The organism is Rhodococcus sp. NPDC127593 (genome assembly GCF_042671975.1).
GTDB lineage: Bacteria > Actinomycetota > Actinomycetes > Mycobacteriales > Mycobacteriaceae > Rhodococcus_F.
In genome coordinates this window covers 1-47,530 of sequence record NZ_JBHXWI010000068.1, presented here as the reverse complement: position 1 = coordinate 47,530, position 47,530 = coordinate 1, and the positions used below count along the sequence as shown (strand labels likewise).

43 protein-coding genes and 2 pseudogenes are annotated in these 47,530 nt (G+C 64.8%); 22 read left to right on the top strand and 23 right to left on the bottom strand.

Translation table 11 applies throughout. The features are described 5' to 3' along the window. Nucleotides 1-134: 134 nt before the first annotated feature. Both ACFVJ3_RS41300 and ACFVJ3_RS41295 read right to left on the bottom strand, forming a co-directional pair. Nucleotides 135-1,043 carry an LLM class flavin-dependent oxidoreductase gene (locus ACFVJ3_RS41300; RefSeq protein WP_378457565.1) on the bottom strand — a complete coding sequence of 303 codons (909 nt, stop codon included), beginning with the start codon at nt 1,041-1,043 and terminating at the stop codon, nt 135-137. Between the two features lie 91 nt (nt 1,044-1,134). Continuing rightward, nucleotides 1,135-1,773 (bottom strand): TetR/AcrR family transcriptional regulator, encoded by a 639-nt coding sequence (locus tag ACFVJ3_RS41295; protein ID WP_378457564.1) that lies wholly within the window; start codon nt 1,771-1,773, stop codon nt 1,135-1,137. A gap of 84 nt (nt 1,774-1,857) precedes the next feature. Between ACFVJ3_RS41295 and ACFVJ3_RS41290 the strand changes: the two genes are divergently transcribed. From ACFVJ3_RS41290 to ACFVJ3_RS41280, 3 genes are read left to right on the top strand one after another with little or no spacing between them, the layout of a single operon-like run. Continuing rightward, nucleotides 1,858-2,007, top strand: coding sequence for a hypothetical protein (locus tag ACFVJ3_RS41290; protein ID WP_378457563.1), 150 nt, complete (start codon nt 1,858-1,860; stop codon nt 2,005-2,007). 10 nt (nt 2,008-2,017) lie between these two features. Further along, nucleotides 2,018-3,220, top strand: coding sequence for an NAD(P)/FAD-dependent oxidoreductase (locus ACFVJ3_RS41285; RefSeq protein ID WP_378457562.1), 1,203 nt, complete (start codon nt 2,018-2,020; stop codon nt 3,218-3,220). Nucleotides 3,221-3,280: 60 nt separating this feature from the next. Next, entirely contained in the window at nt 3,281-4,825 is a 1,545-nt protein-coding gene (locus tag ACFVJ3_RS41280; protein WP_378457561.1) for a YdiU family protein, read from the top strand. A 138-nt stretch (nt 4,826-4,963) separates the two neighbouring features. On the opposite strand, the pseudogene ACFVJ3_RS41275 reads toward ACFVJ3_RS41280, so the two are convergent. The 6 genes and pseudogenes from ACFVJ3_RS41275 to ACFVJ3_RS41250 form a co-directional block, all read right to left on the bottom strand. Beyond that, nucleotides 4,964-5,053: pseudogene (locus ACFVJ3_RS41275) on the bottom strand (transcription initiation protein); the annotation flags it as partial. A gap of 251 nt (nt 5,054-5,304) precedes the next feature. Then, complete coding sequence (locus ACFVJ3_RS41270) at nt 5,305-5,637, bottom strand: hypothetical protein (RefSeq protein WP_378457560.1); 333 nt, start codon at nt 5,635-5,637, stop codon at nt 5,305-5,307. 230 nt (nt 5,638-5,867) lie between these two features. Beyond that, nucleotides 5,868-7,133 (bottom strand): hypothetical protein, encoded by a 1,266-nt coding sequence (locus ACFVJ3_RS41265; RefSeq protein ID WP_378457559.1) that lies wholly within the window; start codon nt 7,131-7,133, stop codon nt 5,868-5,870. A gap of 638 nt (nt 7,134-7,771) precedes the next feature. After that, a complete protein-coding gene (locus ACFVJ3_RS41260; protein ID WP_378457558.1) occupies nt 7,772-8,764 on the bottom strand; it encodes an NADP-dependent oxidoreductase in 993 nt (330 codons plus the stop codon). A 619-nt stretch (nt 8,765-9,383) separates the two neighbouring features. Then, nucleotides 9,384-10,295, bottom strand: a complete 912-nt coding sequence (locus tag ACFVJ3_RS41255; RefSeq protein WP_378457567.1) for an AraC family transcriptional regulator — start codon at nt 10,293-10,295, stop codon at nt 9,384-9,386. A gap of 112 nt (nt 10,296-10,407) precedes the next feature. Further along, nucleotides 10,408-10,665: a hypothetical protein gene (locus tag ACFVJ3_RS41250; protein ID WP_378457568.1), complete on the bottom strand. Its 258-nt coding sequence runs from the start codon at nt 10,663-10,665 to the stop codon at nt 10,408-10,410. Nucleotides 10,666-10,727: 62 nt separating this feature from the next. Between ACFVJ3_RS41250 and ACFVJ3_RS41245 the strand changes: the two genes are divergently transcribed. The 12 genes from ACFVJ3_RS41245 (at nt 10,728) to ACFVJ3_RS41190 (ending at nt 23,206) form a co-directional block, all read left to right on the top strand. After that, nucleotides 10,728-13,052 (top strand): ATP-binding protein, encoded by a 2,325-nt coding sequence (locus tag ACFVJ3_RS41245; RefSeq protein ID WP_378457566.1) that lies wholly within the window; start codon nt 10,728-10,730, stop codon nt 13,050-13,052. A gap of 471 nt (nt 13,053-13,523) precedes the next feature. Beyond that, on the top strand, nt 13,524-14,456 hold the full coding sequence (locus tag ACFVJ3_RS41240) for a PDR/VanB family oxidoreductase (protein WP_378457557.1): 933 nt from the start codon (nt 13,524-13,526) through the stop codon (nt 14,454-14,456). Nucleotides 14,457-14,484: 28 nt separating this feature from the next. Next, nucleotides 14,485-15,780 (top strand): cytochrome P450, encoded by a 1,296-nt coding sequence (locus ACFVJ3_RS41235; protein WP_378457556.1) that lies wholly within the window; start codon nt 14,485-14,487, stop codon nt 15,778-15,780. A gap of 62 nt (nt 15,781-15,842) precedes the next feature. Beyond that, the gene (locus ACFVJ3_RS41230; RefSeq protein ID WP_378457555.1) at nt 15,843-16,688 is read left to right on the top strand and encodes a MoaF C-terminal domain-containing protein; all 846 of its coding nucleotides are present in this window, start codon (nt 15,843-15,845) and stop codon (nt 16,686-16,688) included. A 101-nt stretch (nt 16,689-16,789) separates the two neighbouring features. Next, nucleotides 16,790-17,200: a cupin domain-containing protein gene (locus tag ACFVJ3_RS41225; protein ID WP_378457554.1), complete on the top strand. Its 411-nt coding sequence runs from the start codon at nt 16,790-16,792 to the stop codon at nt 17,198-17,200. Between the two features lie 52 nt (nt 17,201-17,252). Beyond that, nucleotides 17,253-18,161, top strand: a complete 909-nt coding sequence (locus ACFVJ3_RS41220) for an alpha/beta hydrolase (RefSeq protein WP_378457553.1) — start codon at nt 17,253-17,255, stop codon at nt 18,159-18,161. Nucleotides 18,162-18,307: 146 nt separating this feature from the next. Then, the gene (locus tag ACFVJ3_RS41215; RefSeq protein ID WP_378457552.1) at nt 18,308-18,745 is read left to right on the top strand and encodes a carboxymuconolactone decarboxylase family protein; all 438 of its coding nucleotides are present in this window, start codon (nt 18,308-18,310) and stop codon (nt 18,743-18,745) included. A gap of 586 nt (nt 18,746-19,331) precedes the next feature. Next, nucleotides 19,332-19,847, top strand: a complete 516-nt coding sequence (locus tag ACFVJ3_RS41210) for a DUF5134 domain-containing protein (RefSeq protein ID WP_378457551.1) — start codon at nt 19,332-19,334, stop codon at nt 19,845-19,847. Between the two features lie 132 nt (nt 19,848-19,979). Beyond that, the gene (locus tag ACFVJ3_RS41205; RefSeq protein ID WP_378457550.1) at nt 19,980-21,173 is read left to right on the top strand and encodes an NADP-dependent malic enzyme; all 1,194 of its coding nucleotides are present in this window, start codon (nt 19,980-19,982) and stop codon (nt 21,171-21,173) included. After that, nucleotides 21,170-21,322 carry a hypothetical protein gene (locus ACFVJ3_RS41200; protein ID WP_378457549.1) on the top strand — a complete coding sequence of 51 codons (153 nt, stop codon included), beginning with the start codon at nt 21,170-21,172 and terminating at the stop codon, nt 21,320-21,322. Before ACFVJ3_RS41205 ends, ACFVJ3_RS41200 begins: the two co-directional genes overlap by 4 nt. A 622-nt stretch (nt 21,323-21,944) precedes the next feature. After that, complete coding sequence (locus tag ACFVJ3_RS41195; RefSeq protein ID WP_378457548.1) at nt 21,945-22,211, top strand: YdeI/OmpD-associated family protein; 267 nt, start codon at nt 21,945-21,947, stop codon at nt 22,209-22,211. A gap of 551 nt (nt 22,212-22,762) precedes the next feature. Next, nucleotides 22,763-23,206 carry a DoxX family protein gene (locus ACFVJ3_RS41190; RefSeq protein ID WP_378457547.1) on the top strand — a complete coding sequence of 148 codons (444 nt, stop codon included), beginning with the start codon at nt 22,763-22,765 and terminating at the stop codon, nt 23,204-23,206. An 83-nt stretch (nt 23,207-23,289) separates the two neighbouring features. Here ACFVJ3_RS41190 and ACFVJ3_RS41185 read toward each other — a convergent pair whose 3' ends face one another. Both ACFVJ3_RS41185 and ACFVJ3_RS41180 read right to left on the bottom strand, forming a co-directional pair. Next, complete coding sequence (locus ACFVJ3_RS41185) at nt 23,290-24,582, bottom strand: wax ester/triacylglycerol synthase domain-containing protein (RefSeq protein ID WP_378457546.1); 1,293 nt, start codon at nt 24,580-24,582, stop codon at nt 23,290-23,292. Between the two features lie 120 nt (nt 24,583-24,702). Continuing rightward, entirely contained in the window at nt 24,703-26,349 is a 1,647-nt protein-coding gene (locus ACFVJ3_RS41180; protein WP_378457545.1) for an alpha/beta fold hydrolase, read from the bottom strand. A 253-nt stretch (nt 26,350-26,602) separates the two neighbouring features. Here ACFVJ3_RS41180 and ACFVJ3_RS41175 point away from each other — a divergent pair, with 253 nt between their 5' ends. Then, entirely contained in the window at nt 26,603-26,974 is a 372-nt protein-coding gene (locus tag ACFVJ3_RS41175; protein WP_378457544.1) for a thioesterase family protein, read from the top strand. Between the two features lie 54 nt (nt 26,975-27,028). Here ACFVJ3_RS41175 and ACFVJ3_RS41170 read toward each other — a convergent pair. Both ACFVJ3_RS41170 and ACFVJ3_RS41165 read right to left on the bottom strand, forming a co-directional pair. Continuing rightward, nucleotides 27,029-27,458: pseudogene (locus ACFVJ3_RS41170) on the bottom strand (cupin domain-containing protein). A 103-nt stretch (nt 27,459-27,561) separates the two neighbouring features. Beyond that, complete coding sequence (locus tag ACFVJ3_RS41165) at nt 27,562-27,930, bottom strand: DUF4267 domain-containing protein (protein WP_378457543.1); 369 nt, start codon at nt 27,928-27,930, stop codon at nt 27,562-27,564. A gap of 80 nt (nt 27,931-28,010) precedes the next feature. Here ACFVJ3_RS41165 and ACFVJ3_RS41160 point away from each other — a divergent pair, with 80 nt between their 5' ends. Further along, nucleotides 28,011-28,586 carry a TetR/AcrR family transcriptional regulator gene (locus tag ACFVJ3_RS41160; RefSeq protein WP_378457542.1) on the top strand — a complete coding sequence of 192 codons (576 nt, stop codon included), beginning with the start codon at nt 28,011-28,013 and terminating at the stop codon, nt 28,584-28,586. Between the two features lie 117 nt (nt 28,587-28,703). Here ACFVJ3_RS41160 and ACFVJ3_RS41155 read toward each other — a convergent pair whose 3' ends face one another. Beyond that, nucleotides 28,704-28,865, bottom strand: a complete 162-nt coding sequence (locus ACFVJ3_RS41155) for a hypothetical protein (protein WP_378457541.1) — start codon at nt 28,863-28,865, stop codon at nt 28,704-28,706. Nucleotides 28,866-29,526: 661 nt separating this feature from the next. Between ACFVJ3_RS41155 and ACFVJ3_RS41150 the strand changes: the two genes are divergently transcribed. Beyond that, the gene (locus tag ACFVJ3_RS41150; protein ID WP_378457540.1) at nt 29,527-30,870 is read left to right on the top strand and encodes an NAD-dependent succinate-semialdehyde dehydrogenase; all 1,344 of its coding nucleotides are present in this window, start codon (nt 29,527-29,529) and stop codon (nt 30,868-30,870) included. A 208-nt stretch (nt 30,871-31,078) separates the two neighbouring features. Here the strand turns inward: ACFVJ3_RS41150 and ACFVJ3_RS41145 are convergent, their stop codons facing one another. From ACFVJ3_RS41145 to ACFVJ3_RS41115, 7 genes are all read right to left on the bottom strand, one after another. Continuing rightward, a complete protein-coding gene (locus ACFVJ3_RS41145; protein WP_378457539.1) occupies nt 31,079-31,813 on the bottom strand; it encodes a class I SAM-dependent methyltransferase in 735 nt (244 codons plus the stop codon). Then, the gene (locus ACFVJ3_RS41140) at nt 31,810-32,016 is read right to left on the bottom strand and encodes an SDR family NAD(P)-dependent oxidoreductase (RefSeq protein ID WP_378457538.1); all 207 of its coding nucleotides are present in this window, start codon (nt 32,014-32,016) and stop codon (nt 31,810-31,812) included. Before ACFVJ3_RS41140 ends, ACFVJ3_RS41145 begins: the two co-directional genes overlap by 4 nt. Then, nucleotides 32,013-33,530, bottom strand: a complete 1,518-nt coding sequence (locus ACFVJ3_RS41135; RefSeq protein WP_378457537.1) for a sugar ABC transporter ATP-binding protein — start codon at nt 33,528-33,530, stop codon at nt 32,013-32,015. Before ACFVJ3_RS41135 ends, ACFVJ3_RS41140 begins: the two co-directional genes overlap by 4 nt. After that, a complete protein-coding gene (locus ACFVJ3_RS41130) occupies nt 33,527-34,561 on the bottom strand; it encodes an ABC transporter permease (protein WP_378457536.1) in 1,035 nt (344 codons plus the stop codon). Before ACFVJ3_RS41130 ends, ACFVJ3_RS41135 begins: the two co-directional genes overlap by 4 nt. A 14-nt stretch (nt 34,562-34,575) precedes the next feature. Beyond that, nucleotides 34,576-35,688, bottom strand: a complete 1,113-nt coding sequence (locus tag ACFVJ3_RS41125) for a substrate-binding domain-containing protein (protein ID WP_378457535.1) — start codon at nt 35,686-35,688, stop codon at nt 34,576-34,578. Between the two features lie 106 nt (nt 35,689-35,794). After that, on the bottom strand, nt 35,795-36,601 hold the full coding sequence (locus ACFVJ3_RS41120; RefSeq protein ID WP_378457534.1) for an IclR family transcriptional regulator: 807 nt from the start codon (nt 36,599-36,601) through the stop codon (nt 35,795-35,797). A 253-nt stretch (nt 36,602-36,854) separates the two neighbouring features. Then, nucleotides 36,855-37,235 (bottom strand): MaoC/PaaZ C-terminal domain-containing protein, encoded by a 381-nt coding sequence (locus ACFVJ3_RS41115; protein ID WP_378457533.1) that lies wholly within the window; start codon nt 37,233-37,235, stop codon nt 36,855-36,857. Nucleotides 37,236-37,831: 596 nt separating this feature from the next. Here ACFVJ3_RS41115 and ACFVJ3_RS41110 point away from each other — a divergent pair. From ACFVJ3_RS41110 to ACFVJ3_RS41095, 4 genes are all read left to right on the top strand, one after another. Continuing rightward, nucleotides 37,832-38,881 carry a LacI family DNA-binding transcriptional regulator gene (locus ACFVJ3_RS41110; RefSeq protein ID WP_378457532.1) on the top strand — a complete coding sequence of 350 codons (1,050 nt, stop codon included), beginning with the start codon at nt 37,832-37,834 and terminating at the stop codon, nt 38,879-38,881. Nucleotides 38,882-38,966: 85 nt separating this feature from the next. Beyond that, a complete protein-coding gene (locus ACFVJ3_RS41105; RefSeq protein WP_378457531.1) occupies nt 38,967-40,589 on the top strand; it encodes an acyl CoA:acetate/3-ketoacid CoA transferase in 1,623 nt (540 codons plus the stop codon). Nucleotides 40,590-40,618: 29 nt separating this feature from the next. Beyond that, nucleotides 40,619-41,422, top strand: a complete 804-nt coding sequence (locus ACFVJ3_RS41100) for an enoyl-CoA hydratase/isomerase family protein (protein WP_378457530.1) — start codon at nt 40,619-40,621, stop codon at nt 41,420-41,422. A gap of 49 nt (nt 41,423-41,471) precedes the next feature. Continuing rightward, nucleotides 41,472-42,911 carry an MFS transporter gene (locus ACFVJ3_RS41095; protein ID WP_378457529.1) on the top strand — a complete coding sequence of 480 codons (1,440 nt, stop codon included), beginning with the start codon at nt 41,472-41,474 and terminating at the stop codon, nt 42,909-42,911. A gap of 291 nt (nt 42,912-43,202) precedes the next feature. On the opposite strand, the gene ACFVJ3_RS41090 is transcribed toward ACFVJ3_RS41095, so the two are convergent. The 3 genes from ACFVJ3_RS41090 to ACFVJ3_RS41080 form a co-directional block, all read right to left on the bottom strand. Further along, entirely contained in the window at nt 43,203-43,499 is a 297-nt protein-coding gene (locus tag ACFVJ3_RS41090) for a hypothetical protein (protein ID WP_378457528.1), read from the bottom strand. Nucleotides 43,500-43,895: 396 nt separating this feature from the next. Next, nucleotides 43,896-45,677: a group II intron reverse transcriptase/maturase gene (gene ltrA / locus ACFVJ3_RS41085; RefSeq protein ID WP_378457527.1), complete on the bottom strand. Its 1,782-nt coding sequence runs from the start codon at nt 45,675-45,677 to the stop codon at nt 43,896-43,898. 629 nt (nt 45,678-46,306) lie between these two features. Then, the gene (locus tag ACFVJ3_RS41080) at nt 46,307-47,362 is read right to left on the bottom strand and encodes a hypothetical protein (RefSeq protein ID WP_378457526.1); all 1,056 of its coding nucleotides are present in this window, start codon (nt 47,360-47,362) and stop codon (nt 46,307-46,309) included. Nucleotides 47,363-47,530 lie beyond the last annotated feature (168 nt).

The window sequence follows — 47,530 nt, the reverse complement described above, 5'->3', positions numbered from 1 at the left end:
ACAGCAGCACACCGACCACCGCTGCAACTGGTGATCGACGCCGTGCGCGCCGCGGCGGCCGCACAGGGGCTCGCCGCACGATCACCGTACCCGTAAGCCAAAGACGCGCGCCTTCGCCCTCGCAGAACGGAACGTCAGGGGTGTGGGCGCATGGTTTCGAGCATGTAGTCGAGTTCGGCGATGGTGCGGTGGGGTGGGAGTGTGAGGATCGGCATCTCGGCGCCTGCGGTGTACCAGTGCTGGAGTTGGTCGTGAGCAGTGTCGGGTGTGCCCCAGACGGTGAGCTCGTCGAGCAGAACAAGGGCTTCGGCCGGCACGTCGGTGGTGTCGTGGGTCGGGTTGCCGGCGAGCACGGCCGCGACCTGGTCGCGGTATCCCCGTTCGCTCAGCGAGCGGCGGTAGAGCGAGCCCATGCTGGTGAGGTAGAACGCGACCCACCACGACGCGATCTCGCGGGCGGTGGCGTGATCGGCCGCGACGGCGGTGGGGACGGCCGGGCACACCAAGGAGCGTGTGGTGCGGCCGGATCGGGCGCCCGCCTGCTGGAGCAGGTCGATTCCGCAGGGCAACCACGACCGAGGGACCAAGAAGGGCGTCCAGCCGTCGGCTAGTTCGCCGGCGAGTTGGATGGATTTGTTGCCGAGTCCGGCGAGGTAGATCGGCAGGCCGGTGCGCGCGGCGACACCCAGCCGCAGGGGCCGGTGGTCGTGGGTCGCCGTCGGGCGGACCCGGTCCCCGTCGAGCAGTCGACGGACCTGTGCGGTGAACGATTGGTCGTGCAGTCCTTCGACGAGCTGTGGACTGCTTGCACCCAAGCCGAGGACGAAACGGCCGTGTGAGACCTGGTCGAGGCTGGTGGCGAGCATCGCGAGGGTGCCGGCGGTGCGGCCCCAGACGCTGAGCACGCCGGTACCGATGGTGATTCGTTCGGTCTTGGTGGCGATTTCGGTGAGCAGAACGGCGGCATCCTGGCTCCACCCTTCGGCGAGGAAGAACCCGTCATAGCCGAGATCTTCGGCGCGGCGGGCGACATGCAGGATCACCTCACGGCGCGTTTCGAGTGGGTCACGCAGATACCGAGGCCGCGCCGGGTAGCGCTGACGCCGGAGGCGAGGTTGCCGGCTGTGTGGGTGCTCATGAGCGGGTTGCCGTCCGTTCTGGTGTCGATGCTCCACTCGACAGGCGCGTACGCACCGCGAGGCGGGCGCGGTCGAGATAGCGCGTGTCGGCGAAGAGATGGAAATATGAGTTGGCCGCCAGCAGTGTGCCTTCCAGCTCGAACGCGAGCTGGTCCGGATCGGTGTCGGTGCACAATTCACCGGATTGCTGTGCGTCGCGTGCCGCCTGCGCGAGGGTCCCCATCCACTGGCGCTGACACTCGGTGACGGCGTCACGGACCGGGCCGGGCGTCTTGCCGTCGAACTCGGCCATCGCGGCAGCGAAGAAGCATCCCCCCGGAAAGACTCCCCGTTCGACATACGACAGGAACGACTCGCAGAGGGCGGCTAGGCGTTGCATGCCCGGACCAGATCCGAGCGCCGGTGTGACCACCTCGCGCACGTAACGCTGGCGCGCGACCTCGATGGTGGCCAGCTGAAGGTCTTGCTTCGAGCCGAAGTGGGCGAACAGCCCGCTCTTGCTCATCCCGGTCAGGCTCGCGAGATGCCCGATGGTGAGTCCGTCCAGACCCTCGACCGATGCGATGTCGGCGGCCGCGTGCAGCACGGTCTCCCGCGTCTTGGCCCCTGGGGTCGTGTTCCGCTTCTGTGCCATGAACTGATCCTAGTACAGCACGAACGATCGTGCTATTTTTCATTTGAGCCGGCATTCAGGCTGGCCCGAAGAAAGGAGTCGGTGATGCCGTTCATCGACGTCAAGGTCGTCGAGGAAATCGGCAGCGGACATTGGGGCATCGGCGGCACTGCGCTGCACACCGCCGATGTGAAGGCACTCGCTGCGGGGCAGCCGGTCGGCTTGCGATGCGCGAGAAACGGGATTTCGGATTGAGTGAGGCGCGATGTTCGACGTGATCGTGGTGGGCGCCCGGTGCGCAGGCGCGTCGTTGGCGATGCTTCTGGCACGCGGCGGGCACCGTGTCGCGGTGGTCGATCGCGCGTCGTTTCCCAGCGACACCATGTCCACCCACTTCCTGTGGCAACGTGCCGCGTTACGACTGCGGGACTGGGGATTGCTCGATCGGTTGCACGCCCGCGGCTGCGCACCGATCGAGCAGATCACCTTCGACGTCGGCCCGGTGCAGATGTCGGGTATCGGGCCGGGCGTCGAAGGGCAGACCGCCGCGTACTGCCCGCGGCGGACCGTTCTCGACACGGTGCTGGTCGAGGCGGCCGTCGAGGCGGGCGCCGAACTGATCGACGGCGTCGTCGTCGACGACGTGGTGTGGGCGGATGGTCGCGTATCGGGCGTGCGCGGCCGTCGCCGAGGTCTCGGCGGCTCGGTGTCGTTGCGGGCACCGCTGGTCGTCGGCGCGGATGGCCTGCACTCGACCGTCGCGCGGCGAGTCGCTGCTCGCGTCTACAACCACCATCCGCCGCTGACGTGCGTGTACTACTCCTATTGGAGTGGCCTCGGCGATGTGCGCGCGTCGTTCCACGCCAGAACGGGCCAGCTGATCCTGGTCTGGCCCACCAACGACGGGCTCACCTGCATCTACGTCGGTTGGCCCCGCAGGGAATTTGCGCGCGTCCGCACAGACCTCGACCGAAGCTTTCACGCCGCCCTCGATCTGGTGCCAGGACTGCGTGACACGGTCGCCTCCGGCCACCGCGAACAACGTTTCGTCGGTACTGCCGACTTACCCAACCAGTACCGAACATCGGTCGGACCGGGCTGGGCGCTCCTCGGCGACGCCGGCCACCACAAGGACCCCTCCACGGGAATGGGCATCGCCGATGCGTTCCTCAGCGCCGACCTCCTCGCGGAGGCCATCCACAGCACGCGCGCCGGCCGTCCCGTCGACGACGCACTCGGCGACTACCAACGTCAGCGCGACCAGCTCACCGCCAACGGCTTCGAACTAGCGCTCAGCACGGCCCGCCTCGCGCCGCTCTCGAACGGACTCACGGAGTTCTACAGAGCGGCCGCGGCCCAACCGGAAGTAGTCGAGCGGATCTTCGGCGTCCTCGGCGGGTCGGTGCCCATCCGAGAGGTCTACTCTCCGCCGAACATCGCGTCAGTCCTCGCACATGCCAACGCTTGAACGCACATTCCCTTGCGCGTGCGCACCAGGCCGTACTCGCGGTGGCACCGGTGCCATCGGGTGCGCGGCGTTCCGCGCGGTGGTTACCCTCGCAGGATGACTGCAACTCCGGATTCCACGGTGGGCACGAACACAGCGGTGGCCGGCCTCGAGAGCACGTTCGCCGACGAGCTGGGCGCCCTGACGGTGCCGTGGCAGGGCGCCGATGCGCCGGACCCCACGTTGCTCGTGCTCAACGAGCACCTTGCGGCGTCGCTGCGGTTGGATGTCAAGACGCTGCGAAGCGAGGACGGGGTCGGCGTGCTGTCCGGATCGACGGCGCCGACCGGGGCCAAGCCGGTGGCGATGGCGTATGCGGGCCATCAGTTCGGCGGATACGCACCGCTCCTCGGGGATGGCCGGGCGTTGCTGCTCGGCGAGCTGACCAGCAGTGATGGGCAGCGGGTGGATCTGCACCTCAAGGGCTCGGGGCGCACGCCGTTCTCCCGGGGCGGCGACGGGTTCGCGGTAATCGGCCCGATGCTGCGCGAATACCTGGTCAGCGAGGCCATGTACGCCCTCGGCATCCCCAGCACGCGCGCACTGTCGGTGGTCGCGACGGGCCAGCACGTTCATCGATCCGGCGCCGAGCCCGGTGCCGTGCTCGCCCGGGTCGCGGCCAGTCACCTGCGGGTGGGCACCTTCGAATACGCGGTGCGGCAGGGTGAGGTGTTGCAGCCGCTCGCCGATTACGCGATCGCCCGCCACTACCCGGAGCTGACCGAACTGCCGCCGGGGCGTGACGGTAACCGCTACCTGGCGTTTTTCGAGGCGGTGGTGGAGGCGCAGGCGTCGCTGGTGGCGCAGTGGATGCTCACCGGTTTCGTGCACGGGGTGATGAACACCGACAACACGACCATTTCGGGCCAGACCATCGACTACGGTCCGTGCGCCTTCCTCGACGCGTTCGACCCGGCCGCAGTGTTCAGTTCGATCGACCACGGCGGCCGGTATGCGTTCGGCAACCAGCCCGCTGTCCTGAAGTGGAATCTGGCGCGCCTCGCGGAAACGCTACTGACCCTGATCGATTCCGCGCCGGATGACGCGATTACCGCGGTGTCGGCAGTTCTCGAGACCTTCGACGAGCGTTACGACGGCCATTACACGGCCGGTATGGCGGCAAAGCTCGGTGTGGCCGGCGAACTCTCCGACCGAGCGCTGGTCCACGACCTGCTGACGCTGATGGAGGAACACGGTGCCGACTGGACGGGCACCTTCCGTGCTCTCGCCGACGAACTACGCGGACATTCGACACCTCTCGACGGCCTCGTGCCACCCGAGCACATCGGGCCATGGTTGCAACGCTGGCGCGGCGCCCTGACGACACACGGGCGTCCGGCAGCGGAGACCGCGGACGCGATGGACTGCGTCAACCCGCTGTACATCCCGCGCAATCATCAGCTCGATGCTGCGTTGCGCACCGCGACCGACGGTGAGCTCGCTCCGTTCGAGAAGCTACTGGAGGTCGTCACGCATCCGTTCGACCGCCGCGACGAGTGGTCCGACTACACCACACCCGCCCCACCGTCATTCAGCAAGTCTTTCCAAACCTTCTGCGGCACTTAACTTCCAGGACGGAGTTGCACGGCGACGTTCGTGTCGAGGGAAACTTCTCGCCGACGATTCGTCGCCAGAACGTAACGCCGTCGAACGCTATTTAAATCTGGCCGGAGCGAATGCGATTGCCCGAGACGTCGAACCCCGTCAGCTGGCGGGATCGTACTGGAACGCGCGCACCTCCTGCGCGCACCGACAGGCAACCGCGATCTTTGCAGCCCATTCCAGTGCCGCCTCGGGCCGGCGCGCACAAGACTCGCCCGCCCACCCCAACCGGCGGAATAGGCCGACTCCACCACCGCACTCACCGCGGCCCCGACACCGCCGGCATCAAGCACTTGATCAACACGCCCGAATGCGCGTGGGGTAGGTGGTGTGACGGTCATGTTGTCGGGAGCCCCTGCACAGCGCAATATTCTGCGGGCTGACACGATCCCTCACCGAGGTCAGCCAGAAATCTCATCGCACGCGTGGGACCAGTCGGACCGCTAGCTGCCTGGCCCGCCCGTGCGGCGGTAGTGCGGGTACACGCTCGCTAAAAGTCGAATGTCGTCTTGGGCACAGTTCGCTTCGGGAATGACCTGCCACAATCGATCGATGAAACGGCGCGCTGTCATCCCGAAGCGCACCAGGATCTCCTCCTCGCTAGCACCACCGAATGGTGCCCACATCATGGCGAATTCGATAAGGTGCTCCGCCTCGGGGTCAGGATGGTTGCGTTTGCGGTTGGCTTCGATCCACGCGGCGCGACGCCTATGACGCCACTGGCGGTACTGGCGGTACTGGCGGTACTGGCGAGAGTTCATGGGGAGTTCACTCATCGAGTCGGCACTGAGGAAGCCTCGGAAGTAGCGACCTCGCCACAGAGAGGAATACGAGCAGTGCGATTCGCTGTCGCGCTGACTGCACACAAGATCGACGCCACCACTTCACCGAAGTCGTCGCCATCCATCCTTGTAAGCATGTTGTCCTCCTGCATTCGGAAGCGACAGATCAGCTTCCCGTGCCTGTCACGCCGGGGTCCGAACGCTGCCGCCGCCCCTGGTTCGGGTTAGCTACCGGGCAGAAATCGCAGTGCAGTTACGATGATCGCGCTGGTGGCGGCGATCGAGACCGTGACCCCGATAAAGGGATGGAAGTCCTTCGGTAGACGGATCATGACCGGCCTGGCAATGATGGGGCCCAATAGGGCACCCCCTGCCGCGCCCAAGACCATGGCCAGCGCACTCCCGTTGAAGGCAATGACAGTAGCCGGTGCCACCGACACCACCGGGATGAAGGTCGGGGCCCATCCTCCGGCGCGGTAAAGTCGGCGCCACATCAAAACGCCGAGTGCTGACGCGAGAGCTTGTGAAAACAGAATGCGAGGCAGTAGCTCGGTCCCAAATGCCGGAAGCCGCGGGTTCAGAATGAAAGCCGTACATACGCCGATGATTACGCCCAAGCTGGCCCATTCGTTCGCACAGAACTGCGCCTCGGTGAAGTCGGCAAGAACGCGGCGCACAGTCCAGAGTGCATCTTTTAGAACGCTGGGTGGACCCACGACCGTCACCGGTAGAGGCTGCTGATGACCCGCATCAGGCGTGAGGGTATCCGGGAGTCGCATCCACGGCAGATAGCGGCTGACGGTGAACGTCACCGCCGCACTCAGTGACATCGCGGCGGTGATTGCCACGACACTCGGCAGCTCCAGTGGACTGGTGACGAATCGAATCAGCAGAATCGCTACCGGTGTGGTGGTGACGGCGCCCGAGACGGCGCCAGTGACGAGCACTGCCCACCCTCGGCCGTAGACAAGAACGAGTAACGCAGGAACAGATACGAAAGGAACGAATGTGGGCTGCCATCCCTGAGCCAACATCCATCCGAATAGGAGATTGGACAGTAGCAAGCTCAGCGCCGACGACCCGAGCACCCAGGGCCATAGCCCGGTGCCATAAAAGGTCGGCATCCCCGCCAACCGCTTGCGGGCCCTCCACGCCAACCAGGCAATTGTTGCGCCACAGAGCAATCCGATCGACGCGATCCCTGATGCATAGGACTGTGGTTCCGTCATGTCACCGAGTGCCCACAGAATGCGCGCAAGTACGTCGTTCTCGCCGGCCGACGCGAGCAGTTCGCTGTAGGTTTGTCCGACTTCTCTCTTCATGAAGGAAGCGGCAGCTGTCAGCATGATCGCAAGCACTCCGAATATGCCGACCACGAAGGCTGCACCGAGTAGTACACCAGGAAAGGCCAATTCGGAGTGCTGCGGGATTCCCCGTTTTGGATGCGGCGACGGGTCCGCCGGCGTCTTCTGCTTCAGAACTGATTGCACAGCGGGCTGTGTGTTTGACTCTGACATGGTTGCCCCTAACGCCTTCCTGGGCTGCTCAGCGACCCAGCGGCTAATGGTTGAAATCGGTGTGGGTGAATACCAGTACTGAAATGCGTGTGCCGGCGACCACGACAGAAGCCCGATGCGGGGCACGGCGGTTTTGCCCACTGCACCGATCGACGGTGGACCGGGCCGTTCTCTGCGTCAGCCGCGGACGTCGCGATGTGAGACATCTACCCACCCATCCGCACTGAAGCCACCCAGCTGCGGACATGCGTGGAGTGGGGTGCGGCGCGGGCAAGTCGTCGGAGCGATCGAGCGATCGGCACGGCGCTCCACCCATCCACCATTGTCCGCACCCCACGTGACATGATCGTCAACATCGAAAAGGCATCCGTATGACGGGACGATCTCCGGCAAGACGTTGCCACGATTGAACTCCCGGAGTTCCACGAACCCGAGGATCGTGCACGCCGACTGTCGCTGACCGCGAATCTCGGCCGGCACCCATTGCCGAGCAGCGGTGGCACCAGCGAACGACATGCCGGTAGGAGTGGTGCGCTCCACCGGCACGCGACCTACTAATCCGCACATTCAGATTAGCGGCCGGAAACCCGTTTCTCTTACGGCGATCCCAATCAGGCCGGCAGATGAGCGAAACGATGACCGGAGGCCGTCAACGTCCCACCTGCCCTTGTTCCGACGCGTCCCAGATCATCTGCTGCTACCAGGATGACCGGCTTGCCCGCACGGTGTTTCCGATCGAAGGCAGCGGGGGCTTCAGCGAGAGGCATCACGCTGACCGCGGGCGGCCGCAGGCGGCCATCACGGATCCGGCGTTCAATGCGGACCAGGCACTCACGATCGGGTTCGACGACGAAGAACACCGCCGGTCCGTGCTCGGGCACCACCCGAGGGGGCTCCGCGATGGTGACGAGAACACCACCGGGACGCACCAGTTTCGCTGAACGATCGAGTGTTTCGCCGCCGATGACATCGAGCACGACGTCGACTTCGTCGAGGTCTTCGAGCCGGTGTCGATCCAGATCCACGAAAGCGTGGGCGCCGAGGCCGAGAACCGTGTCACCGTGTTGAGCACGACCGGTGCCGATGACCCGGGCGCCTGCCTCGAGCGCCAGTTGCACCGCCATCGAACCGACCGCGCCGGCGGCACCATGGATTAGTACGGTCTGCCCCGCGGCGAGTCGCCCGTGGTCGAACAGCGCCTGCCAAGCTGTGAGCCCGGAGATCGGCACGGCGGCGGCCACTGCGTGATCGATGCCGCCTGACAGTGGCGCCAGGTTGCGGGCCTCGACCGCGACGTACTCGGCTAGCGTACCGTTGCGGGCCCAGTCGGTGACCCCGAAGACGCGCTGACCTACGGTCAACCCGGTCGTGCCATAACCTAATTCAGCGACAACTCCGGAGACTTCGTGTCCGGGAATGGCTGGTGCCCGGTCGCGTCCCGCACGGTCGGACCAGGTGCCGGGCCAGTCGAGTTCACCAGGCGTGAAGCTCGCGGCGTGTACGCGCACGATGACGTCGTTCTCTGCCGCATGAGGGTACGGAACTTCCGCCACCGACAGTCCACTGACACCAGATTTATGGTCACGAGTGATGACCGCTTGCATGGAAACCTCATTTCGTTTCGATTCGATCGCGCGACGTCTAGTCGCAGCGACGGTTTAGCGCTTGTGCTGGCGCGCGCCAGGGTGGCGCAGATGATCGCGAGCCACGATCGCTTCTGGTTCGAGCAAGGTGATCATGTCGATACCGGGTGCGCAGCTGCAGACCGCGATGAAGCGGCTCGGCGCTACATAGCTGGAGACCGGACCCGATTGGCGATGTGGCGCGAGTGTCATCGCACGCACCCAAGGGGAATCGACGGCGCGCGACACACAACAGATCGAAGACCCTTGACGGTTCCAGCAACCAGCACCCTCTGAGGCTAGTACGGTGGTGAGACGCCGCTTGGGCCACTTGCACACGGAATTCGTGGGCCACTCACGGGAGTAGCCGGACCAATGCCTCGACGGCGGCAGGCCCTCGACAGCAAGATTCCGCCACGCCGGCTCTTGCGCGGCGAACCGGGAATCAGTGTGTCGGGGTCAGCGTTCATCACACAGTGCCGCATAGCGTCGACGATGTGAATCCGGGATTCACCCGGTACCGATGCGAGCCGTGAGCGCCCGGGCTCGACCGAGTAGTTGCTCGGCGCAGTGGGTTCGGAGACGAAGCCGCGATGCCGAATCAGTGCAATAACGAAGACGGTGGCACACCGTAGCGCTGCCGGAACGTGGCGGCGAACCGGCCGAAATGAGTGAACCCCCATTTCAGCGCAACGTCGGTCACTGAACGGGCCGAGCCTGAGGCGAGTTCGGCTCGAACGCCGGCAAGGCGGATCTCAGTCAGGCATTCGCGGGGAGACTTGCCGAGGTGAATGCGAAAGCCCTCCTGTAGGCGTCGTACGCTGACCCCGGCTACGTCGGCCATTTCCGCTGCGGTCCACAGACGGTCAGGCTCAGCGTGAATAGCATCGATTACGCGAGTGACGATCCGTGGCCGTACAGCGTAGCGACCCTCGGTCTCGTTCGGGATGGCAGCGAGCAGGAAGCCGTCTGTGAGCGATGACGCCAGCCCCTGTGCCATATGCGGATTGGTCAATAGCACGTCATCGACGGGTTGGTCGGCAATGCTGGTCAGGAGTCGAAACCAGCTGCCAGCAGCGGGCCTCCGCAAATCGATCTGATCGGGGATCACTGCGTCAGCTCGGCCTGTCACACGCCACAGCTCGCGTTGGACGAAGTCCCGATCGATTTTGACGCCGAGAATCGTGCAAGCGCGGGGCCAACGCGTGATATCCGCTGGTGTATCGGCGGGGTTGACCGTGGCAAAGCCCTGGGTGGACACGACGAGTCGCCCTCTGATCCGGGTCTCGAGCTCGCCGTGAAGCGGGATGTTGATCCCGATAGCGCCGGGATGCTCGCTGTGAACGGCAACATCAGCACCCCAATTGATTCGGACAATGCGCAGCGGGCCGAGATGCAGAGCCGATACCCCGGGAGAGACAGCGGGGCTGGAGGCTACCAGCGGCACGAGCCTATGCGGAAAGTAGGCGTCGGATACTGCGTGGGACACCGCATCCCAATCGGGATGTCTCAGGTCACTCCCCGGATGCTCGCCGCTTGACTCTGTACCGGAAAAACTCTCGCGCAATGTGGATCCGCCTCGCGGTGAACGGATCGCCACACGACGTGTCCGTACCTATCTTTTATCACACGCATTGGAGAATCAGAAGGGAGCGGAGGACATATGAGGTGCGTTGTGTGGCGTGGCCGTAGACCGGACGCAGTAGCGAGTCGATGACGGTGAACGGTCGGTCGGCCAGGCCGGGCAGGACCTCGACCCGGCCGGTGGACTCAGGCTCAACTCGTCCGGATGCGCGGTCGTCGTCGCGTGTGGCGGCCGCGCACGATGCAGACCCGCCTGGCCGGGTTCCGGTGGCGCCGTCCTCGAACCCGGGCTTCGGCATTCAGACGGCGCACCGCCCGGGTTACCATATTTTCACTACGACTGTCGCAACGTGGAGGTGTCGTGTCAAAGGCGAGAACTCGCAGCGGCAACGTTCCCTCTACCGCAACCAGCTTCATCGGTCGGCGTCAGCAGCGTAAGGAGATCCGCGACCGTCTGGCGGGCGGACGGCTGGTGAGCTTGATCGGGCCGGGGGGAGTTGGCAAGACCCGATTGGCGTTGCAAGTCGCCGACGAGATGAATCACCTTTTCGATAACGGCGTGTACTTTGTCGATTTGGCGCCCGTCTCGGACGGAGGCGATGTGCCGGCTGCAGTCATCCATGCGCTAGGAATTGTAGACCAGTCGAATCGTGACGCCACTGCGAAGCTAATCGAATATCTTCGTGATCGCGAGATCCTGCTCATTCTCGACAATTGCGAACACGTACTCCGCGGGTCCGTCGCTCTGGTCAGCGAAATACTGCGACATGCACCCTCGACTCGAATTCTTGTCACTACCCGCACGTCGTTGATGGTGACAGAAGAATTCCTATATCCAGTACCTCCACTCACCGTTCCCGATGACGCGGCGCCAGTCACTATTGAATCCTTGTCGCAGTTCGAGTCGATCCGACTACTCCAAGAACGTGCAGAGGCTGCCTCCCCCAGTTTCGTCCTCAACGAGCACAATGCTGCCGCAGCGGCGCGTTTGTGCATTCAGCTGGAGGGAATTCCGCTGGCAATCGAACTCGCTGTCGCCCGAATGCGCATTCTTTCCATTGACCAGATCCTGGAACGTCTGACGGACCGATTCGGGCTGCTCACAGTAGGAAGTCGGTCGGCCGCACCGCGCCAACAGACTCTCCGATCGCTCGTGGATTGGAGTTTTGCACTCTGCACGGAACCGGAACGCCATCTGTGGGCACGCCTATCCGTCTTCGCTGGCAGTTTCGACCTGACGTCGGCGGAAGGCGTGTGCTGCGACGGATACGGCGAGGACAGCGGCCACCCTACGACAACCACGCTTGATCTCGTGGGTTCCCTTGTGAATCAGTCCATCCTGGGCGTCGAGGGCCAAGAATCCTCGATGCGCTTCCGGATGCTGGAAACCATCCGGGAGTACGGCGCAGAGATACTCGCACTGACGGGGGACTCGGAGAGGTTCCGCAGCCGCCACCGACAGTACTTTCTCGACGTGGTCAAAGACCTGGAACGCTCCTGGTGTGGGCCCGACCAAGCCGCCGCAGCCAAGTGGATGCGCGTCGAGCGGGAGAATCTCCGAGCCGCGTTGGAAACCGCCGCCCCAGGCGACAGTTATCAGCTCGAGTTGATCGCCGGACTGCGATACCGCTGGTACGCCGATGGATACATAGCCGAGGGTCGCAGATGGGTGGACGAAGCGCTCGACGCACCCGACGGTGACCGAGCGCCCACGCCCGCCCGGGCAAAAGCGCTGTGGGTCGCGGCCAGGGTGTGCCTTCTCCAGGGCGACCATGAGGTGGCAGCACGGCGCCTCGATGAGTGTGAAGCACTGGCGACGCGGCTTGCCCTCGCTGACGCGGCGGCCCACTGCCTCGGTCTGCGGGGGCTCGCCGCACAGCTTCGCGGCGACCTTGCCGAGGCCGAGAGTCAATTCGAGGTCGCGCTGCGAGAGCTGGCCGACGTCGGAGAGACCGCCGAATGGCTGATGGCGTCCTTCGAATACGCCGTCGTGCTTTCCCTCGGCGGCCGCAGCGCGGACGCTTTGGCCGTCAGCACGTCGGCGCTGTCCGTGTGCCGACAACGAGATGAACGATGGGCGCGCTCTTACCTGAAGTGGAGCCAAGGCCTCGACCACTGGCTGCAAGGCGACTTCACCGCAGCGCATGCGACCGCGGCCGACGCGCTTCGCGATCACCGCGTCTTTGACCCGTCCCTGGGCACCGCCTTGATGACCGAGCTTCTCGCGTGGATAGCGGGGTCAACCGGTCAGTTCGAGCGAGCGGCACAGTTGATCGGGGCGTCTCGAAGCCTTTGGCGACGCACGGGTACGGAATTGGCGGCGTTCGGGCCGAACCTCACCGGCTATCACTCCGTCTGTCGCGGCCAGCTCGAGCAGGTTATGGCGCCACGGGCGCTGTCGACAGCTCTACAGACGGGAGCAAAGCGATCCCCGACGGGAATCATCGCCTATGCATTGGCGGAACAGGTCGCCGATTCGATTCACGAGGATGAACCACCCGCGCTCACCAGTCGGCAACAGGAGATCGCAGCCTTGATATCGAAAGGGCTGACCAGCCCACAGATCGGAGCGGCTCTGGTGATCTCCGTGCGCACCGTGGAGAGCCACATCGAGAACATCATGACGCGCCTGGGGTTCGTCTCGCGCAGCCAGATCGCCTCGTGGTACATCGGACAGTCCCGCTGACCGGACTACGAACTCGCAGCACGAACGTGCTGAGTTGGACGCCTTCGAACCCACCGTCCAGTCGATCCGTTGAAAGTCGTCGAGCGGTACGGACACGCTGGGCCGGTCACTCCGACCAGTGATCCACCCCAGTCCGGCACGTGACGGTATCCGCCGTTAGACCTCGCAGGTCAGAGCCGTTTCGCCGGGTGCCCCGCTGGCCGCACCCGGTACGGAGATCCGAAACTTCCGTACCCCCTACCGTGATCTGCCCCATGTGAGTAGTCGCACAGTGAGGCAGATTACAACGGCACCCAGCCGGCGACGCACCAGTCCAACGCGTCGCGACGTGGCTTGGTGCAGCAAAGTCCACGCCGGGGCATCCGGCCGAAATTCGAAGGAGTCCCCATGGCATCGCAGTTCGAGGCCGGACACTCCGGTCAACAGCCTCGGCGGGCGGACACCGAGAATCAGGCACGCGAGGATCTCGCGATGGAAGTCAAGGCCAAGACGCCGATCACTGACACCATCACGCAGCTGACTCTCGTCCGCGCCGACGGTAGAGACCTCCCTGAGTGGACGCCGGGTTCACACATCGACCTCGTACTCGGACCGGACATGGTCCGGCAGTACTCCCTGTGCGGACAACCCAGCGACCTTCGTTCATGGCAAGTGAGCGTCCTGTACCAACCCGACGGCCGAGGCGGCTCCACACGCCTCCATCACGAATTACGCGAAGGCGAAAGCATCACCGTTCGTGGGCCACGCAACAACTTTCACCTCGTCGAAGCGCCCCAGTATCTGTTCATCGCCGGAGGAATTGGAATCACCCCGCTCCTCCCGATGATCACGTCAGTCCATCGAGCAGGAGCCGAATGGTCCTTGATTTATGGGGGCCGCAGCCGACGCAACATGGCATTCGCGGACGACCTGAAACAGGCTCACCGCGACCGCGTGACCTTGGTGCCGGCAGACATCCACGGCCGCATCGATCTCGCTCGCATCCTCGCCGGTGTCACTCCCGATACCGCGGTCTTTGTGTGTGGCCCGGAGAGTCTGCTGTGTGCTGTGGAGGCGATGGCCGCCGAGTTCGACAATGTCGGCGAGATTCATCTGGAGCGGTTCACTCCCAAGACTCAAACGGACGCGCCGGTCCTCGATAAATTCGAAGTCGAATTCGTGCGAAGCGGGATCACCGTCTCAGTCGGACCGGATCAATCAATTCTCGACGCAGCACGGGCCGTCGGCATACCCGCGCCATTCTCCTGCTCCGAGGGCACCTGCGGAACCTGCGAAACAGACATCGTGTCGGGCCTAGCTGACCACCGTGATTCAGTCCTCAGTCCCACAGAGCAGAAAGAAAACAGCACATTGATGATCTGCATCAGTCGAGCCGCGTGTCCAAAAATCAAACTCGACCTCTGACAGCCCACCGAAGAGAGGAAAGATACCCATGGATAGCGCCGCTGTGAGCAGTAACGAACCGACAACCGGGTGCCCAGTCGCTCATACCGCCGCAGGATTCTCGTTCTTCGACCGCGAATATCAGGAGAATCCGGGAGCCTCGCTGGCATGGGCCCGCGAGAGTCAGCCGGTGTTCTACAACGACGACTCGGACTACTGGGTCGTCACGCGGCACGAAGACGTGAAATCAGTCTTCAGCCAATTCAATCAGTTCTCCGCAGCCATCACACTGACGCCGGTCACACCCCCCTCCGAGGAGGCGGGCGCGCAGCTCGGCAAGTACAACTTCGCACCCTGCCCCGTCCTCGCGGATTCCGACCCGCCCATGCATCGGCAGTACCGCCGGCTGAACGCTCCAGCATTCATGCCCGACCGTATCGACCCTCTCGCTCCCTACATCCGGGATACGACGAACGCCTACATCGATCGCTTCGTCGAGCAGGGCCATGCCGACCTGGTCGCCGAGATGCTCTGGGACATACCCTGCTTGGTTGCCCTGCAGTTCTTGGGGATTCCCGAAGAGGACGTCGGCACCGTACGCAAGCTCGCCACGTCGATGACCGAGTTCGTGTGGGGGCGTCCAACTCCCGAGGAGCAAGTGCGTGCCGCCGACGGCTTGGGCCAGTTCTGGGAGATGGGTGAGCGCGTCATCGGGAAACTCAAGGAACTCGACGATCCACCAGGGTGGCTGGGCCATGCGATCAAGATGCAGCGCGAACACCCAGACGTCATCTCCGACACGTGGCTGCAGACGAACGTCATGGGCGGCGCGATGGCGGCCCACGAAACTACGACGAATGCCACCGCGAACGCGGTCGTCACTCTGTTGAGGAACCGCGACCAGTGGGATCGCCTGTGTGCTCAGCCATCTCTGATCCCCGCGGCGGTCGAGGAGTGCCTGCGATTCAATCCCTCGGTGGCCGCCTGGCGCCGAGTCGCGAAGCAAGACGTGCAGGTCGGCAACGTCACGATTCCCGCAGGCGGAAAGATCCTCATGGTGATCGCGTCGGCGAACCAAGACGGCTCGGTGTTCGACGATCCCGAACGATTCGACATCGACCGAGACGCCAGACCGCACATCGCATTCGGCGCGGGCACGCACATGTGCCTAGGTAACCATCTCGCCCGGCTCGAGATGATCATCTATCTGGAAGAATTGACGCGACGACTGCCTCACATGACTCTTGACCAACAGGAGTTCCACTACGTTCCGAACACCTCGTTCCGAGGCCCTGAGTCGCTGCATGTCAGTTGGGATGTCGAAAAGAACCCAATCCTCACCTGAACGGCGCCCGGGCGCCCAGCGCTCCCCCGGTCTACCGAACGCTACGAACGGAGAAAGCACGCATGACCACCAACTCCATCGACTTCTCTGATACCAGGACCTGGCCGTCACTGGACGGACTTGCGCCAGGATTCGACGGCAACAAAGCCGTCAGGTCGAGCAGTGTGGCCGGCCGCGAGATCGCCTTTACGAACTCGCAGGGTAGCCGGGTGTCGCATCGTTTCGACACAACCACCGTCGAATGGAGCTACGAGCCCGGAACCGGCGACCCGCACCCGGCGCTCTCCGGAAGGGACGACTACGAGGCCTTCGATGTCGCAGAAGGATTGGTGTACACACAATTCCATCATCGAGATGACGTGCCGAATGTAGCAGTCAGCCTCGTCCTCGACTTCGAATCCGGACGCAGCCTAGCCATCGTGAGCACGATCGGAGATCCAACCGAAGGTCGGACCCGGGTGCAACACAACTTCCTGCAGGGCCGCATCGAGGGACTGGAGACGCGCGGACCAGAGCCGGCACCCACGACCGCACTCCTGGGACGACGAGCGCTGTGGACCTACAGCGACGAACACAGCTACGAGCACGTCTACCTTGGACCGCATTCGTACACGTGGCACTGCTTGGCCGGGCCCGCGGCCGGCCTTGCGGACACCGACGAGTGCACGACCTATGAATTACGCCCTGGAATTTACGTTTTTGCCTCGCGGGAGAAGGTGATCCCCTGCGCATCGGTCACAATTGCCGATCACCGCGACATCACGTCCCTGCGATCTTACGGGGCCCTCTTCGGGCTGGACGAGACCGGTGAATTGCCAACGCACTTCACGTTCGGTGCAGTAGGCGAGCTACTCAGTCACACGGTGCAGAAAGCCGATACCTCCCCCCGCGGAGCGCTCGCGCGCTGATGGGGCATCACACCATAACCACACACTGAAATACCGACAACCCGACGCGGACGTGCCGCACCTCGCGGTCGTGCTACCGCTATCTTCTGAAAGGACACACCATGTTGGCTAAAGGAAACGTCGAGGTCACCGATCTCCTCTGTGCTACTCCGCCCGCTATTCCCGAGGGTTCGCATGCGATGACACAACTCGTCGAACTCCCACCGGCCGACCCCGGACTCGCGCCGCATCGCCACTCCGGGCCGGTGTTCGGTTATGTGCTGGAGGGCAGGATCTTCTTTGAGCTGGAAGGTGAGGAGCCCAGAGAAATCGTTGCGGGTGAAGCTTTCTGGGAACCTGGAGGTGACGTCGTGCACTACCAGGTGTCAAATCCGGATCCGGAGGCTTGGAGCCGGTTTGTCGCGGTGTGCATCTGCGCTCCCGGCGTGGACATGATCACCATGCTCGAACCAGAAGAGATCATCGCTCGCGATCATCTACGTCACCCCAGCGCACGCCAGCACCAGGGCTAGCCGTCGCCCCGACAAGACGTCGTGCGATCGAATCGAAACGGAATGAGGATTCATGTCAATACTGTCGCGACGGCCGGTGGCCGACATCGTTGCCCGCAGGTTCGCCGCCAAGATCAACGCTGCGATCCACCCTGCCAGCGAACCGCGGTTCCCTGAAATCACCATCCGCACAACCGATATCAGCATCGAAACGCGCCACGGTCCGGTCGCCGCGACCATTTATCCCCCACAGTCACCGACAGGCAAACCTGGGGTGTATGTGAATGCTCACGGCGGCGGCTTCGTCGTGGGGCACCGAGAACAGGACGACGCCTGGTGCCGCTTCCTTGCCGCCCATGCCAATGTTTATGTACTCAATACGGATTATGCGTTGGCCCCGGACAAACGGTTTCCTACGCCCGCCGAACAGTTCTACGACGTAGTTCAGTGGGCATCAGCACCGGAGCGTGACTGGGACGGCACGCGGTTGTGCGTGGGTGGCCAGAGCGCAGGAGGCAATTTGTCGGCAGCCGTGTCGCGGATGGCGCTGGAAAACGGCGGCCCCGCCATCTCGTTGCAGATTCTGCATTACCCGCCGCTCGACATTGTGACGCCCCCCTCCCGCAAGCCATCACCGCTGGGCTCGAAAGCCGTCCTGCAGCCGTGGTTGTGTGAGGTGTTCGACACCGCCTACACTCCCGACCGCGCGCAGCGTAGCCATCGGTTCGTATCGCCGGCATGGGGAGACAACGCCAACGGCATCACGGGTATCGCACCGGCTTTGGTCATCACCGCGGAGTTCGACCGACTGCGCAATGAAGCCAGGCGCTACGCGGACAAGCTCGAGGCGGTCGGCTCGCTGGCCGAATACGTCGAGGTACGCGGTGTCGACCACGGTTACGACATCATGACCGACGAGACCGAGATAACACGGCGGATGTACGAGGTGATAGCAGCTCACGTCGACCGTGCAATCGGCTGAAACATTTCGTCGACGTTGGTCTTACGCCGAGGCTGCGTGCACGAGCATGGTTGGTCGCATCGTGGACGTCCACGATCACCCTTCTCGAGCTCGGACTGCCCGGCCGGCCAACACACCTACTCGACAACCTACTCGAAAGGAACACTATGACCAGCGTGAATATCGGCAAGCAGCACCCGCCCGTTTACCAGAGCCTGATGAAGCTGGATGCGGAAGTGAAGGCGGCCCTGGACAGTGCGGGAGTGGACCCGCTCCTGGTGGAGCTGGTGAAGATCCGCGTTTCCCAGCTGAACGGCTGCGCCTTCTGCCTTCGACTGCACACCCGCGACTCTCTGGCCAAGGGCGAGACGACGGATCGACTCGCGGTCGTCGCAGCGTGGTGGGAGTCGCAGTACTTCAGCGACCAGGAGCGCGCTGCGCTCGCTCTCGCCGAACAGGTCACCTCTCTCGCCGTCCCGGAACAGCGAACCTGGGATGACGGCTCCCTCACCGACGAACAGGTGTCCGCGATCAGCTGGCTCGCGACCGTGATGAACGCCTGGAACCGGGTCGCGATCACCAGCCACTACCCGGTGGCACCGTAAAGTTCTCGGCCCTCGGCGCTTTCGCGGAGGGCCGAGAACGGATCGTGTCAGGGAACCGTGATGTTTGTGGTGCCGCCAGGGCATCGCCGAGCGTGCGTCTCTGCGGGGCGCTGAGTGAGTACTTGTCCGAGGTGGAGCCGTGGGGTCAGTGAAAGGTTGGGTCGCAGATGGTGAGGAAGAGTTGGATGGGTCGGGCCAGGAGTAGGCCGGATCCGCTGGATGTACCTTTCGGTGTCCGCCTCGGGATCCTGGTGACGAGCGGGTGGCTCCGGTATCAACCCCACGGGGGCCAGTCCCCCACCCGTCGTTGGCGTCTCATTCTCTGTCGCAATAATATTCGCGATCTTATCGTGCATGGCCTACGAGGATGGCGCGATCTGCGGCAAGCACTCCCGGAGCCCCCGTCGCACCATGCCGGCCGTGGCCTATGCCGCTGTGATCACCATAGGATCGGTCTACACGCTGACGAGGTTCGATGTAGTGATCACTTTCGGCAGCGACAGAGTCTTCGCAGTAGCCGCCACCGCTCTTACCGAGCGGATGTCGGGGAACGCGGCGAACTCACTCCCCCGATCCGAGTGTGACGATGTTCGAGACCCCTGTCGCGTACGCGGCGATGCTCGTCGGAGCAGTCGGCGCGGTCGTGCCGATGTGGCGGGCACACGGCACGGATTGCCGGGTGCGGATCGCGCACGGCGCAATGGCGGTGTCCATGGTCGCGATGATGATCCCCGGCGTGCCGGCGGGGATTCACCTGCTGGAGGGTGCCGTCCTCATCGCCCTCGCCGTGTTCGTCACCGGTGAGACGATGCACCGCCGGACCGCCGTTCCCTGCGCGGTGGACCTCACCGCCATGGGGGTGCTGTTGCTCCTGGCCCCGACGTCCGCCCCCGCCCCGGCGGCGCCGGTGCCGCCGGGCCACCACCACGGTGGCGCTGGAATCTCGACAGGTTGGCTTCCACTCCTCGTGCTCGTGTGCTGGGCGCTGTTGACACTGCACCTCTTTCGCTCCACCCCGCGCCGCGAACGCCGATCCGGCGTCAGGACCGCGGCGGCGGGATCCGCACTGATGATCCTGGGCATGGCCCCCATGGCCGTCTGAAGCCCGCACGGATCCGAGAAGACCGTCGAGGAATCGGCCGCCCCGCAGCGACGCACCACCCTCAACCCTGAGCACCGAGCAGAGTCCTCGCCCACTTCGCATTCACAGACTCATTCAGAGAAAAGAGTTTCCGTGTCCATTGTGTCCGAATCCACCGCACCGCAGAAGGTCGAGCTGACCGACGAGGAGATCTTCGCCGGCCACATCGGGGGGAAGCTCTCGGTCGAGACCACGACCGCCCTCGATACCCAGCGCGCCCTGTCCATCGCCTACACGCCCGGCGTCGCGCAGGTGTCCCGCGCCATCGCCGCCGACGAAACGCTCGCCGATCGTTACACCTGGACCAGCCGCCTCGTGGTCGTCGTCTCCGACGGTTCCGCGGTGCTCGGCCTCGGGGACATCGGCCCCCGCGCCTCCCTTCCCGTGATGGAGGGCAAGTCCGCCCTGTTCAAGAGTTTCGCGGGCCTGAACTCGATCCCGCTGGTCCTCGACACCAAGGACCCCGACGAGATCGTCGAGACCCTGATCCGGCTGCGCCCGAGCTTCGGGGCGGTCAATTTGGAGGACATCTCCGCGCCGCGCTGCTTCGAGATCGAGAAGCGGGTCATCGAGGCCCTGGACTGCCCGGTCATGCACGACGACCAGCACGGCACCGCCATCGTCGTCCTGGCCGCCCTCAAGGGTGCGGTCAAGGTCCAGGACCGGGACCTGCGCGAGCTGCGGGTGGTCATCTCCGGTGCCGGCGCCGCCGGCGTCGCCTGCGCGAACATCCTGCTCGCCGCCGGGATCGCCGATGTGACGGTCCTCGACTCCAAGGGCATCGTCTCCACCGACCGCCACGATCTGAACGAGGTCAAGGTGGATCTGGCCGCGCGCACCAACCCGGCCGGCCGCCGCGGCGGCATCGTCGAAGCGCTCGACGGGGCGGATGTGTTCCTCGGGGTGTCCGCGGGCACGGTGCCGGAGGAGTTGATCGCGACGATGGCGGAGAACTCCATCGTGTTCGCGTTGTCGAACCCGGACCCGGAGATCCACCCGGACATCGCCCGCAGGCATGCGGCGATCGTGGCGACCGGGCGCAGTGATTTCCCGAACCAGATCAACAATGTGCTGGCCTTCCCCGGGGTGTTCCGTGGTGCGCTGGACGCCGGTGCCCGCCGGATCACCGAAGGTATGAAGCTCGCCGCCGCCGAGGCAATCCTCTCGGTCGTCGGTGACGAGCTGGCTGTAGACAAGATCGTTCCCAGCCCGCTCGATCCTCGCGTCGCCCCCGCTGTCGCGGAGGCAGTCGCCGCCGCCGCTCACGCAAAAGGCGTCACCACATGACACTGCGCTGTACCGCCTACGGCGTGTTGTCGGCCGTATCCGTTGTCGGCTTTCACGTCAACATGGGCATTGCTTGCTTCGGCGCCCTGACCACCCGCTCGAAAACAGGCAGAGACGATGGCACTGCCGAGTATCTCGGTATTTCATGATGAACTGACAGCAGATCCGACCCGCTGGCGTGAATCCGACTTTGGCGTGGATGGCTCTGCGACGACTCACCATGGACGATATCAAGCCCGATGCGACCACAACCTGCCCCAGCATCAGCGATGCCGGCAGTATCAACAACTCCCACCCCGTCGAACCATACGCCTGCGACCACACCACGATCACGGTGGCCAAAATCCACGTCAAAACTTGCCCCAGCGTGATCAACGCGCCGGCCCACGTCCGATCAGCGCTTCGGACGAGCCCGATCGTGCCCGCTACCGCCCCCACCAACGCGGCGATCAAACCGACCGGGGTCGGGAGCAGCACCATCAGACCGAGAAGCGGCCAGGCTCGACCATCCCCGTGGTGACCAGTTGCGGCACTACGAACAGCCCACCGACGCAGCGCACAGCACCGAGACGACCGATGCGCTCGTGGGTATCTTCACCGCATCAACCTAGACCAGACTTCAGGCTCACCCGGCCGTCCACGATTGCAGTGGAACTCACCATCACGCGGCCTCACTTGCGACGACCGCGCCAAAGTAAGGCAGGCCCGCCCTGGATCAACACCGGTGGCTACGGCCCGCCCTACCTCGGCGACAGTCGGTAGTCTCGAAACATGGGTAAGCGCACGGTCCCGAGCGGCACGGTGCATAGCGTGCCAGCAGACCTACGAACGGCGTTGGACGACGACGGCCCGGCGCTCAAAGCGTGGAATGACATCACCCCACTGGCACGCAACGAGTGGATCTGCTGGGTCGAGGATGCCAAGCTCGACGAAACGAGAGCGCGTCGAATCGAGAGGACGCATACCGAACTGGCTGAAGGCAAGCGCCGCCCATGCTGCTGGCCTGGTTGTAGCCACCGGGAAAAGACCGGTAAGTAGTAGAACCCTCCGCATTACCTCGCCCCCGTGCGTACGCTAATGGTGTTGGTGTCAAGCGATGCCAGCCCTGCTGATGGGGTTGGGAACGACGAGCTGGCATCGCGGTGCATCTCTGATGAATGGCCCGCTTGTCGCGTCAGCACGGAGGGTGGGTGCTTCACCTCGTCTTCAACCCCGACGGCGACGGAGTGCAGTACCGGCGAGTGACGACGAGAACACCCTGCAGTCGAGGCCGTCGGCGGGTTGATTCCGCTCGCGCACGCCATCGGAAAGAGTGCCGTGACCGCATAGGAGTCCGCATTACGCTCAGTAGGCTGCCGTGACAATGATCATGATCTCCACGAGAATGTTCGGGGCCGGCAGGGATTGCGCAGTTTCCCGGGCTGGCGGCGGACCGTCAAGCGCCGGTGAGTTTTCCCGTCGTCTCTGGTCTGTACTGGTGTGAGTAGACACGAAGCGTGCGGGAGCAGTCGATACGCCCGCGTTACGCCGACGGGCAGGGGCTACCGGTCAGCGGTGTATCGCTTCATGAACAACAAGGAGAAAGTCTCATGACATCGACACCACCCTCCACGGGAACCTCCAACGCGACACCGGCGCCGACGGGCGGAACCACGAAGAAGGCCAGAATTGCCGGACTGGTCGTCAGCGCCCTCGTTGTGCTGTTTCTCCTGTTCGACTCGCTCATCCACATCGCGAACACGCAAATGGTGCGCGAGGCGATGGCCGAGCTGGGCTTTGCCGAGAACCTCAACCGTGTCATCGGGGTCGTTCTGTTGGTGTGCCTGATTCTCTACATCGTGCCCGCCACGGTGATCCTGGGCGCGGTGCTCCTGACCGGATACCTCGGTGGAGCCGTCGCGACCAACATGCTCACCGAGCAGCCGATCGTCAGCACCACCCTGTTCCCGATTTACGTCGGCATCTTCGTGTGGGGCGGTCTGTACCTGCGGGACGCGCGGGTGCGATCGATGATGCCTGTCCGACGCGCCTGAACCAACCTGGCCTGCCAGCGAATGCCGTTGTACCGAACGGAATCGCGTCCCCACGCGAACGGTCAGATCGTGCACCGCGCACACTATGTGAGCGCGGCGTCACGCAATTCGGCGTATGAATCTTCCATCGCCACCGCCAGCCGGGCAACGTCGGGCAGCACCTCGGGGTCGGTGCAGAGCCCGATACCGACGATCCCGGCGCAGGAGATCGCTGAGATCCGCAGCGCGTGGTGTGCGGCGGGCTCGGAGGAGGAGAAAAGCCGCTCGACCCGGCGTCCGGAAACGCTGACCGGCACAGCCGGGCCGGGGACGTTGGAGATCGAGAGGCTGAACTCGCGCGCGCTGCCGGCGAGTCGCTGCGCAACTTCTTCGACGCGCTTCACGCGTCCGAGAGCGTGGAAGAGATCGAACAGCTCTTCGGCGTCGTCGAGGAGCTTTCGCTTGCTGGTCTCGGCGTTGATCCGGTCGAGTCGGGTGAGCGGATCCGCCTCGGCGAGCGGCAGATCGACGTTCAGGAAGGAATCGCGGTTTCCGAGTTCGCCCGCTCCCTCGTCCCGGTGGTGCAGGCTGACCGGAACCTGAGCACGGAGACGCGGCAGGGCCGTGTCGCCGGCGCCGAGCCAGCTTCGCAGGCCGCCGGCGACGATCGCGAGGAGTACGTCGTTGACGGTTGCTCGACCAGGGCGTGAGGCGCCGATCGCCTTCAGCTCCGGGAGCGGGGCGACGGTGAAGGCGAGCTCGCGGGCGGCACTGATCGGGCGGTCGAAGGGCGAGTGTGATCCGCGATGGCCGAGCTCACGATGCACAGCCGCGGGCATCCGCAGTGCTTCGTCGACCCGCGACCGTTGCGGCGAAGCGGCGCGAAGGCCCGGTCGCGATTCTCGCGGGGGCGGTTCGAGGTGCCGATCCCAGAGGACGTCGTCGAGGAAGCGAACCGCGCTGATCCCGTCGGCCATCGCGTGATGGATCCGGACCGCGATCGCTTCACGCCCGTCGCCGAGTGGGCCGATCAGATCGAACGTCCACAGTGGACGCTCGTGGTCGAGGTGCTCGGACATCAGCTTGCTGACGGCCCGCCACAGATCGTCACGCGAGGCACACTCGGGCTCTTCCCGGCGCCGGATGTGGTCTCTGATCTCGAATGCGGTCGCCTCGACCCAGCGCGGCTCCGGTCCCGAGGTATCGATCCGTTGCGTCGCTCGCGGCTGGCTCGAAAGCCGCTCCGCCACGGCAGTTCGCAGAGCCTCGACGTCGAGCGGGGAGGTGGCCGGCCCGAGAACGACGAGCTTGAGCGTGTGGCCGGTTATCACCGCCGATTCGAGCCCCAGGATGTGTGCGTCGTCGGCGGACAGCCGATCGGGATCCTCGCGGCTCACCTCGGCAAGTCTATTCGGGTCTGCACCTTTTCGAACCAGGAACGTCGATCCCGCAGCTCAGCACGGACCCGGAGTGTGTTGCTTGCCTGTATCAGTTCGTCCGCGGCCCGGCCCCGGACTTCACAGCGGTGCGGTGATCGGCGCCTCGGGGGCGTGGGTGACAGTGGTGCGCCCGGTCTCGAGGTACTCGGTGACGGCCTGGTCGACGACGGCGTTGCCACCCTGGATCCCCGCACCGTGATCTCCTCCCTCGACGGTGACGAGGTGCGCCCCCATGTCGTGGGCGAGCTGAACTCCGCCCTGATAGGGGGTCTGCGGGTCGCGCATTCCCTGCAGGACGAGCGGGGCCGTTACCAGTCCTCGATTGCTCAACGTGGGCAGCGCGACAACGGGCGGCGCACCGGCACATTCGGGCCCGGCGCTGTAGCTGTACCCGATGAGGTCGAAGAGATCTCCGGTGACGAAGGTGGAGAAGAGCCAACCCGGAATGCGGTCCGGCCGGGCGGCGACATTGTTCTCGTTGCACAGGACCAGTGACTGCATCATCTGGGCCTGGGCAATCCGCTCGTACTCTTGCTCCGTCAGGTCGTCCATCGCGGTGCCGTCGGGAATCGCGTCTCGACCGTCCCGGATCACCCGAGCCATGAGCGGCCAACTGTTGCGGGCGGGAAGCACCTGCCGCGTCATCACGTAGATGCTGGACGACATCTGGGTGTGCGACGGGTCGGCGAGGCCACGGACGAAGGCCTCGAACTGAACGCGTGCCGGTCCGGTGAGATCGACCCCACGGCGATAAGCATCCGCAACGGCCTGCAAGCCGGGCGGTACGTCACCGATCTGGGCGGGTGGTGGCGCGAGGGTCGGGTTCCCGCCGGCTTCCTCGACGATCCGGTCCGACCACCGCTGATACACCTTCAGTGGAGTGTCACCGAGCCCGTATGTGTCTTCGTGGGCGGCGATCCAGTCCATCAGGTCGTAGAAGCGATCCTTGTAGCCGTCGTTCTGCTGCCACAACACGTCGTTCCACAGCCACTTCTGGTCGACCGCGGAATCGAGGACCATGCGACCGGTGTGCTGAGGGAAGAGAGTCGCATAGGTGGATCCGAGAATCGTGCCGTACGAGAGGCCGTAGATGTCGATGACGTCCTCGCCGAGTGCGAGCCTGACCTGCTCCCAGTCCTTCGCGGTGTTCTCGGTTGTCAGGTGCGCCGTGGTGCCCGGCGCAGCGGACTCGCATGCGTTACGCGTCGCAGCACCGCCGAAGCCGAGGCTCATCGCCGTCGTCTGTTCAGGGGCCAGCACGCACTCGACCGCGCCGGCGTAGGGAAGCCCGCGCGGTTGGACACCGATCACGTCCCACTGTGCGCGGACCGCGTCGGGCAGGATCTCGACGAACATGCTGTTCGAGCCGATCGCGTCTCCGCCGGGCCCACCGGGATTGGTGAACAGCACGCCGCGGCGCGAGCCGGGATCCTCGGCGCGGTGGCGGGTGACCAGCACGTCGATCGTGCCGGCGGCGGGGTCCGCGTAGTTGCGGGGAACGGTGACCGAGGCGCACTGATCGGATGCCGGGTCCAGCTCGTATTCGGCCGGGCAGGACCCCCAGCGAAGATCGTCACCCGGTGCCGGCTGTGCGGTGGCGAGCGGTACCGCCCCCAGGGCGAGTGTGGCGGTGAGGCCGCCGACGAGGGCGACAAATCGCGTACGCCGTGCAAACCTCGCGCCCGCGCGCTGCCTCGAGTCCAAGTGCCCATCGATCCCCGGCATACTTTCGCGATCCCCCTCGTAGTCCCGTGTCGTGACGATAGTGGCGCCTGGGCCGCTGCGCAGCCAGTGCGCTCGCTCTCGCCTCAGCAGCCAGTGTCTCAGACGCACCATCGCGACGATCGGCAATCCGGAATCGAAGATATCGCCACGGAATGTCCGGGCGCACACGTCTTTGCGATGCTGCGGCCACCGTGAAAGCCGGGGGCGGAAGTGTTCGCCAGGTGGTCGGCCGCGCCTGGCGTACTGTATTGGCGTGCGCTACGAGGTAGTTGAGTCCGATACCGCGACCGCATTGGGCAGCGGTGACGTTCCGGTGCTGTCGACCCCCCGGCTGATTGCATGGATGGAGGCGGCCACCGTCGCTTGCGCTGCATCGTTCATCAGTGCGGGCCAGACGACAGTCGGGACCGCTGTCCGAATCGAGCACCGCGGCCCGACACCGGTTGGTGCCAGCGTCGAGATCGCCGCCGAGCCACCAGCCGCCGCTGTGGGCCACCGCCTTACCTTCACCGTGCGGGCGACCGATAGCTCGGGGAAAGTTGTCGCGTCGGGCGAGATCGACCGGGCGATCGTCGACCGGGACCGGTTCCTCGAGGCGGCGTCACCCGGGAAGCCTGATCGCTGATCGAGCTTGTCGCGCACTCACCACTGATCGCCACGTCACGACCAGCCCGATCCCCTAGCCCTGACGGCGGGCACCGTTGCGTTCCCGCCACCACCACGGCGCATCGACGAAGTGGTTGTCGAACTCGTTCTGCGCTGCCGCAAGTTCGTCGAGCGTGGCGTCCCCGGCCTGGATCCTGCCGAGCAATCGGAAGTACTCGAACCGTTCGATTCCGGGAGTGAGCACGATCGGCACCCTAGCCGCGGAATCCGGTAACGCGCCGAATGCGTGTGGCATCAGTTCGGGCACCACCAGGGATCCCCCCGGCCTCGACGGTCATGATTCGGTCACCGGCCATCACTTGTAGTTCACCGTCGATGACGTAGAGCAACCCCGACGATCGCTTGTGGAAGTGTGGGACTGCGCCATCGGCTCCGGCTCGGAGTCGGACCTTCAGTGAGCTGAGTGAACCGCCCGTAGCCGAGGAATCGAAGAGCAAACACATCGAAGCCGAGTCGTTCCCGACCACCTCGCAACGCTCAGTGGACACGGATACTGCTCGTTCGGTGCAGTTGTCGGTCATCGCATTCTCCTGGTTTCGTTTTCGGTCAGACGGCCAGCAGTACAGCGGCCACGATCAGAGCCACTGCCGTAGCACCGTGGATCGCGAACGCGGCTTTCCGGTCACCACCGTTCGACAGCACGATCCACATATCGCCGAGCGGAGTCACGGCAAGTAGAAGCACCAGCAAGGCGAGTTGGTCGCGGGCCGCGAAGGTGAAGACGATCACCAGAAGACCACTGGTGACGTCGCGGATCCCCTTCACTTGCCACCAGCCGCGGGCGTCGGCTGCGGGGTTGGTGGGAAGCCCGAATCCCGCGGCATTCTTCTCGTTCTTTGCAAGGTAGGCCGCACCGATCCCCATGATTCCGAGGGCCCCTATCCAGCTGATGACGAGTCCGATCCAGGCGAGCATTGCCGTTCCTTCCGTCTGAAGTATCTCTATCACCGATAGATTAATGATGGACGGAACTCTACCAGTGATAGACTTTGGTCGTGGGAGTTCGAGAACGCAAAGCAAGGGAAAAGCAAGATCGCGAGCGCAGGATCGTCGACTGCGCCCGCGCCATCGCCGAAAACGACGGCTGGCCGGCCGTAACGACTCGCCGTCTCGCCAACGAGATCGAATACAGCCCTCCCGTGCTCTACAGCCACTTTCCGGACGGCAGGGACGGCATCGTCAGCGCGGTCGCGCTCCTCGGCTTCCGAGACTTCACACACATAATGCGGCAGGTGCTGGACGAGGCCGGCGACGCCGATCGTCTGACGAAGTTCATCAGCGCCTACCTCGACTTCGCGACCGAGAACCCCGCCACCTACGAAGCGATGTTCTCGATGCAACTGGGAGTGCGCTTCGCCCACGAATCCACACCGCCGGAACTTCGTGACGCATTCACCGTCCTCGTGTCGGCCGTCGGTGGGGACCAAACCCGGAACGCGGAGACCAAAGCAGAGCTCTTCTGGAGCGCATTACACGGCATGTCCGTCCTCACCCACGGGCAACGACTCGCCCCCGACAACCGGCGGGCACGCGTCGACACACTCGCAGAGCTGTTCGGTTCAGCGAAATAGACACCGGCACAACACCCCACGCGTCCTCCACTCTCGGCCACCAGCACGCCCGATTGACGCAGTACTCGCGGCGGAGTTACCCCGTTCGCGTCCCGATTTCGAGGTTGCAGCGTCTACCTACCCGTCGCTGAAGAGTGACCGGTGGATCTCGCCGGATGTCGGCGTGGGTGAATCACCGGTACGCGGCGCCTCGGAGACGGGCTGATGCGGGGTGCTGTGGGTCAGCGTTCGCTGCGCAGAAAAGAGTGGGAGTTCGGACTTGTCGTGATCGATGGCCATATTTGTTCCTTGATTCAGATGTATTTGGGTGCGGTCGGGTGGGGCGATGGCGACCGAGGAAATCGGTGTCGAAATGTGTCGCGGTCCGCATGGTGCCGTAGGCGCGATCGGCATGAAGGTGTCAGCGTCGGATCCGAGAAGACGGCGTGCCCACCCTGGGAGATGTTCGCGCGGTGCGGATCTGCGTGGCGCCTGGTCGTGCGTGCCTGTAGCCATTGGCATCAAATGGACGCTCCTTGCATCGACCGCGAACCGGCCGGCATACTTTCGAATCGGGAACGCCTGAGCCGACACGCTCGACGCGACAACCATTCCGATGTACTAAGCCTATACCCCCACACCATCTGCCTGCTCAACAGTGAACGATCTCACTACGTGGCCCCAGCGAATAAGCGACCTGCAGAGGCAGGCCATCCCCACCTCGCGACTCGGGCGCCTGTGAGGCCGACGGAAGGCTCAGGACACGGTCGACAGCCATGACGCTTCGTCCGCCACCGAAGCGGACACGTGGATCGACTCCCCCACCATGCCGAGGGCCGGCGCATCTCCATCGGTCGCGACGTCGACGCGACATAACCGGGCGATCTACTCGTGAGAAACCACCCCCGGCGCACTTCGCGAGCGATACTGGAATGCCCCACCCTTCCGAGGAGACGTGAACATGAGCCTGTACGCAGTTGTGGACCCCGCCACCGGAAAGACGGTGCGCGAATATCCGACCGCGACCGACGAGCAGATGCAGGCGGCGTTGTCCGCGGCGGAGAAGGCGCACCGTGAGTGGTCGCGGCCCTCCACGGTGGTCGAGCGCGCCGGACTGCTCAGGAAGGTCGCCGCGTTACACACCGAACGCCGCGACGAACTGGCCAAGATCATCCAGCGGGAGATGGGTAAGCCGCTGGACCAGTCGTTGGGGGAAGTCGACTTCAGCGCCGCGATCTACCAGTACTACGCCGACAACGCCGAGAAGTTCCTGGCCGACGAGCCGATCGACCTGGTCGAGGGTGAGGGTACCGCGCTGATCCGCCGAAACTCGATCGGCGTGCTGATCGGGATCATGCCGTGGAACTACCCCTACTACCAGGTCGCCCGGTTCGCGGGTCCGAATCTGGCACTGGGCAACACCATCGTGCTCAAACACGCACCGCAGTGTCCGGAATCGGCGGCGGCACTAAACCAAATCTTCACCGACGCCGGATATCCGGAGGGCGCCTACGTCAACGTCTACGCCACCAACGAGCAAATCGCCGACGCGATCGCCGACCCGCGGGTCCAGGGCGTGTCATTGACCGGATCCGAGCGTGCCGGTGCAGCCGTCGCCGAGATCGCCGGCCGCAACCTCAAGAAGGTGGTACTGGAACTCGGCGGTTCTGATCCGTTCATCGTGCTCAGTTCCGATGACCTCGACGCCACCGTAAAAGCGGCAGTGGAAGGTCGTTTCGAGAACACCGGACAAGCCTGCAACGCCGCGAAGCGATTCATCATCGCCGACGACCTCTACGACGACTTCGTCGGCAGATTCACCACCGAGGTGCTCGCCACGGCACAAGGACTCGCGCCGCTGTCGTCGGTCGCCGCCGCCGACCGGCTGTCCGAGCAGGTACAGCAGGCGATCGCCGAGGGCGCCACACTGGTGTCGGAAGGGGAACGGCAGGGTGCCTTCTTCCCACCCGCCGTGCTGACGAATGTGTCACGGGACTCACGTACCTACCGGGAGGAACTGTTCGGGCCGGTTGCGACTGTCTACAAGGTGCGTTCAGAGGAAGAGGCCGTCGAGCTAGCCAACGACACCCCGTTCGGTCTCGGCTCGTATGTGTTCACTACCGACCCCGATCAGGCCCACCGTGTCGCCGACTCACTGGAGGCGGGCATGGTGTTCGTCAATGCCGTTGGTGCCGAAGGAGTTGAGCTGCCGTTCGGCGGCGTCAAGCGCTCCGGTTTCGGTCGCGAACTCGGCAAGTACGGGATCGATGAATTCGTGAACAAGAAACTCATCCGCATCAGCTGAATCATCGATTCCAGTATCGACGCACACTCGGCATGCAGTTCGATATCGGCGTCCAGGGGTGCGTCACGGCACATGCGGGAAAGCAAGAGAGGAGCGGCGTCGATTCCTTGAAGAGGGTCACCAAGACGATGACGCACTTCATCGCCGAATGATCCGGGGCAGCCGACGCCATGAGGTCGATCGCTGCCGGGGCGGCCACGGCGTCGGGTCATGGTCGACCTTTGCGACCCACCAGATGAAAGACGCGACTGAGTTGGCGGTAGGGATCTCGTCGGCCGGCTTCGAGTTCGACCGCGGCCGCCGCTTCCACCTGCTTCGAATCGTCCGGGTCCAAGTGGGCTCCACTGAAATCGAGCCAGTCGACGAACAGCCACACTCCATACCAGCGCACTGGCTCCACGCCGCGGCTCTGCACGAGTTCGCTGAGTTCCTCCACCGTGTCGGCGCGAGTCGGCACTCCCAGCACCCCGATCTCGCCCCGGGCGTCGAACGATGCCAGAGCGTCGTCCCACCGCTGTTCCAGGGCCGGGCGCACCGCCATCGCCTTGGCGTTGCCCGTCATGATCGAGACGACGCCACCGGCAGCAGCGCATCGGCACAGCTGGTCGACCAACGGCTCCGGCTGCTCCAGGTACCCGAGCACGCCATGACACAACACGGCGGCGAAGCGTTGCCCCTTCACCGCCTCGTCGGCGTTCTCGCCGTCGGCCTCCACGAGCGTCACCCGCCGCTGGGCCTCACCAGGCAGCCGCTGGAGTCGCTGGTGGGCTTTGTCCAGCATCGCCGACGACGGGTCGAGCAATGTCACGTCGTAACCGGCCAGGGCGAGCGGAAACGATTGATGACCCGCACCGCCGCCGACGTCGAGCACAGGTGCCGGAGGCGGCGGCAAATTCTCCAGCAGCTGCTGGTGCAACACATACGTGCGCACACGCCCTTTCACCGAGGCATCAGCGCTTCGATGTCACGCTGCTTCGTCACATCGGTGGATACCGTCACCGCTGCGTCGGGAGACTCGAGTGGCAGGGGTTCGGTCCCCGGTCGATGTCCGAGTACGAGACGGAATCCGTCCTTCCGCAGGCGGCGTGTCACGGCACCGCCCAACCCGCCATCCGCGCCGGTCACGACGGCCACCGGTGCGCTCATGTGATCGCACCTTGAAATGCCATTCGCATCACCGATTCCTCGGTGGCATCCGCCCGAGAGAGCTCGCCTACTGTTCGTCTGCCGCGCATGACTACGATTCGATCCGAGGCGCCGAGAAGTTCGGGTAGCACGGAAGACACCATGATGATCGCGATGCCGTTGTCTGCCAGTTCGCGAATGAGTCTGTGCACTTCGGCTTTCGCACCGACATCGATGCCACGGGTCGGTTCGTCGAGCAGCAGGACACGTGGGTTGGTGGCCAGCACCTTGGCGAGCGCCACCTTCTGCTGGTTGCCGCCGGACAGGGCACCGACCGGCAGCGCGGCGCTCGCCGCCTTGATGCGGAGTTCGCCGAAGAACTTGTCGACGATCTTGGTCCCGCGTCTGCGCCGCAACCACGGTCCGCTACTCATCTGCGCGAGACTGGCCAACTCGATGTTGGAGCTGATCGACAGTCCGAGATGAAGTCCCTGGTCCTTGCGGTCTTCGGGGACGAGGCCGATCCCACACTCGATCGCTTCGTGCGGATGCGAGGCGGTGTACTCGGTGCCGTCGAGCATCATCATGCCCGCAGTGATCCGCGTTGCTCCGAAGATCGCTTGTAGCACCTCGGTGCGTCCACTACCCACCAGCCCACCGATACCGAGAATCTCACCCGGCGCGACGTGCAGGGTTGCCCCTCGCACCCCAGGTGCTTGGATCTCGGTAACGGTCAGGATCGGATCGACGGACGACGCCGGTGCGCTGGTGTGCCCGTGATAGAGCGCGCCGAGATCGCGGCCGATCATGTGCTTGATCAACGAGTCTTCGGTGAACTCGGCGGTCGGAGCGGTAATGATGTGGCGACCGTCGCGCAACACGGTGATGGTATCGGAGTATTCGAGTACTTCCGGTAGATCGTGGCTGATCAGGACCACCGCGGTGCCGGCATCGCGCAGTTCACGGAGCAGCCCGAGGAGCCGTCGAGAGTCGTCGTGGGGAAGGGACGAGGTCGGTTCGTCGAAGAAGATGACCCGGGCGTCGAGCGCGAGGGTGCGGGCAATTTCGACCAACTGCTGTTCGGCGATCGACAATCGGCCGGCGGCCTGCCGGGGATCGACCGTCAATCCGACTCGGCCGAGATAGCGTGATGCCTCGGCTGACAGGGCTTTTCGATCCACGAAGCCCCAACGCGACGGTTCGGCGCCGACCAGGACGTTCTCGACCACCGACACCGAACCGATCACCGACAGTTCTTGGTGCACGATAGCGATTCCATGCTCGGCGGCCTGCGCCGGGCTCTTGATCGACACCGGGTCGCCGCCGAAGAGGATCTCGCCCTCGTCCGGGGCCGCGAAGCCTGACAGGATCTTCGACAGCGTCGACTTTCCTGCACCGTTCTCGCCGATCAAGGCATGGATCATGCCGGGCTCGAGGGTGATCGATACGCCCTCGAGAGCAGCAACGCCGGCGTAACGCTTCGAGATTCCGCGGGCTTCGAGCAATCCGGTTCGGACGGCGGTGTCGACGGTCATTCGCCCGGCTCCCCACGGGTGACCCGGTCGAGCACCACTGCGGCGACAACGACGGCGCCGGTGACGATCTGCTGCCAGTAGAACGGCACATTCATCAGGGTCAACCCGTTTCCGAGGACTGCGATGACCAGTGCGCCGAGGAACGTGCCGGCCAGTCTGCCCCGCCCCCCGAAGAGGCTGGTTCCGCCGACGACGACTGCGGCGATGACATCGAGTTCGAAGCCGATGCTTCCGGCCGGTTGCCCGGAGGAAAGCTTGGCGGCGAGGATCAGCGATGCCACCCCGGCGCAGAATCCGGCGAACACGAAAGCGAACAACAGAACTCGTGACACTCGGATACCGGACAGGCGTGCGGCTTCCTTGTTGCCACCAACGGCGTAGATGCGCCGGCCGATCTTCAGCCGGTGCAGGACCACGTATCCGACAGCGAAGGTGACGCCCATGATGAGCACCGGCACGGGAATCGGACCGACCTTGCCGATGCCGATTTGGGTAAAGGCGGAGTTGTTGATCGAGATCGGGTAGCTGTCGGTGATCAGCAGGGCGATACCGCGTAGAGCCGTCAGGGTGGCAAGCGTAGCGATGAAGGCCGGCACTTTCGCAACCGTGACGAGCACACCGTTGAGCAGTCCGCAGCCGATAGCAGCAACGAGCGTGATGGCGATGGCCGCGACGGCCGACATTCCGGTCGACAGTGTTGCATGCTGGAGATACAGCGCCGCGACGCTGCCCGTCAGGGCGACGATCGATCCGACCGACAGGTCTATCCCGGCAACGAGAATCACGACGGTGGCACCGACGGCCGCGATCGCGGTTATCGAAACCTGCTGGAGCACATTGGTGAGGTTGTTGGCCGTAATGAAGTTCGGGGCCTGGACCGAGAAGAACGCAACGAGCAGGACCAATGCGACCACGGGGCCGAGCTGGGCGAGTTGCTTGACGGCGTGACCGTCGAGGAGGCGTGTCCGTGCGGTGTCTGTTGAAGCCGTCGACGGCTTCGACGCGCCGGGTACCGGGGTGGTGGTTGTCATGAGTGCTCCCGAGCTCAGAATGCGGGTTGCGTGGTTGCGGTGCCGTCCCTGGTCACCAGCTCCTCGTCCAAGACCTTGAACTGCGGAACCTCCTCGCCGCGAAGGTACTTGACGACCTCCTCGACCAGGATCCCGGCCGTGGGCTTGTGGATGACGGTGGCGAGCGTCTGTCCGCTCTCGATTGCGGTGAACATGTCGGTCTCGCCGTCGGCGCCGACGACGTCGACTCCGGTCCGTCCGCTGGACTGCAATGCGGCGACTGCGCCGAGTGCCGCCTCGTCGTTGGCGCCGAACACCAGGTTGACATCCGGGTTCGCGGCGAGCATGTTCTGGGCGGCCTTCTCCGAATCGGCGCGACGGTAGTTGCCGGGCTGCTCGGCAACGATGTCGAACATGCAGGCCCGCAGCAGGGGAAGCATGAACGCACCGACCCGCGCATCGCTCGATGCGTCTCCGGGAATGCCGGAAATCACGGCGACCTTGATGTCCTGTTGTCCGGCGTAGTGGTCGACGACCCATTCGCCGAGTTGCTGGCCTTCGGTGGCGTAGGGCGCCAGGACTTGCGAGGCCGGCTTCACTCCCAGCATGCCTTTCTGGGTGAAGAAGTACGGCACCCCGGCCGTGGAGGCCTGCGACAGGACGGCGCTGAGTCCTTCGGTGTTTGCGGGCATCATCATCAGCGCATCCGTGCCCTGTGCGACGGCGGTCTGGATGTCGTTGAACTGCTGGTTGACGTCGTCATTGGCGCTGATGACGTTGATGTCGACACCGAGCTTGCGGGCGGCTTCTTCGGCGAGCTGCTTCTGCTTGACGAGGAACGGGTGGCTGAGTCCTTCGATCGAAAACGTGATCTTGATCGGGTCGTCGGCGCCGAGTGGTTCGGGGTTGGTGTTGGTTTCCTTGTCCGAGTTCGCGGCGGCGATTCCGTAGATGTTGCCTGCGAGCTTCTTTTGGATCTCGGCGATCTGATCGTGGTTCTTGGCGCATCCGCCGTCGTCGACCACCACGTCGGCGGCCTGGGTGTCGGCGGTAGTGGCGTTGTTGTTGACATTCGCGCTGCACGCCGTTCCAGCAACCAGAGTCGCCGCGCAGGCAAGTGCGGGAATCAGAGCACGGGTTTTCTTCATGGGGGGTTCCTTCTGGCGGAGGGGCCTACTCGAGGCGTGTTAGTCCGACCGCTGTGGTTGCAGCGGTGGGAGTGGCAAATATGTTGTGCGGTAGAGCTACTCGGTGCTAGTCGATGGGGAGGAGTGTGTCGGCGCCGATGGATGGCCGTCTGATTCGAGAGAGTTCGGTGGTGAGTTTCGCGGCGGTGTCCAGCACGAGATCGGCGAATCGTGAGCGAAGGTCGGATTCGGTGACACGGAAGATCGGGCCACCCACGCAGATCGCTGCGACCACGGCGCCGGTGGCGTCGAAGACGGGTGCGGCGATGGAGCGCACTCCGAGCTCACGTTCTTCGAGGCTGAGGGCGTATCCGTCGCGGCGGACGTCGTCCATCACTCGATGCAGCTCGGCGGCGTCGGTGATGGTCGAGTCGGTGTATCGCGTCAGGTCCAGTTGGTCGATGATCCGATCGCCGACCCCGGACGGGAGAAACGCGAGAATCACCTTGCCCTGACTAGTGGCGTGCAGCGGAATAAGTTGTCCCGGTTCGCCATACATCTGGACGGAATGTGACGAGGCCATGCAGACCAGGTAGGTCAACCGTAGGCCGCGACGCACCGACATGAATACCGTCTCGGTGGTGACGTCGCGCAGTTCTGCCAGCAGCGGCCGGCCCAGATCCTCGAGCGCGTAGCGATCGACGCTCTCGCCCGCAAGTACCTGAATCTGCGGTCCGGGAGAGTATTTTCCCGACGCCGCGTCCTGCACTGCGAAGCCGCGGTCACGTAGGACGCGCAGCAGTCGGTGCGCCGTGGGGACGGTCAGGTCTGTTGCCTTCGCGATGTCACTAGCGGTAATCCCCTCCGGGTGGAGGGACACTCGGGTCAGGACGTCGAGAAGGCGGTACGCGCTCTGCGCTCCGGGCGTTTCCATATTGTGGACCTCTATCCATAGTGTGGATTGCGCTTAATGTAATCCACATCACTATGGCGGTCAAGGGAGTGCGCCGAAGTTGCCGCCTTACGCAATCAGGACGTGGTTGACCAGACACTCCGGGATAGACTCGGCTGCAATCTATTTCAAAATCACAAGTGGCCACCGCGGTAGACAAAGGACGCTGACGAGCCCCAGCGGGCATATCCGCTCGGGCTCGTCAGCGAGAAGTGCGGCCGAAACCGCGAAACCGTCAGCCGGTGGACGCCGCCTTCTTGAACGCCACGACGGCCCGCCCGGAGATCACGGCCTTGCCGGTGCCGACATCCGTGATCGCCAGGTCGAAATAGGCACGGCCGGTATGCGGATCGACCTCCACGCAGGTGACCGCGGCATCGACGACCGAGCCCACGAATGTCGGCGCATGGAGTTCGAAGGTGTAGCTCTTCGAGACCCCGCCGGGAGCGACGAGGGCGGTCAGTGCCGACTGGACATAGCCGGCCACCAGCATCCCGTGCGCAACCCGTCTTCCGAACGGCGTCGACGCCGCATACTTTGCGTCGACGTGGATCGTGATCGGATTGTGGTCGTCCGACAGGTCGGCGTAGGCATCCACCGCATCCGCATCGACCACGAACCGTCGAGTCGCAGTATCCCCCACTTTTAATGACGCAATCGTGACGATCTCTGCAGTCACGACGCCCAGCCGGCCCTGGTGATGACGAGAACGTCGGAATGGGCGCGGACCTGAACACTTCTCATCGTTTGCATATTTGCTCCCATGAATCCTTCGGGGGTGACTACGTTCGCCACGCTGAGCGGAGCGCCGCGCTGCCGCGCTGCCGTGCGGGGCGAATCTCTCCCCGCGGTGGACGAAGATCTCGCGGCCTGGGGCCACGCTTTTCGCGGGCGCCCCAGCTCACCGTAGAGGGCACGGGGCGCAACTTCAAGAAATCGCTTACCGCGTTGGTCGACCCCAGTATGTGGCCATTCCTAGACCGACGTCCGTGGATCCGCGCCTTCATCGGCGGGTTGCGGCACACCGACCAACCAGAAACCTGACAGTGGGATCTGGATCGATCCATTCCTATCTCCGCAGATGACCGGCCAGATGCCGGTCCGGCGCCTGAAATATCCTACGAACTGGTGAAACACGCTCTTGGATCGCTCCAGGTCGTCGTGTATGGTCTGTATCGCAGGTCACACAGGATGAGAGAAAGGACCGCGGCCATGGGGCGAGTCACCCTCTCCGACGTCAGTCGCCACGCCGGCGTGTCCCGGTCGACGGCGTCCCTCGTCCTCAACGACAGCCCGAGCGTCGCACCGGAGACCACACGCCGCGTGCGTGAGTCGATGAAGACCCTCGGATACGTCTATAACCGACACGCCGCCATGCTCCGCAACCCGCGGTCGATGACCCTCGGCCTGGTGGTCACTGAGGTGCAGAACCCCTACTTCGCCGAACTCGCCATGACCCTCGAGGACGTCGCCGACCGCGCCAACTACGCCGTCTTCATCGGCTACAGCCGCGACGACCCGGCCCGCCAGCGGCGGCTCCTCGACCGGCTCGTCGAACGCAGCATCGACGGGTTGATCCTGCTGCCGGCGGGCGACACCCAGGCGACGGAGATCGACGACCTGCTCGCGTCGAGCGGCATCCCGCTGGTACTGCTGGCCCGACACTTCGACCTCAGCCACGACTACGTCGGTGCCGACAACGTCGAAGCCGGACGCCTGCTCGGCCACCACCTGCGTTCGATGGGCGCGCGGACGGTGGCCATGGTCGGAGGCCCCCAGCACACCTCCGCCCGCCGCGAGCGTGAGCAGGGCTTCCTCGCCGCCATCGCCGGATCCGACATGACCATGTACGCCACTGACGGCCTCTACGGGGAGGCCACCCCGGACGGTGGCGCCGACGCCACCCGCCGACTGCTCGACCGCGGTGAGATCCCGGACGCGATCGTGGCCTACAGCGACATCGTCGCCGTCGGCGTCTACGCCGAACTGACCCGCCGCGGCCTCGAGCCCGGCCGCGACATCGCCGTCGGCGGCTTCGACGACATCGCCGGATCCGCACACCGCACACCGCCACTGACCACCGTTGCCACCTTCCCCACCAAGATCGGGGAGAAGTGCGGCGAATTGATCCTCGAACGCATCGGCCAGTCCGTCGCCACTGGCGACACCGCAGCTGCCGCCACTCCGTTCAGTCACCAGCTCGTCGAGCCCGCGCTACGAGTGCGCGCGTCCACCGCCGCCTGGCGTCCTCGCCGCCAATAGGCACACCTCCGCGCCTCCGGACGCCGCCCCACCGCACATCTATACCCATAACCGACAAGTAAGCGCTTTCACAGCTAGGAGCCAGATGATGCACACCCCCCGCGTACTCTCCGCCCGCCACGCCGCCGACCTCGTCCAGGACGGCGACATCGTCACCGTCAGCTCGTCGTCGGGCCTGGGCTGCCCGGACGCGGTGCTCGGCGGCCTCGGACAGCGCTACGAAGAGACCCAGTCCCCGAAGAACCTGACCAGCGTGCACCCGATCGCGGCCGGCGACATGTGGGGCATCAAGGGCATCGACCACATCGCCCGGCCTGGTCTGCTGTCTCGGGTGGTCGCCGGTTCGTATCCATCCGGCCCCTCATCAGCGGAGCCGCCCCGTATCTGGCAGATGATCGAGAACAACGAGATCGAAGCCTACAACCTCCCCTCCGGTGTGCTGTATCAGCTGCACCGCGCGGCCGCCGCGAAACAACCCGGCGTGCTGACCAAGGTCGGACTCGACACCTTCGTCGACCCACGGATCAGCGCCGGCCGGATGAACACCGTCACCCCGGACGCCTTCGTCCGCGTGCACGAATTCGACGGTCAGGAATGGCTGTTCTACGACGCCCTAATACCGAATGTGGCGATCATCCGCGCCACCACCGCCGACACCCACGGCAACCTCACCTTCGAGGAAGAGGCGTCCCCGCTCGGGGCCCTCGACCTGGCCTACGCGGCCCACAACAACGGCGGCATCGTCATCGCCCAGGTTAAGTACCTGGCCGACGGCGGCAGCCTGAGCCCACAGGCGGTGCAGGTGCCGGGCATCCTCGTCGACGCCCTCGTGCTGGCCCCGGATCAGTTGCAGACCACCCAAACCCAGTACGACCCAGCCATTTCCGGTGAGCTGCGTCGCCCGCTGAGCACCCTCGCCCCGGTGCCGTTCACCCTCGAGAAGATCATGGCCCGCCGCGCCGCGGCCGAGCTGCAGTCCGGCGAGATCGCCAACGTCGGTTTCGGTGTCTCCGCGCTGGTTCCCCACGTCCTCGTCGAGGAGGGACTCGCCAACGCGGTGTCCTGGGTGATCGAGCAGGGCCCGGTCGGCGGTGTTCCGCTGCTGGACTTCGTTTTCGGTGTCGCCCAGAATCCGGATGCGATCATGCAGAGCTCGGACCAGTTCACCCTGCTGCAAGGTGGTGGATTCGAGCACACCCTGCTGTCCTTCCTCGAAATCGATCAGCACGGCAACGTCAACGTGCACAGCCTCCCCAAGCGCCGGCACGTCACCGCCGGTGTCGGCGGGTTCGCCGACATCACCTCCGCCGCACCGTCAATCGTGTTCGTCGGCTCCTTCACCGCCGGCCGCCGCGACATCGGTATCGAAGGCGGCGCGCTGCAGATCCGTGCCGACGGCCCGCATACGAAGTTCGTCAAGGAAGTCGACTCGCCCACGTTCTCCGGCAAGCGAGCACTCGCCAACGGCCAGAAGGTCCTGTACGTCACCGAACGCGCAGTCCTCGAACTGCGCCCCGAGGGACTGACCGTCATCGAGATCGCCCCCGGCGTGGACCTGCAGCGCGACATCCTCGACAAGTCCGAATTCGACCTGCTCGTCGACCCGGATATGAAGACCATGGCGCCGGAGTTGTTCTCCCCGCACGTCCAGGGCCTGACCCTCACCCCGCTGCCCGCGCACCCGCGCATGCAGGCACTGCAGAGCTGACCGCGCACCGACCGATAGAGGGACTATTCATGAACACCACTGAGATCCACCAGAACGTCGGCCGCATCGACGTGAACTGGGACCGTGCCGGCCGAGTCGCGACCATCCTGATCGACCGACCCCGCAAGCTCAACGCCCTCACCCTCGAGCTGCTCGACGACCTCTACACCGAACTGCGGGCCATCGAGAACTCCGACGCCCAGGTAGTTTTGCTGAAAACCGCGGGCGACAAGGCATTCTGCGTCGGCGCCGACATCACCCAGTTCGCACAATTCACCCCGGCCCAGATGTGGAAACGCTGGATCGCCGAGGGCCACCGGGTGTTCAACTTCCTCGCCCAGCTGCATCAGCCGACGATCGCAGTCGTCGACGGGATCGCCGTCGGCGGCGGACTCGAACTCGCCCTCGCCTGCGACCTTCGGGTCGGTGCCACCGGTGCCCGCCTCGGACTTCCCGAAACCAGTCTCGGCACCATCCCCGGCTGGGGCGGCACCGCGCGGCTGACCAACGTGATCGGCGCCGCCCGGGCCAAGGAGCTCATCTTCACCCGCCGCCAACTCGACACCGACACGGCCCTGGCGTGGGGCCTGCTCACCGCGGTCGCCGACCGCGACGACATCGGCGCGGCCACCGACGAGCTCGTCGACCGTATCCTCGAAGGCGCCCCCGCCGCAGTACAAGTCAGCAAACAACTCGTCGACGCGGCCGCGGCCGGTGCACCGTCGGCCATCCTCGAAGCCCTCGCCAGCGGATTCACCGCCTCGACCAACGACTTCGCGATCGGCGTCACCGCATTCCAGAACAAGACCACACCGGCCTTCACCAACTCGTAGCCCTCCCCCTCCTCGCTCCCCAGCAGATCCTCGACCGGATTGGCACACCATGACCCTCAATCCACACTCACCGTCCACGGCGGACCCCGAAGCCCACACGGACATCCCGGTGGTCACCACGAAAGACCTCCGCAAAGCAGCGTGGGGCGCATCCGTGGGAAGCGCCCTCGAGTACTACGACTTCGCCCTCTACAGCCTCGCGTCCGCGCTGGTATTCGGGCCGCTGTTCTTTCCCTCCAGCAATGCCTCGACCGGGCTGGTCCTGAGTTTCGCCACGTACTTCATCGGTTTCGCCGTCCGCCCACTGGGCGGGGTGTTCTTCGGCCGGCTCGGTGACCGCCTCGGCCGCAAGTTCGTGCTGATGGCCACCATCATCATGATGGGCGTGGCCAGCACCTGCATCGGCCTGCTGCCGACCTACCACGGCAACGAAGGCGACTGGTACTCCGGCGGGGTCGGCATGCTCGCCCCGGCCCTGTTGATCCTGCTGCGTATCGTCCAGGGCCTCGGCGCCGGCGCGGAGATGGCCGGTGCCTCCATCTTGATGACCGAGTACTCCCCGCCGAAGAAGCGCGGCTTCTACGCCTCGCTGCCGTTCCTCGGTGTGCAGGTCGGCACCGTCACCGCGGCCCTGGTCTACTTCCTCGTCTACCGCGGCCACAGCGAGATCACCGACACCTGGCTGTGGCGGGTGCCGTTCCTGGCCAGCGTCGTCATCCTCGGCGTCGCGATGTACCTGCGGGTCAACCTGAAAGAGTCACCGACCTTCAAGAAGCTCGAGGTCCGCGACCAGATCGACGAGCGGCCGCTGCACAACCTGCTCGAGTATTCGCGCCCGTCCCTGCTGCGCGGCATCGGCCTGCGCCTGGCCGAGAACGGCTCGTCCTCGATGTACCAGGCCCTCGCGGTCGCCTACGTCACGAGCGCCGCGGTCGGCATCAAGGGCCCCATCGGTGCCCTCTCCCTGGTCTTCGCCGCCTCCCTCGGCTCCATCGTGATCCCGATCGCCGGCAAGCTCTCCGACCGGTTTGGCCGGGTCAAGACCTACCGCGCCTTCGCCTACTTCCAGCTGGTGTCCGCGTTCCCGATCTGGTGGGCGCTGAGCCAGGGCAGCGTGGTGCTGACCATCACCGTCATCTCCTTGGCGCTCGGAATCGGAACCTGGGGAATGTTCGGCTCACAGAGCGCATTCATGTGCGAGCTGTTCGGCTCCCGCCAGCGCTACCTCGGCGTGTCGGTGGCCCGTGAGATCTCCGCGGTCCTCTCCGGCGGTATCGCCCCGCTGATCGGCGCCTGGATCATCGCGGCGGTCGTCGCCTCCGACGGCGGACCGGACGTCCCCGGCGCCGGACTCGGATCGTGGGTATTCATCGCCGGGTACCTGTGCATCCTGACCCTCATCACCATCGGCACCACCTACATCACCCCCGACCCGATCAACCGCGACCTGGACGACCCGCGCGACGCGGTCGCTGCTGCACGCGGCTGAAGCGGCTGAGACAAGCCACAATCTAGAGTGAGCCGGTACCGGTCTCCCGCGAGTGGCGCTTCCAGGAGATGGCGTGGCGGCGGTCCGACGGCGGGCGCAAGTTCCCCCTACCGCATCTGGTGGTGCAGACGATACGGCCGCCAAAGCGGAGGAGCACATTGCACCCTCGGTAGGGGCGCGCTGCCGGTCGGCTGAAGGAGTTGGCCGGCCGTAGTCAATGGGAGTCCCGGGTAGTCATGGGTTCCTGCTAGCGAACCTTGGTCGCTAGGTGTACGAGAGTTGTCTCGAGTTTCAAGCTGCTGTGGGCAGCAGCCTGGCGTTATCGATGCACGGTTCGGTGTGAATATCTATGGTGTGCAGTGCTTTACGGATTTCGAATGGAGCCGGCGGTTGGTCGGCGGCGAGCAGGGGGCGCAGCACCCGGTCGTGCACCTTGGTGTAGAAGATCGCGAATCGGAGGCCGTCTGGGTCGAGGCGGTAGGTGTTTCGGCCCGGGATGCGGGTGATGAGCCCGTTTGTCCGGAGGCGGGCCAGGTCGTAGCTGGCCTGGTTCATGGAGTAGTTCGCACCGCCGAGCAGTCCGGTCATCAAGGCTCGCAGGCGCTTGTTGGTGATGCCGGTTACGGCGAGGGTGGTGGTGCACAGGGCGCCGGCCAGGGCCTGGACCCGAGGGTCGCCGAACCGCAGAGCCGGGGCCCTCCTGCCGTCCTCGGTGAGGGTGGGGCGTGCGATCCGCTCAAAGGCTGGACTCGCAAGGGCGCAACCCTGGCCGACACGTTCAGTATCGAGCAGGCGACGGTTGACCGCACGGGCACGGGTCTGCAGTTCGTCGAGGTTGGGAAGCCGACGTAGGCAGCCCAGGTCGCCCGGGTCGTTGACGACGGTTTCGATTCGCAGCGCCCGCCCGTCCGCCGGGTAGGACCGGCGGGTTGCCCCGCCGATCCCCCCTCAGAACCGTACGTGCCACTCATCGCGGCATACGGCTCAAGCAAGCCGCGAGGGCGTGCAGGTTGACTGTGCTGGTGTCCGACCTCGGCGGGCGTGGAGCCCGCGTCGGCAGGAGGCGTGCACGAGGCGGGTTGGATCATTGTGCGGTGGGCCCGGTCGCCCGTGGTGGACGAGGTAGTCCGCGGCTATTGCCTGACGGGTGACGTGCAGCCACCAGCGCTCCCATTCGGTCGGGGATTGTGGCGGCTGTTCGGCGGTGAGCAGGTGGTCCCCGCAGAGCGGACAGCGCGCGTCCTGCCTGGCGAGCAGGCGCAGAGTGTAGTTGTCCAACGGGGGCTTGACCTTTCGTCGCCGCTCGGCCCAGTAGTCGGCCAGGGCGGGGTCATCTGGTGAGGCCGCGCCCTGGACCATGACGTGCCGAACAATGTCGGTCCAGGAAAATTTGATCAGGTAGGCGTCACTTCCGGGGTCGCCGAATACCCACCGATCGTTTCTGAACCTGTTGTGCCTGCCGAAGTGGTGGTCGACGGTCCACTGCTTCGGCTTGTTGTTGTGGTGCCATGTCGCCCATTTGTAGGTGAGTTTCCACATCTGGTGATCCAGTGTGTGGAACACCTTGGACGACACCACACCCCGGTAATAGGCTGCCCAACCTCGAATGATCGGATTGAGCTTGGCGATGACCGCCGCCGCGTTCGATCCGCGCAGTGCGCGGATTTCGGACGCGAGCCGTTGCCGGAGCCGCCTGATGGCCGCCTTGCTCGGCTTGATCAGCAGCTTGGAGTGGTAACGGCGGACGTTGAACCCCAGGAAGTCGAATCCTTCCTCACCGAGGTGCACGATCTGCGTCTTGCCCTCGTTGAAGAGCAGGCCCCTGGGCGCCAGCCATTCCGCGAGCCGCGCCTTGACCTGTTCGGCCTGCTGCCGGGTGTGGCAGAGCGCGACCAGGTCGTCGGCGTATCTGATCACGACCGGGGTGCCTGGCCGTGTGTGCCCGGAACGAGTTCCGGGCGCGTACCGCACCCCGGCGGCCTCCTCCAGCCCGTGCAACGCGACGTTCATCAACAACGGACTGATCACACCGCCCTGAGGAGAACCCTCCTCGGTCGGGGCGAACCCCTTGCCCGGCTCGAACACGCCCGCCTTCAACCATCCCCGGATCAGCTGCCTGGCCGGGAACTGCCCGATCGTGTCGAGTAGGTGGTCGTGATCGATCGTGTCGAACGCCGAGGCCAGGTCCGCGTCGAGCGCCCACACGCGCTTGGCCCGAGGGCCTTTGCACGTTGCGTAGATCGCGCCGATCGCGTCCTGGCAGCTGCGGCCCGGCCGGAACCCATACGAGCGTGGTTCGAACCGGGCTTCCCACTCGGGCTCGAGCGCGTTACGCACCCGAGATTGGTGACACCGATCCATTATCACCGGAATCCCGAGCGGCCTCAGCTTCGCACGGTTTGATGCCTTCGGTATGTACACGCGCTTGACCGCGGAGGGCTCCCAGGTCGGGGTGCTCGAGTGCACGCGCACCGCCGCATCCGCCCGCGCCTCGGAGGTCAGCGCAACCTCCCCGTCGATCCCCGCGGTCTTGCGCCCAGCATTGCGCTGCGTCACCTGCCGCACGCTCACCAGCGTGTTCGACCGGGAACGCAGCATCAGCTTCTGCAGGCTTCTGACCCTGGGCCAGTCGCCCTCCTGCGTCGCCTTGAAGATCCGCTGCCGCAGTCGCCGTACCTCCCGCTCGCAGGTGGACCACTCGACCCGGTCCCAATCGACCGCGTCCAGGTCCATCTCCGGCGGGAGGTCCTTCGGTCCGTTCACCATCAGGCGCCTAACTTGTCCTTGGGTTTCAGCTGTTTCGGCAGATCGTCGTCAAAGGCTCACCTGCCCATGTGGGCGCGCTTTCGCGCCCGGGCACACGGCCCGGTATCCGGCCAGTTATACGAACCGATCGGCGGAGGGCCGATCGACCTCGTTCGCCTTCCTGTCGCCTTTCGGCCGCCGGCATTTGCTTTTTGGGCATCCTGTACCCGCCGGGGACTTGGGCCTTCGTTACCTCCGGCTTACCGCCACCCCCGAGGGCGTGGCGGACCCCGACGGGGTTTCCGTGTTCCACACGCATGAGACACGGCTGGGATTGGGTGCCCCCTGTACCCCGGGGACGGTGGTGTCCACGCGGCCGCGCACAATCCTTGGCCGCCACCTGCCGCCTTTCAACGGCCGGTCCCTGTCACCCTGGCGTCGCAACCCGCCCCAGGATGTGCAATTAACGAGGCATCAGCGAGGGTTCACTGGCATTCACCCCATGCCCAGCCTTCCCCTCGCCTGTGGACCCCGGACGGAGCGGGATCTCTTGGGCTTTCCCGTGAGCTTCGCACCCGACCGCCGCTGGCGGCAGCGGTCACGCACGTCACGGTGGGGACAGGTCTCAGACACTGACCCGGGCTACGTCTTCAGCATCGGCTGACCCTCCAATCGGCATAGCCACTCCTTGCGTGCGACCTCACGTCGCAATTGAGGTACTGCTTGATCCGCGAGTGCCGGTAGAAGGCGTTGACATTGACCTCGGTGCCGTAGGTGACGATCTTGGTCTTGAACTGCCCGGCCGCCGGACGTCCCCGCCGCTGGCCCCGCTTGAAGATAAGCTCGATGACCTCCGGGCGGCCGATGTAGAGATTGTCTGCGACGAGGGCCTCGAAGAATCCGCGAGCATGCCGGGGCGCATCGAACACCATCGTGCGCGAGACCTCGACCTGCCGCATCGACAGCTGCCACCAGTAGCCCGCCGCACGGTCGGCACCGGTGAGCGGCAGCGGCAGGATCGACCACCACCGTTCGGCGAACACCCCAATCGTGCCGGGCCCGAGACGGTCGCAGATCGCCTGTAGTGCAGTGGGGTCGGTGCAGGAGGCGAACCCGTTGGACTGTTCGGTGAAGCCGATCCCGGCCTTGGCCGCCTGCCGTTTGGCCCACTCGTGCCCGTTGACCCAGATCTTGGCCGGATACGGGAAGTAGGCGCAGACCTTGACGAACGCCGGCCCGAAGTCGTCGTCCCAGAGGTAGAAGTAGTAGCAGGTCACTCGCCGGTCGGTCTTGGTGAAGGAGAACCACACCCCCGTGGTCCGCCCGGTGCGTTTGGTCGCGGTGAACACCGGGGCGAACTCCTGTGCGACCCCGATCGCGGCTACCCCCGGCCGACCGGTCTTCGCCTGCCTGCTCAGGTACGGCCCCATCACGTCGATCTTGCGGTCGTGCTTGCCGAACCCCACCACCGGGATGTGGTTGTCGTCGGCGAAACGACGCACCGCCCGGCGGAATGCCGTGCCGATCCTCTCCAGGATCGCCGGCGACGGGATCGGGTAACCCAGGTGTGCGGTCATGAACGACACCACCTGCCCACCGACCTGCAGATTCGGCACATAGGCGTTCAGGTAGATCCGGTCCAGACACTCAACGTCGAGCATCACATGCCCGTCGAGCAGATCATTCACCGTTGTCAGTGCAGCCATGACCACCAGCGTGACCGCAGCTCACCGCCTCGACAAGACCCCCACCTCGGCGGTCCGAGGCGAAGCCTCACTGGTGGTGTGTCTCTGATTTAGCTGATCTTTTCCAGTGCGACGCGGCCGCGCGCAACCTTGGCGAGGATGGATTCGGCGGTCGCGGTCCATTCGTAC

Coding starts and splice junctions, on each gene's coding strand:
- ACFVJ3_RS41295 (WP_378457564.1), bottom strand. CDS start 1,773: ATGGCACAGAAGCGGAACACGACCCCAGGGGCCAAGACGCGGGAGACC.
- ACFVJ3_RS41290 (WP_378457563.1), top strand. CDS start 1,858: ATGCCGTTCATCGACGTCAAGGTCGTCGAGGAAATCGGCAGCGGACAT.
- ACFVJ3_RS41285 (WP_378457562.1), top strand. CDS start 2,018: ATGTTCGACGTGATCGTGGTGGGCGCCCGGTGCGCAGGCGCGTCGTTG.
- ACFVJ3_RS41270 (WP_378457560.1), bottom strand. CDS start 5,637: ATGAGTGAACTCCCCATGAACTCTCGCCAGTACCGCCAGTACCGCCAG.
- ACFVJ3_RS41260 (WP_378457558.1), bottom strand. CDS start 8,764: ATGCAAGCGGTCATCACTCGTGACCATAAATCTGGTGTCAGTGGACTG.
- ACFVJ3_RS41250 (WP_378457568.1), bottom strand. CDS start 10,665: ATGCCGAAGCCCGGGTTCGAGGACGGCGCCACCGGAACCCGGCCAGGC.
- ACFVJ3_RS41240 (WP_378457557.1), top strand. CDS start 13,524: ATGGAAGTCAAGGCCAAGACGCCGATCACTGACACCATCACGCAGCTG.
- ACFVJ3_RS41235 (WP_378457556.1), top strand. CDS start 14,485: ATGGATAGCGCCGCTGTGAGCAGTAACGAACCGACAACCGGGTGCCCA.
- ACFVJ3_RS41230 (WP_378457555.1), top strand. CDS start 15,843: ATGACCACCAACTCCATCGACTTCTCTGATACCAGGACCTGGCCGTCA.
- ACFVJ3_RS41225 (WP_378457554.1), top strand. CDS start 16,790: ATGTTGGCTAAAGGAAACGTCGAGGTCACCGATCTCCTCTGTGCTACT.
- ACFVJ3_RS41220 (WP_378457553.1), top strand. CDS start 17,253: ATGTCAATACTGTCGCGACGGCCGGTGGCCGACATCGTTGCCCGCAGG.
- ACFVJ3_RS41215 (WP_378457552.1), top strand. CDS start 18,308: ATGACCAGCGTGAATATCGGCAAGCAGCACCCGCCCGTTTACCAGAGC.
- ACFVJ3_RS41210 (WP_378457551.1), top strand. CDS start 19,332: ATGTTCGAGACCCCTGTCGCGTACGCGGCGATGCTCGTCGGAGCAGTC.
- ACFVJ3_RS41200 (WP_378457549.1), top strand. CDS start 21,170: ATGACACTGCGCTGTACCGCCTACGGCGTGTTGTCGGCCGTATCCGTT.
- ACFVJ3_RS41195 (WP_378457548.1), top strand. CDS start 21,945: ATGGGTAAGCGCACGGTCCCGAGCGGCACGGTGCATAGCGTGCCAGCA.
- ACFVJ3_RS41190 (WP_378457547.1), top strand. CDS start 22,763: ATGACATCGACACCACCCTCCACGGGAACCTCCAACGCGACACCGGCG.
- ACFVJ3_RS41180 (WP_378457545.1), bottom strand. CDS start 26,349: ATGCCGGGGATCGATGGGCACTTGGACTCGAGGCAGCGCGCGGGCGCG.
- ACFVJ3_RS41165 (WP_378457543.1), bottom strand. CDS start 27,930: ATGCTCGCCTGGATCGGACTCGTCATCAGCTGGATAGGGGCCCTCGGA.
- ACFVJ3_RS41155 (WP_378457541.1), bottom strand. CDS start 28,865: ATGGCCATCGATCACGACAAGTCCGAACTCCCACTCTTTTCTGCGCAG.
- ACFVJ3_RS41150 (WP_378457540.1), top strand. CDS start 29,527: ATGAGCCTGTACGCAGTTGTGGACCCCGCCACCGGAAAGACGGTGCGC.
- ACFVJ3_RS41140 (WP_378457538.1), bottom strand. CDS start 32,016: ATGAGCGCACCGGTGGCCGTCGTGACCGGCGCGGATGGCGGGTTGGGC.
- ACFVJ3_RS41135 (WP_378457537.1), bottom strand. CDS start 33,530: ATGACCGTCGACACCGCCGTCCGAACCGGATTGCTCGAAGCCCGCGGA.
- ACFVJ3_RS41130 (WP_378457536.1), bottom strand. CDS start 34,561: ATGACAACCACCACCCCGGTACCCGGCGCGTCGAAGCCGTCGACGGCT.
- ACFVJ3_RS41125 (WP_378457535.1), bottom strand. CDS start 35,688: ATGAAGAAAACCCGTGCTCTGATTCCCGCACTTGCCTGCGCGGCGACT.
- ACFVJ3_RS41120 (WP_378457534.1), bottom strand. CDS start 36,601: ATGGAAACGCCCGGAGCGCAGAGCGCGTACCGCCTTCTCGACGTCCTG.
- ACFVJ3_RS41110 (WP_378457532.1), top strand. CDS start 37,832: ATGGGGCGAGTCACCCTCTCCGACGTCAGTCGCCACGCCGGCGTGTCC.
- ACFVJ3_RS41105 (WP_378457531.1), top strand. CDS start 38,967: ATGATGCACACCCCCCGCGTACTCTCCGCCCGCCACGCCGCCGACCTC.
- ACFVJ3_RS41100 (WP_378457530.1), top strand. CDS start 40,619: ATGAACACCACTGAGATCCACCAGAACGTCGGCCGCATCGACGTGAAC.
- ACFVJ3_RS41095 (WP_378457529.1), top strand. CDS start 41,472: ATGACCCTCAATCCACACTCACCGTCCACGGCGGACCCCGAAGCCCAC.
- ACFVJ3_RS41090 (WP_378457528.1), bottom strand. CDS start 43,499: ATGACCGGACTGCTCGGCGGTGCGAACTACTCCATGAACCAGGCCAGC.
- ltrA (WP_378457527.1), bottom strand. CDS start 45,677: ATGGTGAACGGACCGAAGGACCTCCCGCCGGAGATGGACCTGGACGCG.
- ACFVJ3_RS41080 (WP_378457526.1), bottom strand. CDS start 47,362: ATGGCTGCACTGACAACGGTGAATGATCTGCTCGACGGGCATGTGATG.